General features: G+C 62.5%; 56 protein-coding genes and 1 tRNA gene (2 of these 57 cut by a window edge). 35 read left to right on the top strand and 22 right to left on the bottom strand.

Annotation, left to right across the window (positions count from 1 at the left end; all coding sequences use genetic code 11):
- Together grpE and hrcA are read right to left on the bottom strand one after the other, a co-directional pair.
- Positions 1-334, bottom strand: partial view of a nucleotide exchange factor GrpE gene (grpE, locus tag K3179_RS11690; protein WP_221565319.1) — the 5' portion only. The gene continues 266 nt to the left of window position 1, outside the view; 334 of the gene's 600 nt are visible here — the first part of the coding sequence; it begins with the start codon at positions 332-334; the stop codon falls past the left edge of the window.
- Positions 335-346: 12 nt separating this feature from the next.
- A complete protein-coding gene (gene hrcA / locus K3179_RS11685; protein WP_221565317.1) occupies positions 347-1390 on the bottom strand; it encodes a heat-inducible transcriptional repressor HrcA in 1044 nt (347 codons plus the stop codon).
- Positions 1391-1474: 84 nt separating this feature from the next.
- On the opposite strand from hrcA, the gene rph reads away from it, so the two are divergent.
- Both rph and rdgB read left to right on the top strand, forming a co-directional pair.
- Positions 1475-2191: a ribonuclease PH gene (gene rph, locus K3179_RS11680; protein ID WP_221565315.1), complete on the top strand. Its 717-nt coding sequence runs from the start codon at positions 1475-1477 to the stop codon at positions 2189-2191.
- Positions 2188-2814 carry an RdgB/HAM1 family non-canonical purine NTP pyrophosphatase gene (rdgB, locus tag K3179_RS11675; RefSeq protein ID WP_221565313.1) on the top strand — a complete coding sequence of 209 codons (627 nt, stop codon included), beginning with the start codon at positions 2188-2190 and terminating at the stop codon, positions 2812-2814. Before rph ends, rdgB begins: the two co-directional genes overlap by 4 nt.
- Here the strand turns inward: rdgB and K3179_RS11670 are convergent.
- Positions 2811-3392 carry a CAP domain-containing protein gene (locus K3179_RS11670; protein ID WP_221565302.1) on the bottom strand — a complete coding sequence of 194 codons (582 nt, stop codon included), beginning with the start codon at positions 3390-3392 and terminating at the stop codon, positions 2811-2813. The genes rdgB and K3179_RS11670 overlap by 4 nt on opposite strands.
- 47 nt (positions 3393-3439) lie before the next feature.
- On the opposite strand from K3179_RS11670, the gene hemW reads away from it, so the two are divergent.
- Positions 3440-4594, top strand: a complete 1155-nt coding sequence (hemW, locus tag K3179_RS11665) for a radical SAM family heme chaperone HemW (protein ID WP_221565300.1) — start codon at positions 3440-3442, stop codon at positions 4592-4594.
- The gene (locus tag K3179_RS11660; RefSeq protein ID WP_221565298.1) at positions 4591-5487 is read left to right on the top strand and encodes a tyrosine recombinase XerC; all 897 of its coding nucleotides are present in this window, start codon (positions 4591-4593) and stop codon (positions 5485-5487) included. Before hemW ends, K3179_RS11660 begins: the two co-directional genes overlap by 4 nt.
- Here the strand turns inward: K3179_RS11660 and gshB are convergent, their stop codons facing one another.
- Genes gshB through rsmI form a run of 3 tightly spaced genes read right to left on the bottom strand, consistent with a single transcriptional unit; the run spans position 5488 to position 7670 of the window.
- Positions 5488-6456, bottom strand: coding sequence for a glutathione synthase (gene gshB / locus K3179_RS11655; protein WP_221565296.1), 969 nt, complete (start codon positions 6454-6456; stop codon positions 5488-5490). It abuts the gene before it with no gap.
- A gap of 9 nt (positions 6457-6465) precedes the next feature.
- A complete protein-coding gene (locus K3179_RS11650; RefSeq protein WP_221565294.1) occupies positions 6466-6816 on the bottom strand; it encodes a YraN family protein in 351 nt (116 codons plus the stop codon).
- Positions 6813-7670: a 16S rRNA (cytidine(1402)-2'-O)-methyltransferase gene (gene rsmI / locus K3179_RS11645; RefSeq protein ID WP_345722810.1), complete on the bottom strand. Its 858-nt coding sequence runs from the start codon at positions 7668-7670 to the stop codon at positions 6813-6815. Before rsmI ends, K3179_RS11650 begins: the two co-directional genes overlap by 4 nt.
- A gap of 37 nt (positions 7671-7707) precedes the next feature.
- Here rsmI and K3179_RS11640 point away from each other — a divergent pair, with 37 nt between their 5' ends.
- The 3 genes from K3179_RS11640 (at position 7708) to K3179_RS11630 (ending at position 11259) form a co-directional block, all read left to right on the top strand.
- Positions 7708-8850, top strand: coding sequence for a penicillin-binding protein activator (locus tag K3179_RS11640; RefSeq protein WP_247712954.1), 1143 nt, complete (start codon positions 7708-7710; stop codon positions 8848-8850).
- A gap of 62 nt (positions 8851-8912) precedes the next feature.
- Positions 8913-10889, top strand: coding sequence for a DNA topoisomerase IV subunit B (gene parE, locus K3179_RS11635; RefSeq protein WP_221565290.1), 1977 nt, complete (start codon positions 8913-8915; stop codon positions 10887-10889).
- Positions 10882-11259 (top strand): hypothetical protein, encoded by a 378-nt coding sequence (locus K3179_RS11630; protein ID WP_221565287.1) that lies wholly within the window; start codon positions 10882-10884, stop codon positions 11257-11259. Before parE ends, K3179_RS11630 begins: the two co-directional genes overlap by 8 nt.
- On the opposite strand, the gene K3179_RS11625 is transcribed toward K3179_RS11630, so the two are convergent.
- The gene (locus K3179_RS11625) at positions 11256-12485 is read right to left on the bottom strand and encodes a bifunctional alpha/beta hydrolase/OsmC family protein (protein WP_221565285.1); all 1230 of its coding nucleotides are present in this window, start codon (positions 12483-12485) and stop codon (positions 11256-11258) included. The genes K3179_RS11630 and K3179_RS11625 overlap by 4 nt on opposite strands.
- Before the next feature lie 99 nt (positions 12486-12584).
- Here K3179_RS11625 and K3179_RS11620 point away from each other — a divergent pair, with 99 nt between their 5' ends.
- Positions 12585-13451: an AAA family ATPase gene (locus K3179_RS11620; RefSeq protein ID WP_221565283.1), complete on the top strand. Its 867-nt coding sequence runs from the start codon at positions 12585-12587 to the stop codon at positions 13449-13451.
- Between the two features lie 75 nt (positions 13452-13526).
- Here K3179_RS11620 and K3179_RS11615 read toward each other — a convergent pair whose 3' ends face one another.
- Positions 13527-14927, bottom strand: a complete 1401-nt coding sequence (locus K3179_RS11615; protein WP_221565281.1) for a methyl-accepting chemotaxis protein — start codon at positions 14925-14927, stop codon at positions 13527-13529.
- Positions 14928-15049: 122 nt separating this feature from the next.
- On the opposite strand from K3179_RS11615, the gene K3179_RS11610 reads away from it, so the two are divergent.
- Positions 15050-16231 carry a vWA domain-containing protein gene (locus K3179_RS11610; protein ID WP_221565280.1) on the top strand — a complete coding sequence of 394 codons (1182 nt, stop codon included), beginning with the start codon at positions 15050-15052 and terminating at the stop codon, positions 16229-16231.
- 54 nt (positions 16232-16285) lie between these two features.
- Positions 16286-16630 carry a hypothetical protein gene (locus K3179_RS11605; protein WP_221565278.1) on the top strand — a complete coding sequence of 115 codons (345 nt, stop codon included), beginning with the start codon at positions 16286-16288 and terminating at the stop codon, positions 16628-16630.
- A 3-nt stretch (positions 16631-16633) separates the two neighbouring features.
- Here K3179_RS11605 and K3179_RS11600 read toward each other — a convergent pair whose 3' ends face one another.
- Entirely contained in the window at positions 16634-17836 is a 1203-nt protein-coding gene (locus K3179_RS11600) for an exo-beta-N-acetylmuramidase NamZ family protein (RefSeq protein ID WP_221565276.1), read from the bottom strand.
- Complete coding sequence (locus tag K3179_RS11595) at positions 17833-18228, bottom strand: DOMON-like domain-containing protein (protein ID WP_345722804.1); 396 nt, start codon at positions 18226-18228, stop codon at positions 17833-17835. Before K3179_RS11595 ends, K3179_RS11600 begins: the two co-directional genes overlap by 4 nt.
- A gap of 178 nt (positions 18229-18406) precedes the next feature.
- Between K3179_RS11595 and tyrS the strand changes: the two genes are divergently transcribed.
- From tyrS to K3179_RS11570, 5 genes are all read left to right on the top strand, one after another.
- Entirely contained in the window at positions 18407-19636 is a 1230-nt protein-coding gene (tyrS, locus tag K3179_RS11590; RefSeq protein WP_221565272.1) for a tyrosine--tRNA ligase, read from the top strand.
- Between the two features lie 95 nt (positions 19637-19731).
- A complete protein-coding gene (locus K3179_RS11585) occupies positions 19732-20070 on the top strand; it encodes a PilZ domain-containing protein (protein ID WP_221565270.1) in 339 nt (112 codons plus the stop codon).
- Between the two features lie 158 nt (positions 20071-20228).
- On the top strand, positions 20229-21455 hold the full coding sequence (locus tag K3179_RS11580) for an MFS transporter (RefSeq protein ID WP_425594762.1): 1227 nt from the start codon (positions 20229-20231) through the stop codon (positions 21453-21455).
- Complete coding sequence (cysK, locus tag K3179_RS11575; protein ID WP_221565259.1) at positions 21452-22369, top strand: cysteine synthase A; 918 nt, start codon at positions 21452-21454, stop codon at positions 22367-22369. The genes K3179_RS11580 and cysK overlap by 4 nt, the downstream gene beginning before the upstream one ends.
- 111 nt (positions 22370-22480) lie before the next feature.
- Positions 22481-22936, top strand: coding sequence for a PAS domain-containing protein (locus tag K3179_RS11570; protein ID WP_345722800.1), 456 nt, complete (start codon positions 22481-22483; stop codon positions 22934-22936).
- Positions 22937-22998: 62 nt separating this feature from the next.
- Here K3179_RS11570 and K3179_RS11565 read toward each other — a convergent pair whose 3' ends face one another.
- From K3179_RS11565 to K3179_RS11550, 5 genes are all read right to left on the bottom strand, one after another.
- The gene (locus K3179_RS11565; protein ID WP_221565257.1) at positions 22999-24804 is read right to left on the bottom strand and encodes an acyl-CoA dehydrogenase C-terminal domain-containing protein; all 1806 of its coding nucleotides are present in this window, start codon (positions 24802-24804) and stop codon (positions 22999-23001) included.
- Between the two features lie 56 nt (positions 24805-24860).
- A complete protein-coding gene (locus K3179_RS11560; RefSeq protein WP_100258877.1) occupies positions 24861-25316 on the bottom strand; it encodes a MerR family transcriptional regulator in 456 nt (151 codons plus the stop codon).
- A 32-nt stretch (positions 25317-25348) separates the two neighbouring features.
- Entirely contained in the window at positions 25349-25723 is a 375-nt protein-coding gene (gene hisI, locus K3179_RS11555) for a phosphoribosyl-AMP cyclohydrolase (protein ID WP_221565255.1), read from the bottom strand.
- Positions 25724-26068: 345 nt separating this feature from the next.
- On the bottom strand, positions 26069-26176 hold the full coding sequence (locus K3179_RS13605) for a hypothetical protein (protein WP_425594761.1): 108 nt from the start codon (positions 26174-26176) through the stop codon (positions 26069-26071).
- A gap of 60 nt (positions 26177-26236) precedes the next feature.
- On the bottom strand, positions 26237-26842 hold the full coding sequence (locus tag K3179_RS11550; protein WP_345722796.1) for a double zinc ribbon domain-containing protein: 606 nt from the start codon (positions 26840-26842) through the stop codon (positions 26237-26239).
- 69 nt (positions 26843-26911) lie between these two features.
- Here K3179_RS11550 and K3179_RS11545 point away from each other — a divergent pair, with 69 nt between their 5' ends.
- Entirely contained in the window at positions 26912-27670 is a 759-nt protein-coding gene (locus K3179_RS11545; RefSeq protein ID WP_221565244.1) for a methyltransferase domain-containing protein, read from the top strand.
- Here the strand turns inward: K3179_RS11545 and ppdK are convergent.
- From ppdK to K3179_RS11530, 3 genes are all read right to left on the bottom strand, one after another.
- Positions 27667-30330, bottom strand: a complete 2664-nt coding sequence (gene ppdK / locus K3179_RS11540; RefSeq protein ID WP_221565242.1) for a pyruvate, phosphate dikinase — start codon at positions 30328-30330, stop codon at positions 27667-27669. The genes K3179_RS11545 and ppdK overlap by 4 nt on opposite strands.
- Positions 30331-30449: 119 nt before the next feature.
- On the bottom strand, positions 30450-32609 hold the full coding sequence (gene glyS, locus K3179_RS11535; protein WP_221565240.1) for a glycine--tRNA ligase subunit beta: 2160 nt from the start codon (positions 32607-32609) through the stop codon (positions 30450-30452).
- Positions 32606-33505, bottom strand: coding sequence for a glycine--tRNA ligase subunit alpha (locus K3179_RS11530; protein WP_221565238.1), 900 nt, complete (start codon positions 33503-33505; stop codon positions 32606-32608). The genes glyS and K3179_RS11530 overlap by 4 nt, the downstream gene beginning before the upstream one ends.
- A 210-nt stretch (positions 33506-33715) precedes the next feature.
- On the opposite strand from K3179_RS11530, the gene K3179_RS11525 reads away from it, so the two are divergent.
- The 6 genes from K3179_RS11525 to K3179_RS11500 all read left to right on the top strand — a co-directional run bounded on the left by K3179_RS11525 (position 33716) and on the right by K3179_RS11500 (position 38900).
- A complete protein-coding gene (locus K3179_RS11525; RefSeq protein WP_221565236.1) occupies positions 33716-34633 on the top strand; it encodes a TraB/GumN family protein in 918 nt (305 codons plus the stop codon).
- Positions 34633-35514, top strand: a complete 882-nt coding sequence (locus K3179_RS11520; protein ID WP_221565234.1) for a TraB/GumN family protein — start codon at positions 34633-34635, stop codon at positions 35512-35514. The genes K3179_RS11525 and K3179_RS11520 overlap by 1 nt, the downstream gene beginning before the upstream one ends.
- A 114-nt stretch (positions 35515-35628) precedes the next feature.
- The gene (locus K3179_RS11515) at positions 35629-36324 is read left to right on the top strand and encodes a 50S ribosomal protein L25/general stress protein Ctc (protein ID WP_221565232.1); all 696 of its coding nucleotides are present in this window, start codon (positions 35629-35631) and stop codon (positions 36322-36324) included.
- 114 nt (positions 36325-36438) lie between these two features.
- Positions 36439-37434 carry an SDR family oxidoreductase gene (locus K3179_RS11510; protein WP_221565230.1) on the top strand — a complete coding sequence of 332 codons (996 nt, stop codon included), beginning with the start codon at positions 36439-36441 and terminating at the stop codon, positions 37432-37434.
- A 45-nt stretch (positions 37435-37479) separates the two neighbouring features.
- The gene (pth, locus tag K3179_RS11505) at positions 37480-38052 is read left to right on the top strand and encodes an aminoacyl-tRNA hydrolase (protein ID WP_221565228.1); all 573 of its coding nucleotides are present in this window, start codon (positions 37480-37482) and stop codon (positions 38050-38052) included.
- Positions 38053-38180: 128 nt separating this feature from the next.
- Positions 38181-38900, top strand: a complete 720-nt coding sequence (locus K3179_RS11500; protein WP_221565226.1) for a cistern family PEP-CTERM protein — start codon at positions 38181-38183, stop codon at positions 38898-38900.
- A 67-nt stretch (positions 38901-38967) separates the two neighbouring features.
- On the opposite strand, the gene K3179_RS11495 is transcribed toward K3179_RS11500, so the two are convergent.
- Entirely contained in the window at positions 38968-40491 is a 1524-nt protein-coding gene (locus tag K3179_RS11495) for a tetratricopeptide repeat protein (protein WP_221565224.1), read from the bottom strand.
- A gap of 100 nt (positions 40492-40591) precedes the next feature.
- On the opposite strand from K3179_RS11495, the gene ychF reads away from it, so the two are divergent.
- The 5 genes from ychF (at position 40592) to K3179_RS11470 (ending at position 45115) form a co-directional block, all read left to right on the top strand.
- Positions 40592-41692 carry a redox-regulated ATPase YchF gene (gene ychF, locus K3179_RS11490; protein ID WP_221565222.1) on the top strand — a complete coding sequence of 367 codons (1101 nt, stop codon included), beginning with the start codon at positions 40592-40594 and terminating at the stop codon, positions 41690-41692.
- Positions 41693-41708: 16 nt separating this feature from the next.
- Entirely contained in the window at positions 41709-42989 is a 1281-nt protein-coding gene (locus K3179_RS11485) for an alkaline phosphatase family protein (protein ID WP_221565210.1), read from the top strand.
- A gap of 65 nt (positions 42990-43054) precedes the next feature.
- A complete protein-coding gene (locus tag K3179_RS11480; RefSeq protein ID WP_221565208.1) occupies positions 43055-43864 on the top strand; it encodes a DUF1206 domain-containing protein in 810 nt (269 codons plus the stop codon).
- A gap of 36 nt (positions 43865-43900) precedes the next feature.
- Positions 43901-44641 carry a MauE/DoxX family redox-associated membrane protein gene (locus K3179_RS11475; RefSeq protein ID WP_221565206.1) on the top strand — a complete coding sequence of 247 codons (741 nt, stop codon included), beginning with the start codon at positions 43901-43903 and terminating at the stop codon, positions 44639-44641.
- A gap of 15 nt (positions 44642-44656) precedes the next feature.
- Positions 44657-45115: a MaoC family dehydratase gene (locus tag K3179_RS11470; protein WP_221565204.1), complete on the top strand. Its 459-nt coding sequence runs from the start codon at positions 44657-44659 to the stop codon at positions 45113-45115.
- Position 45116: 1 nt separating this feature from the next.
- Here the strand turns inward: K3179_RS11470 and K3179_RS11465 are convergent, their stop codons facing one another.
- Both K3179_RS11465 and mutL read right to left on the bottom strand, forming a co-directional pair.
- A complete protein-coding gene (locus K3179_RS11465) occupies positions 45117-45614 on the bottom strand; it encodes a hypothetical protein (RefSeq protein ID WP_221565202.1) in 498 nt (165 codons plus the stop codon).
- Entirely contained in the window at positions 45614-47416 is a 1803-nt protein-coding gene (mutL, locus tag K3179_RS11460) for a DNA mismatch repair endonuclease MutL (protein WP_221565200.1), read from the bottom strand. The genes K3179_RS11465 and mutL overlap by 1 nt, the downstream gene beginning before the upstream one ends.
- A 195-nt stretch (positions 47417-47611) precedes the next feature.
- Between mutL and K3179_RS11455 the strand changes: the two genes are divergently transcribed.
- The 8 genes from K3179_RS11455 (at position 47612) to ribH (ending at position 55330) form a co-directional block, all read left to right on the top strand.
- On the top strand, positions 47612-48655 hold the full coding sequence (locus K3179_RS11455) for a rod shape-determining protein (protein ID WP_221565198.1): 1044 nt from the start codon (positions 47612-47614) through the stop codon (positions 48653-48655).
- 14 nt (positions 48656-48669) lie between these two features.
- Entirely contained in the window at positions 48670-49560 is an 891-nt protein-coding gene (gene mreC / locus K3179_RS11450; RefSeq protein WP_221565196.1) for a rod shape-determining protein MreC, read from the top strand.
- Positions 49560-50111: a rod shape-determining protein MreD gene (locus tag K3179_RS11445; RefSeq protein ID WP_221565195.1), complete on the top strand. Its 552-nt coding sequence runs from the start codon at positions 49560-49562 to the stop codon at positions 50109-50111. Before mreC ends, K3179_RS11445 begins: the two co-directional genes overlap by 1 nt.
- On the top strand, positions 50111-52255 hold the full coding sequence (gene mrdA / locus K3179_RS11440) for a penicillin-binding protein 2 (protein WP_221565193.1): 2145 nt from the start codon (positions 50111-50113) through the stop codon (positions 52253-52255). Before K3179_RS11445 ends, mrdA begins: the two co-directional genes overlap by 1 nt.
- A complete protein-coding gene (gene rodA, locus K3179_RS11435) occupies positions 52252-53370 on the top strand; it encodes a rod shape-determining protein RodA (RefSeq protein ID WP_221565191.1) in 1119 nt (372 codons plus the stop codon). The genes mrdA and rodA overlap by 4 nt, the downstream gene beginning before the upstream one ends.
- 107 nt (positions 53371-53477) lie before the next feature.
- A tRNA-Lys gene (locus K3179_RS11430) sits at positions 53478-53553 on the top strand.
- Between the two features lie 109 nt (positions 53554-53662).
- The gene (gene ribB, locus K3179_RS11425) at positions 53663-54901 is read left to right on the top strand and encodes a 3,4-dihydroxy-2-butanone-4-phosphate synthase (protein ID WP_221565188.1); all 1239 of its coding nucleotides are present in this window, start codon (positions 53663-53665) and stop codon (positions 54899-54901) included.
- A gap of 6 nt (positions 54902-54907) precedes the next feature.
- Positions 54908-55330: a 6,7-dimethyl-8-ribityllumazine synthase gene (gene ribH, locus K3179_RS11420; RefSeq protein WP_221565186.1), complete on the top strand. Its 423-nt coding sequence runs from the start codon at positions 54908-54910 to the stop codon at positions 55328-55330.
- Here the strand turns inward: ribH and K3179_RS11415 are convergent.
- Positions 55327-56059, bottom strand: the 3' portion of a protein-coding gene (locus K3179_RS11415; RefSeq protein WP_221565185.1) for a lipocalin family protein. Its footprint extends 359 nt past the window's final position; the window shows 733 of its 1092 coding nt (coding positions 360-1092); the start codon falls outside the window, past its right edge — the gene reads right to left on this strand; the stop codon is at positions 55327-55329. The genes ribH and K3179_RS11415 overlap by 4 nt on opposite strands.

Genomic DNA, 56059 nt, shown 5'->3' with positions numbered 1-56059 from the left:
GCTCCGCAGGAATGGCGTCGAGTGCACGGGCGAGATTGTCGGCCACACTCAGGATGTCCCGGGCGAACCCGGTCGCCGCGTAATTGCGAGCGTCCTGGATATCCTTTTCCATCCGGCGGCGAACGTTCTGCGTTTCGGCACGGGCATAAAGCGCGTCCTGCTTGGCCGCTTCCAGATCGCCGCGCAGGCTCGCCAGCGCTTCCTCAAGCGCTTCGTCTGCGGCGTCTTCTTCGCCGTCCTTGTCACGCAGGTGCTCCGGCACGCCTTCCATCTCGCGCGCCACTTCTTCGTCGACCGCCTTGTCCTGCGGTTCGTTCGTGTTCTCGTTGCTCACTTGTAAACCCTGTCAGCCTAATCTTTTGCCCAAGGAACGGGCCGTGAAATCAACCATGGGGACGACACGGGCGTAATTCAACCGAGTTGGCCCGATGACCCCCAGCACTCCGACCACCTTACCTTCCCGGTCGCGATAGGGCGAGGCGATGACCGAGGAACCGGATAGCGAGAACAGCCGGTTCTCGCTGCCGATGAATATCCGCATGGCATCTGCGTCCCGCGCATTTTCAAGGAGCTTGGCGACCGACTGCTTGTTTTCGAGATCGTCCAGAAGAGAGCGCACCCGCTCGATATCGCTGAGCGCGCTCTCGTCCAGCAGATTGGCCTGGCCGCGCACGATAAGGACCGGGCGTTCGGCCGTGTCGGTGGTCCAGGTCGCGATGCCGCGGGCCACGAGATCGCGGCTGGCCTCGTCCAGCGCGCTGCGTCCGCCGGAAATCTCCTGTTCGACCACAGCGGCCGCCTCGGCGAGTGTCCGCCCGGACGAGCGCGCGGTGAGGTAATTGCTCGCCTGTTCGAGCGACACGCCCAAGACGGCTGCCGGAACGGAGAGTATGCGATTTTCGACATGGCCGTCCTCTCCCACGAGCACTGCCAGAACGCGGTTCGCGTCGAGCGCGGTGAGGGACACCTGCGATAGCCGCGGCTCCCTTCGGGGCACCATCACCATGCCCGCGGCGCCCGAAAGATCGGACAGCAGCGCGCTTGTCTCTTCCAGCGCGCGCTCGATCGGGCCGGGTTCTGCGAGGCGTTTCTCGATCGCCGCCCGCTCCTGTGCGGTCGGTTCGGCAACCTGCATCATTGCATCGACGAACAGGCGCAGGCCGCTTTCCGTCGGCATCCTGCCCGCGCTGGTGTGAGGGGCGGCGAGCAGGCCGCGTTGTTCCAGCTCGGCCAGGACAGAACGGATGGATGCGGGCGACAGGCCGACACCGCCCTCGCCCGCAAGCGCCTTCGAGCCGACAGGAGTGCCGGTGTCGAGATACCCCTCCACCACGAGGCGGAAAATCTCCCGCGCGCGGTCGGACAAATCGGAAAGCGGAGGGCCGTTCATGCCTTCTATCTAACCACTCCACTTGCGGCCTCAAGGCCCATCGGCCAAAGCCTCCACCGAGATTCGACTGAATTGGAGAATGGAATGCGACCTTCAGGACGCGCGCCCGACGAAATGCGCGCCATCACTATCGAGACGGGATACACCAAGCACGCAGAAGGCAGCTGCCTGATCAGCTTCGGCGGAACGCGGGTCCTGTGCACGGCATCGGTCGAAGAACGCATTCCGCCATGGCTTCGCGGCAAGGGAGAAGGCTGGGTCACCGGTGAATACTCCATGCTCCCGCGCGCCACGCACACGCGCGGTCAGCGCGAAGCGGCCAAGGGCAAGCAGAGCGGACGAACGCAGGAAATCCAGCGGCTTATCGGGCGCAGCTTGCGTGCAGTGGTAGATATGAAGAAGCTTGGCGAGCGCCAGATCACGCTCGATTGCGATGTCATCCAGGCCGATGGTGGTACGCGTACCGCATCGATCTCGGGCGCATGGGTCGCACTGCGGCTGGCCGTCGATGGCCTGATGAAATCGGGCGACATTGTGGAAGATCCGATCACCGCCAAGGTCGCTGCCATTTCCTGCGGTGTCTACAAGGGCACTCCGGTGCTCGACCTCGATTACCCCGAGGACAGCAATGCGGATGCCGATGCCAACTTCGTCCTGATCGAAGGCGGCAAGATCGCCGAGGCACAAGCTACGGCGGAAGGCGCGCCCTATGACGAGGAAGCCTTCCTGCGCTTGCTCCGGCTTGCACAGATGGGCTGTGCGCAAGTGTTCAAGGCACAGGACGAGGCAACCCGCAAATGACCCGTCGGCTCGGTTCGGGAAGCCTCGTCATCGCGACGCATAATGCCGGCAAGCTCAAGGAAATCTCGGCTTTGCTCGCGCCTTACGGCGTGAAGTGCATCTCTGCTGGATCGCTGGGCCTGCCCGAACCGCCCGAGACAGGCACGACTTTCGTACAGAACGCGCTGCTGAAGGCCCGCGCGGCAGCAGAGGCATCGGGCCTGCCCGCTCTCGCCGACGACAGCGGGCTTTCGGTCGATGCGCTCGATGGTCGCCCCGGCGTCTACACGGCGGACTGGGCCGAACGGCAGCATTTCGAAGGCGAACCCGGCCGCGACTGGTACATGGCGATGGGCAAGGTCGAAGGCATGCTTCAGGAAAAGGGGGCGGACGTCGACCGCTCCTGCGCCTTCCACTGCGTTCTGGCACTTGCCTGGCCCGACGGAGAGCAGGCGGTCTACGAAGGAACGGCTCCCGGCACGCTGACATGGCCGCCGCGAGGCGAAATGGGTTTCGGCTATGATCCGGTATTCGTCCCCAAGGGCCGCGACCTGACGTTTGCGGAAATAGCGCCGGAGGAAAAACACGCCATCAGCCATCGTGCCGATGCATTTGCGAAACTGGTGGCGGAGCAGTTCGCCTAATAGGCCATACGACCCCAGACATTGCCCGCCGGGTAGTAACGACAGACCAGGACGTCCCAGCCCCGATCCGTGACCACCGCGCAGCCGACTTCCTGAGTATCGCGCCAGATTACCTGCGTGTAATGCGCCACGTCAGCCCATTGGCCGGTGCGGGAAATCTCAGGGAAGCGCCCATGACGATAATGTCGCTTTTCATCGATGAACATGCCGACCATGGTATCGACCGGCCACGCATTAGCAGTCCCCATCCAGAGGTTCTCGCCGGTTCCGCTGCGCATCGAGGCGCTGGCATGTTCGAGGCGTCCCTTGCGGGCGAGCGTGTGGCCCCAGTCCCTAGCTTCACGCGCCAGCTGCGGGCTCCACTGCAGCATCGGAAGGCCCAATTGCGCGCGTTCACGGTTGTGGAGATGGAGAATGCGCCCGGCATGGCGATCGGCTGCATTATCGTGCGCCGGATGCTCACGCACCGTGGCAGACGAGGCAGCAGCGCCGCCAGCGCTTGCAGCGACACCGACACCCGTGGCACATAGCAGTCCCAGTGCAGCGACAGCGGTCGCGTAAAGTTTCATGCCTTCCATGCCTCCGCTTAAAACGGAGCTGGCTTAATTTTCAATGAAAGCGCCCCTTGGCCAAAGCCCTCTACATTCACTGGCCCTTCTGCCTCGCAAAATGTCCCTATTGCGACTTCAACAGCCACGTCCGCGAGCGGACGGATATGGACGTCTGGGAACGCGCCTTGCTGAGCGACATGCGTGCCGAAGCAACCCAGAACAAATCTCAGGAAAAGCTCGCAAGTATCTTTTTTGGCGGGGGAACTCCGTCATTGATGCCACCGACCCTCGTTGAAAAACTCCTGCAGGAAGCAGAGGAAATCTGGGGTTTCGAGGATGGCATCGAGATCACGCTGGAGGGCAATCCATCCTCGGTCGAAGCCGCCAATTTCGCAGCGCTGGCGAGTGCCGGGGTGAACCGTGTCTCCCTTGGGGTTCAGTCCTTACGGGACGAAACGCTCCGGTTTTTGGGCAGGTTGCATGGCGCCGAAGAAGCTATTCACGCTCTCGAGACCGCACAGAGCCATTTCGGCCGCGTGTCGATCGACCTGATCTACGCCCGCCCCGACCAGACAGAGGCCGACTGGCGGCAGGAATTGGGCGAGGCCATGGCACTCGGCACCGATCACCTATCGCTTTACCAGCTGACGATCGAGCCGACGACGCGTTTTGCAACCGATGTCCGGCGCGGTGTATTCACGCCGCTCGACAATGACCCAGCAGCCGATCTTTTCGCGATGACGCGGGAAATGACCGCCGCTGCCGGACTGCCAGCCTATGAGATCAGCAATCATGCGCGGCCCGGACAGGAAAGCCGGCATAACCTGACCTACTGGCGCTACGAGGATTATCTCGGGATCGGCCCGGGAGCACACGGGCGCCGTGACGGCATAGCGACCTTGCGACACAAGAAACCCGAAAACTACCTTGCCGCGGTTGAACGTCAGGGCTCGGGCATCTCTGAGAACCGCACGCTCACAAAGAACGAACAGGCTTCGGAAGCGCTGCTGATGGGACTGCGCCTTGCGGAAGGGATCGACATGACTTCCCTTTCCCGCCGTTTCGACGTCACCTCCACCACCATGCTCGATGACGCCAAGCTGCGCCTCTATCGCGACCTCGGCCTGGTCTGGAAGAAGGCGGACAGGATTGGCGTCACCGAGGCAGGCATGCCCTTGCTGGACGCCCTGCTTGGTGAACTTGTGTCAGAGGACCTGGTCGCGGGATGACCAAGGCGGATTGCCTTCATGCCTGGCACGACCACCTCTCGCTGGCGCAGCGGCGCTCCGATCACACCGTGCGCGCATATTCGAAGGCTGCCGAGCGGCTGATGACGCGCGGCGAGTTCGAGACATTCGAGCAGGTTGCGGCTTTGACCGCAGCCGAGTTGCGTAGCCATCTGGCGTCCCGCCGCAGCGATGGCCTGTCCAATGCTTCGACGGCAAGGGAGCTTTCCGCGCTCAAGAGCTTCGTGTCTTTTGCCAAGGCGCAGGCGGGTCACGACGTCACGCAGGCTCCGCGCCTGAGGGGACCGCGTATCAAAAAGGGCCTCCCACGCCCCGTGTCGCCCGACGATGCAATAGGTTTGGCTGAAACGGTCGACGCGATGGCGATGGAGGATTGGGTTGGCGCGCGCGATCGGGCGGTCCTGCTGTTGCTCTACGGGGCGGGTCTACGAATTGCCGAAGCCTTGTCGCTGACGGGTTCGGACGTCCCTCTTGGCGAAACACTCACCGTTACGGGCAAAGGCGGCAAGCAAAGGACCGTGCCCATACTGCCGCTGGTCCGCGATGCAATCGCCGAATATTGCACACTCAATCCCTGGCCGCTTGGGCCGCGCGATCCCCTGTTCCGGGGGGTCAAAGGCGGCGCGCTTTCGCAGGGCGTCGTCCAGAAAGCGACAGCACGCGCCCGCAAGGCGCTAGGGCTGCCGGACACTGCGACACCGCATGCGCTGAGGCACAGCTTTGCGACCCACCTGCTCGGAGCGGGTGCCGATCTGCGCAGCCTGCAGGAATTGCTAGGTCATGCCAGCCTCGGTTCGACGCAAATCTATACGAAGGTCGATGCCGCCAGTCTGCTAGACACCTATCGCAACGCACATCCACGCGACCGCGATTGATCACATAGCGGCGTGACGTCGCTCGATCGCGTCCCAGATCAGCGCGGGAGTATCGGTTCCGTTGAACTTGTCGATGGCGACGATGCCAGTGGGCGAAGTCACGTTGATCTCGGTCAGGTATTGGCCGCCGATCACATCGATGCCGACGAATACCAGCCCCCTCTTCTTGAGCTCAGGGCCCATCGCTGCGCAAATTTCCTCTTCCCTTTCGGAGAGACCGGTGGCTTCGGCATGGCCGCCCTGCGCAAGGTTCGAACGAAACTCACCTTCGCCCGGGAAGCGATTGATTGCCCCGGCAAATTCCCCGTCGACCAAGACGATCCGCTTGTCGCCTTCGCTGACTTCGGGGAGGAAGGGCTGGATCATGTGCGGCTCTGGCCAGGTAAGGTCGAACACCTCGCTAAGCGCGGACAGGTTCGTACCCGTCTCGTCCAGACGGAAGATCGCCTTGCCGCCATTGCCATGGAGCGGCTTGATAACGACCGATCCGTGCTTTTGCTGGAAGGCCCGCAAATCATCGAGGTGCCGCGCAATCATCGTCGGCGGCATGAAACGCGCGTAATCGAGAACTAACATCTTCTCCGGCGCATTCACCACTTCGCGGGGATCGTTGATCACAAGGGTCGTGCTTTTGAGGCGATCCAGCAGGAGCGCAGAGCTGATATAGCCGAGGTGGAACGGCGGATCCTGCCGCATCAGGACGACGTCGATATCCCGAGCAAGGTCGATCCTGCGCCTTTCACCAGCCGTGAAATGATCGCCTTCCACGCGCTGGACGGTGACCGGCGCGGCATGGGCCGTGATCCGTCCTGCAGGGGTGCCGTCGCTTTCATAAGCGAGCGAGGTGACGTCGTAGTGCCAGACTTCGTGTCCCCTTGCCTGTGCGGCCAGCATCAGCGCGAAGCTGCTGTCCCCGGCGATATTGATGCTTTCGAGCGGGTCCATCTGGACGGCGACACGCAGGCCCATTGCGATCTCCTAAGGTTGCCAGGCGTTGGCGATGTGGCGAGGGAAAGCGCCCGGTGCAAGCAGGATCACGTCCACGCGGATGTCCTCTCCATTGGTCGCATAGCGATGAGCGACGGATTCTGTTGCCGCCGCGACACGCGCCAGCCGACGCTCGTCGATTGCATTGTCGAGTTCCGCGCGCTTGCTGCGCCACTTCACCTCGATGAAGGCGACGATATTCCCGCGTTTTGCGACAAGGTCGATTTCGCCTGCCTTGGTCTTCACCCGCTGGTCGAGGATGTGCCAGCCTTTGGCGCGAAGCCAGAATGCCGCCCTCGCTTCGCCGTCCCTGCCGTTACGTTCGGCAACCTGCCGCTTCATTCCGATTTGAGATCCATGGCGCGGGCATAAAGGGCCTTGCGATCGAGACCCGTTTCCTTGGCTACGTGTCCTGCAGCCTGAGAGGGTTTCATGGTCGCCAGAGCTTTGCGCAGCATATCGTCCGCATCCGCCTCGTTCGCCTGGACCGCCTCGGGGGGACCGATGAGCAGGACGATCTCGCCGCGCGGAGGGTTGGCGTCGTAATAGGCCATCAGGCCGGAGGCGAAGCCGCGGCGGCATTCCTCGTGCAGCTTGGTCAATTCGCGCGCGACGGCGATCTCTCGCTTAGGCAGGAGTTCCTCGATGGTGGCTAGTGTCTTCAGAAGGCGCGGCGCGGTCTCGTAGAGCACCAGCGTGGCGTCGATCGCGGCTAGCTCTTCCAGAGTTTCTCTGCGTCCCTTCTCTCTCGACGGCAAAAAGCCTGCGAACAGGAAGCGGTCGTTCGGTAGGCCGGAAAGGGTCAGCCCGACCACGGCCGCGCAGGGCCCCGGAAGGCTGGTGACAGGTATGCCTTGCTCCCTGCAATCGTTGACAAGCCGATAGCCGGGATCGCTCACCATGGGTGTCCCTGCGTCGCTCACCAGTGCGACTGCCCTCGTTTGCATGGAGCCGACGAGCCTCGACCGGTCCCGATGCTCGCTATGGTCGTCGTAGCGCCACATGGGTTTCGAAATTCCGAGGTGTTTGAGCAGTTTGCCCGTGACGCGCGTGTCCTCGCAGGCGACCCCGTCGCAGCGGCGCAGGATATCGACAGCGCGCATCGTTATGTCGCCCAGATTGCCGATTGGGGTGGCAACGAGATAGAGACCGGGTGTAAGACTTTCGTCAGGCGCAGGGGATGCGGGTTCGCTCACATGCCTTCCATGACCAGCAAAAAGGGACGCGGCAAGGATGAAGCAGGCATTTATGAACCGGCGCGGTGCAATCGCGGCATTCGGAGCGATGGCGCTGTCTGGATGCGCGATCATTCCCAAGACGGCCGAGCCCGCTCCGCCAGCGCCGACGCCGGAACCCAGTGCTACGAGCTTGCCGCAGGACGGGGAGCGGCACCGAGTCGCTCTGCTGGTGCCCATGTCCGGAGACAATGGTGCGGTCGGCCAGTCGATCGCGAATGCGACGACGATGGCCCTCCTCGATACGAATGCCGACAATATCCGCATCACGACTTACGACACTGCGCGCGGGGCCCAGGCAGCTGCGAACGACGCCCTTGCCGATGGCAGTCGCCTCATCCTCGGCCCCCTGCTCGGGAGCAATGTGGCGGCCGTTCGATCGACGGCAGCGGCGGAGAATGTGCCGATCATCAGTTTCTCGAATGATACCACGGTTGCCGGGCCCGGCGTCTTCATCATGGGTCACATTCCGGAACAGTCCATCTCCCGCAGCGTGGAATATGCGCGACAACAGGGCGCAAATACATTCGCCGTCCTGGCCCCCGAATCCGACTATGGCAGTCGCGCCGAAGCTGCCCTGCGCTCCGCCCTTACGTCCTACGGCGGTCGGCTAGTTGCTACAGAGCGCTATTCCCGCACGAACACTTCGGTCGTCAGCGCCGCCGGAAGGCTCAAGGCTATGGGCGGGTTCGACACGGTTTTGATCGCCGATGGGGGAACGCCCTCGATCCGCGGGGCACAGGCGATTGTGTCGCCTTCCCTGCGTATCCTCGGGACGGAGCGGTGGGCTGGCGAAAGCGCGCTGTTGCGGCTCGAGGCGCTGGAAGGTGCGCTGTTCTCTGCTGTGACGGACGGACGCTACGGCGGATTCGTCACCAGCTACGAGGCGCGGTTCGGCAGCCAGCCCTATCGTGTCGCGACGCTGGGTTACGATGCCGTGCTTCTCACCTTGCGCGCAGCACGCGACTGGGAAGTCGGACGTGAATTCCCGACCGACATCCTTTTCCAGTCGGGAGGTTTCGACGGGATGGACGGCCCTTTCCGCTTCCAGCGCAACGGCATCGTGGAACGTGCCCTCGAGGTGCGATCGGTCAGCGATGGCGGGATAATCACCGTCTCCAGGGCTCCTTCGGGCTTCTGACAGGCGGATAACGTCACGGCGGTGCTTGTGCGCGCGGATTCGCGCGCGATATAGCACTCACCATGGCCGACGATCTTTTCGAGAACACGCCCACATCGAGCGGCGATTACGACGCATCATCCATCGAGGTCCTCGAAGGCCTCGAACCGGTGCGCCGCCGCCCGGGCATGTATATCGGCGGGACCGACGATCGCGCCCTGCACCACCTCGTCGCCGAGGTGCTCGATAATGCCATGGACGAAGCGGTTGCAGGCCATGCCAGCAGGATCGAGATCCGTCTAGACGAAGGAAACAAGGTCACGATCAGTGACAATGGTCGCGGCATCCCGGTGGCGGAACATCCGAAATACCCCGGCAAATCCACGCTGGAGGTCATTCTCACCACCCTGCACTCGGGCGGCAAGTTCTCGGGCAAGGCCTATGCGACCAGCGGCGGCCTGCACGGTGTCGGTGTTTCGGTCGTCAACGCCCTTTCGGACTACACCCGCGTCGAGGTGGCCCGCGACAAACAGCTTTTCGCGCAGGAATTCTCCAAGGGACATCCTACCGGCAAGCTGCAGGAGCTCGGCCCCACTCCGAACCGGCGCGGCACCACCGTTACCTTCACCCCGGATGCGGAGATCTTCGGCGACCGCGCCTTCAAGCCGAAACGGCTGTTCAAGCTCGCCCGCTCGAAGGCGTATCTTTTCGCAGGTGTCGAGATCCGCTGGAAATGTGCAGAAGCTTTGACGAGCGACGATGTTCCGGCAGAAGCCGTCTTCAAATTTCCGGGCGGGCTTGCAGATCACCTTGCAGAACAGCTGGGCGGGCGCGAATGCGTCACCGCGCAGCCCTTTGCAGGCAATCAGGATTTCCCCGATGAGCAGGGCCGCGTGGAATGGGCCATTGCGTGGCCGCTTTTCTCCGACGGGTCGACCAGCTGGTACTGCAACACCGTCCCCACTCCCGATGGCGGCACGCACGAGCAGGGCCTGCGCGCAGCCCTGACCAAGGGGCTAAGGGCCTTCGGCGATCTGACCGGCACCAAAAAAGCCAAGGACCTCACCGCCGACGACGTGATGAACGGTGCCGAGGTCATGCTGTCGGTCTTTATCCGCGACCCCCAGTTCCAAAGCCAGACGAAGGATCGCCTGACTTCGCCCGAGGCTGTCCGCCTGGTCGAAAACGCAGTCCGCGACCATTTCGACCACTTCCTCTCCGATAACATGGACCGCGGCAAAGCGCTGCTCGGCCAGGTCATGGAGCGGATGGACGAGCGCCTGCGCCGCAAGCAGGAACGCGAGATCAAGCGCAAGACCGCGACCAATGCGAAAAAGCTCCGTCTGCCCGGCAAGCTGACCGATTGCAGCGGCGAAGGCGACGGCGAGACGGAACTGTTTATCGTCGAAGGGGATTCGGCAGGGGGCAGCGCCAAGCAGGCCCGTAATCGCAAAACGCAGGCGATCCTTCCCATCCGCGGCAAGATCCTCAACGTCGCCAGCGCGACTGCCGACAAGATCCGCGCCAACAGCGAGATCGCGGACCTGAGCCTGGCGATGGGCTGCGGGACCCGCAAGGATTGCGATGCGGAGAACCTGCGCTACGACCGCATCATCATCATGACCGACGCCGATGTCGACGGCGCGCATATCGCCACGCTCCTGATGACGTTCTTCTTCCAGGAAATGACGGACGTGGTGCGCAACGGCCACCTCTACCTTGCCCAGCCACCGCTCTATCGTCTGACGGCGGGCAAGGAGAGCCGCTATGCGCGTGACGACGAGCACCGCAAGGAACTGGAAGAAACGGTCTTCAAGGGCAAGAAGGTCGAAGTCGGCCGCTTCAAGGGCCTCGGCGAAATGAACCCCCAGCAGCTGCGTGAAACGACCATGAACCCGGAGACACGTTCGCTGATCCGGATCACCCTGCCCGCCGAATTCGAGGACCGTGCAAAGGTCAAGGAACTGGTGGACCAGCTCATGGGCCGCAACCCCGAGCATCGTTTTAACTTCATCCAGAACAATGCCGGGGAATTCGACCGCGAAATGATCGATGCCTGACGATAGAAACGATCCGGAAGACGCGAACGAAGGCGATGTGATGGCGGGTGACCGCCGCATCGCCCGGACCGATACCGCGCTTCCGGACTGGTACGCATCGGACGCCGCTTACCGGCCGATCCCTATCGCCTGGTTCGCGGGAGCGCTCGTCCTCCAGGTCGTGGCCCAGCCAGCCGCGGTCATGTTGTTCTGGGGCCTTCTTGGACTGCCGCGACTGGTCGTCGTTGCCATTGCCCTGCTGATCACCGGGATGATCTGGCAGTTCACCTGGGATCGCGGAATGCACGGCGCGCCCAAGCCTTGGCAATGGGCCACCGGCCTGACGCTCGCATTTTTCTTCGGGATTACCGCCCTCTCGATGCTCGGCTAGTCAGCCACCTCGTCCAAGCGGGTGTGCACATGCAATTCGCCTTCGAGCGTGCGATGCACGGGACACTTGTCGGCTATTTCGAGCAGGCGCGCCCTTTGGTCATCGTCCAGCGCATCCCCGCGGATTGAAATCACGCGATTGAGGGCCTGCATCTGCTTGCCCTCCTCCATCGCTTCGACATGATCGCACTCTTCGGCGTGCTTGCGCTCATGCGTGACATGGACGCTGACGCCTTCCAGGGGCCACTTCTTGCGATCGGCATACATCTTCATCGTCATCGCCGTGCAGGTGCCGAGCGCAGCGTTGAGAAGATCATAGGGTGTCGGCCCACTGTCATCACCGCCATAGCTTTTCGGCTCATCGGCGATGAACTGGTGGGCGACGGTGTGGACCTCGGTGCCGAATTTTCCATGGCCGGTACAAGCGACGATGCCTTCTTCCGGCATCGGCCAGTCGTCCCGCAGTGGCAGGTAACGATGGGCCCAGCCAGCAATCACCCGCGCTGCGAAATCGGCGTCCTGTTCCTGCAGCAGAAGATGATCGGCGCCCTCGAGGCTGACGAAGCTCTTGGGATGTTTGGCAGCCTGGAAAAGCGCGCTCGCGTGTTCCACCCCGACGATGGCGTCGGTCGGGGAATGCAGGAACAGGAGCGGCTTCCTGAGACGCTTCACCTCGTCGAGAAGGTCGATATTCTCGACCCGCTCAAGGAATTCCCTGCCGAGGCAGAACTCCTGGCCGCCGATCCTTACCTCGCCTTCGCCCTTGCTCCGGATCGCCTCGATGTCTCCGTCGATATTGCGCAGCACGTGCGGCACATCCGAAGGAGCGCCGATGGTGGCGATTGCCGCAACGTGCTGTGCGCCGATCTCGTCTGCTGCGGCAAGCACGGCTGCGCCGCCCAGACTATGTCCGACGAGCAGGATCGGTTGCTGGAAGCGCTCGACCATGTAGCTCCCGGCCGCGACAAGATCGGACACATCCGCTGCGAAGCCGGCCCTGCCGAACTCTCCACCGCTTCCTCCGAGACCGGTAAAATCGAACCGCAACGTAGCAATCCCCTCACGCGCCAATGCACGCGCAACCGCCACCGCCGCCCGGCTCTGCTTGGTGCAGGTGAAGCAGTGAGCAAACAGTGCCGCGCCGCGCACGAGCCCGGTCGGCATTTCCAGCGAGCCGGTCAGGTCATGGCCGGCGTCGGTAGCAATCGTCAGGTTTTCGGTCGGCATGTACCCTCCTTCGTCCTTGGGGATGCAAGTGTTACAACGCCCCCTTGCCCTAAGCGTGCCCTAGCCCTAACGCATCGCACAAGTTGCAAGGGAAAACCCATGTCCGAACAATCGACCGAACAGAACCGTTTCGAAGGTACCAGTTCCTATATCGCCACCGAAGACCTCAAGGTCGCGGTGAATGCCGCAGTGACGTTGCGCCGCCCGCTGCTCGTCAAGGGCGAGCCTGGCACCGGCAAGACCGTGCTGGCGCATGAAATCTCCAAGGCGCTCGGCGCTCCGATGATCGAATGGAACGTCAAGTCGACGACCAAGGCGCAGCAGGGCCTCTACGAATATGACGCGGTCGCCCGCCTGCGCGACGGCCAGCTTGGCGACGAGCGTGTCCACGACATCTCGAACTACATCAAGAAGGGCAAGCTGTGGGAGGCCTTCACCAGCCCCGAACTGCCCGTCCTGCTGATCGACGAGATCGACAAGGCGGATATCGAGTTTCCGAACGATCTCCTGCAGGAACTCGACCGCATGAGCTTCGATGTCTACGAAACGCACGAGCGTATCGAGGCCAAGGAACGCCCGATCGTCGTCATCACCTCGAACAACGAGAAGGAATTGCCCGACGCGTTCCTGCGCCGCTGCTTCTTCCACTATATCAAGTTCCCCGATCGCGACACTATGCGCGAGATCATCGAGGTGCACTATCCGGGCATCCAGAAGAACCTCGTCTCCAAGGCGATGGAGATCTTCTACGAACTGCGTGAAGTGCCCGGCCTGAAGAAGAAGCCCAGCACCAGCGAACTGCTGGACTGGCTGAAGCTCCTTCTCAACGAGGACATGCCGCTCGACGTGCTGCAGGACAGCAATCCGAACAGCGCCATTCCCCCGCTGCACGGTGCATTGCTGAAGAACGAGCAGGATGTGATGATGTTCGAACGGCTTGCCTTCATGGCGCGCCGCCAGACCTGATTCCGGCTCCGACCAGACAGCGAAAAGGGCGCGTTCCACAATCGGAGCGCGCCCTTTTCTCTCGGGGTATGTCGTTTAGTTGAGCGAGTAAGCCAGTTCGCTGTCGCCCCAGCGACGGCCGTTGATGATCAGCGGCACGTAGACGTTGCGAACGACCACGTAGTTCTTCCCGTCCCCTTCCTGGCGGTAAACCGCCATCATGTAAGGATCGGTGCTCTTCTTCGCAGCGACATCCACGCCTTCCAGCATAATGCGACCGTTGCGGCAGTACTTGGTGTCGTGGGTCAGGTCGCCGGTAGGCTTGCGCGACCGGTCCGAGACATGGGTGGGCAGGAAGCCATTCATATCGGCGGGCGAGCACATCATGATCGGGCCGCCTTCTGCCACCACCGAATCGATGATGGGGCGCCAGTTGCGGTCGGCCCAGTCGCTGAGCTTGTTGCGGAAGAGCTGCGGGTTCGTGCCCGGCACCTCCTTGTAATCCGTGTCGAAGAATTGCTCCATGGTGAGTTCGCCCTTCTCGATCGCCTCCTCGGCAATGCGGGCGAGGTTCTTTGCGTGATCGATAGCGCGCTCGACCAGCTGGCTGTCCTGCGGCGAGAGGCCCGCTTTCACCAGCTTGTCGAACATGTCGCTGGCGGTCAGCTCGAGCTCTTCCATGCGATCGTGTGCGGTCGCCAGCTTGTTTTCGTTTTCGCTGGCAGCGCGGTCGAAACTCTCGATCACGGCCGAGACACGATCGACGTGTTCGGTCATCATGCCGGTGGCACGCGCGATCTGATCGTTCTGCTGGTCGACTTCCTCGACAAGCTGGGAGACGCCCGAGATCGTCGCATCGATACTCGCGACGGAGCTCTTGGCCTCGTTGGAAGCCTTGGCGCCCGCTTCGATACGCTCGATCACGGTCGCAGCCTCGGTGCCGAGTGTTTCGATCACGTCCGAAATCTCATCCGTCGCCTTGCGCGTTTCACCCGCTAGCGACTTCACCTCATTGGCGACCACGGCGAAAGTGCGACCGGCTTCGCCTGCGCGCATCGCCTCAATTGTCGCATTGAGGGCGAGGATATTGGTGGTCTCCGCAATCTGTTCGATGTCCTGCGAACAGCGTTTCACCTGATCCATTGCCGCAGCGAAACCGGTGACATGGGTCGCCAGCGTTTCGACCAGGTCGAGGAGATTGGTGATCTGGCTCAGCGACGACTGGATCTGTGCAGTGCCCTGCCCCAGGCGCTCGATGGCGCGGGCGGACAGGAGGCGTGCCTCGTCGGATGCTTCGGCAACCTTGCGCTGGTCTTTCTCGAGCTCGTGGACAGTGCCCTGGAGCTCCGCATGCTCGGCGCGAAGGATTCCCGAACTGTCGATAACCGCCTGCACGATGCCGGCCACATCGGAACACCCGACCGTGACCTTGCCGCAAGCCTCCGGAATCGACTCGATGCTCGCAGCCTTCGAAGCATCAACAACGCTAAGTTCCATTTGATACGATCCCTTTGTCCCCGTTCTGCGGGAGGGGTCTAAACGTAAGTGGTTAGCAGCGGGTTAAGGCAAAACCCCACTTTCCCGTTTGCGCAGCGCGGCAGGATGGGTAGGACATTCCCATGTTCTTCAATTTCGTCGACGAGCTTCGCGCTGCGGGCATTCCCGCGAGCTTCAAGGAACACCTCACATTGCTGGAGGCCCTGGACAAGGACGTCATCGAACAATCGCCCGAGGCGTTCTATTACCTCAGCCGGGCGACCTTCGTGAAGGACGAAGGCCTGATCGACCGCTTCGATCAGGTTTTCTCCAAGGTCTTCAAGGGCATCCTCACCGACTACGGCCAGAACCCGGTCGATGTCCCGGAAGACTGGCTGAAAGCGGTCGCCGAGAAATTCCTTTCGGAAGAAGAGATGGAGAAAATCAAGTCGCTGGGCGACTGGGACGAGATCATGGAGACGCTGAAAAAGCGCCTCGAAGAGCAGGAAAAGCGCCACCAGGGCGGCAACAAGTGGATTGGCACCGGCGGCACTTCGCCCTTCGGTAACTCGGGCTACAACCCGGAAGGCGTGCGCATCGGCGGCGAAAGCAAGCACAAGCGGGCGATCAAGGTCTGGGACAAGCGCGAGTTCAAGAACCTCGACAACACCAAGGAACTGGGCACGCGCAACATCAAGATGGCCCTGCGTCGCTTGCGCCGTTTCGCCCGCGAAGGCGCGGCCGACGAATTGGATCTCGACGCGACTATCGACGGCACGGCCAAGCAGGGCTGGCTGGACATCCGGATGCGTCCGGAGCGGCACAATGCGGTCAAACTGCTGCTGTTCCTGGATGTGGGCGGGTCAATGGACCCCTTCATCAAGGTGACGGAGGAACTGTTCAGCGCCGCGACGAGCGAGTTCAAGAACCTGGAATTCTTCTACTTCCACAACTGCCTTTACGAAGGCGTCTGGAAGGACAACCGCCGTCGCTGGCAGGAGCGCACCAAGACCTGGGACCTGCTCCACAAATACGGACACGATTACAAGATCGTCTTTGTCGGCGATGCAGCGATGAGCCCCTATGAAATCACGCACCCGGGCGGCAGCGTAGAGCACATGAACGAGGAAGCCGGCGCCACGTGGATGCAGCGAGTAGTCAACACCTACCCGGCGACCGTCTGGCTCAATCCCGTGCCCGAAAAGCAGTGGGGCTATTCGCAGTCGACGAAGATCATGAAGCAGCTGGTAAACGACCGCATGTATCCCCTCACCCTCGACGGGCTGGACGATGCCATGCGCGAGTTGAGCCGCAAGCAGGGGTAGGCATTTGATCATGCTGGGAAAGTCTGGCATCCTTTCCTCTCGAAAGGAAAGACGATGTCTGCTTACCTTCTGGGCTTCCTGCCGTTCGCCGGGATATTGCTGAGCGCGCAGGCACAACCTGATCCCGAGATTCCTTCGGCACACTCCGAAGCGCAAATACTCAATCTTGGCCAAGACCGTACCGGCCGATGCGCCGAGGTGATCCGACAGGTTCGTGACGCCAGCGGCCAGCCATCAATTGAGCGCGGCCCTGCTGTCGAGGATGACGCGCAGTTGATAGCGGCGGTCGACAAGCGTCTCGATGGCTGTCCGGTCATGCAAATGCACGGTGATGTGTCAGACCTGCGACCTTTGCCCGAACCGAGCGACGATTTCAGGCTACGCCCTGCATCCGAGTAGATTTCAGCTGTAGATCAAATGCGGCGCGATGGTTTCGCGCCATGCTGCCTCGTCGGCGTTTGCCAAGGCGTCGAGATCGCCCGGCTCGGCCTCGCTGTCCTCCACCCATTCGCGCAGCGATGGGCCGCCATTGATCACGTCTATCGCCAACCTGTCGAACTCGTATTCGTACGGGAAGTCACGCCACAATTCGTAATCCGGATAGAGGTTGCGGATGGCCTTGAAAGCCAGCGCCTGCAACCGCCACGGCTTGAATTCATGGTGATCGTAAAACGGACCTTCCGCGTGAATCATCAAGGCATTACACAACGAACCTGAGTGCTTGTGAAAGGTTGGTTCGAACCAGCACTCGCGCAGGTGACAGCCCCTCAGCCAGCTCGGCGCCATTTCCTCCATGGTTGATAGCACGGCGGTGGCATCTACGTCGGGTGCCCCGAACAGCACCTCGAGCGGGCGGGTCGTGCCCCTGCCCTCGCTCAAGGTAGTCCCTTCGAGCATGACCGTGCCCGCATAGGCGCGCGCCATGTTCACATTGGCTGCATTTGGACTGGGATTGATCCAGATCCTGTGTTCCGGCCAACCAAAACCAGGCCCCCTGCCCGGTTTCCACCCTTCCATCTCGATCACGCGATATTCGACGTCGAGCTTGAAGTTATCGACGAACCAGCGCCCCATTTCACCCATCGTGAGGCCGTGCCGCATCGGCATCGGGGCCGCACCGACGAAGCTTTCCTGTCCAGGGACCAGCAATGTTCCTTCGACGGGACCGCCTGCAGGGTTCGGCCGATCGAGGACCCAGACTTCCTTGCCGGCCTTCGCCGCCTCTTCGAGAAGATAGAGCAGCGTCGTCACGAAAGTGTAGATGCGGCAGCCGAGATCCTGGAGGTCGAACAGGAACACATCCGCCGTGCTCATCATCTGGCCGGAGGGGCGCCGGACCTCGCCGTAAAGGCTGAAGATCGGAATACCGTGGCGCGGATCGGTCTCGTCCGCGGTCTCGACCATATTGTCCTGCTTGTCGCCCTTCAGGCCATGCTGGGGTCCGAATGCCGAGGTGACATTGATCCCCTTTGCGATCAGCGCATCGAGCGAATGCTCGAGCTGCGCCGTGACCGAGGCAGGATGCGCCACGAGGGAAACGCGCTTGCCGTCGAGCTGGGCGCGAAGGTCGGACTCCGTAAGGAGACGATCGATGCCGAATTTCATGGCGCGGTGGGTGCCGCAAGCCTTGCCGCGAAGCAAGCCGGATCATGGAAATCCGGCTGATCTTTCGCATGTTTCATCGCCCAGAAGCTTTTGATGCCGCCCTCTTCCTCCAGAACGCAGGTGAGCCCCATCTCCTGCTCGCCGTCCGAAATAGTACTCGACGGGATGGCCGCATCGAACACGGCGAAGGCCTTGCCTGGCCGCATGGTGCAATCGGGTGCCCGCAGCACGACACGCTCGCTCATGCCTTCGCGATAATCGTCGAAATCGTAGGCGTTCCATCCTTCCGAGGGTGACAGGTTCCACTCGGCGTAAGACTGCGCACCGGGCTCTTTCAGGAAGATCTCGAAACAGGTCGTTTTCCAGAGCTCGTCGCGGCGCTTGCGACCCACGAATGGTGGCAGGACAAGTCGAGCGGCACTCCCGATCCGCCACCGCACCCGCAGCCAATGCGAATCGCGCTGGAGGACCCTCGCCTCAACCGATGACACTGCCAAAGGTGGAAATGCGGGATGCGCGATCAGTTCATGCGTTTGCATGCAAGCATCTTCCTGCTAGCGGCGACGTGTCATGAGTAGCTATCAATCCGATCTCCTGCGCGTGCTCGAAGAGCGCGGCTATATCCACCAGGTAACCGACGCGGAAGGGCTGGATGCTCTTGCAGCGAAACAGATCGTGCCGGGCTATATCGGCTTCGATCCGACTGCGCCGTCGCTGCATATCGGTAGCCTGGTGCAGATCATGATGCTGCGGCGCCTTCAGCAGGCTGGTCACAAGCCCATTGTCGTAATGGGCGGAGGAACCGGCAAGATCGGCGATCCGAGCGGTCGCGACCAAAGCCGCCAGATGATGACCGACGAAATCATCGCGAACAACGTCGCCGGGATTCGCAAGGTCTTCGAACGCCTGCTGACTTTCGGCGATGGCCCGACCGATGCGGTGATGGTCAACAATGACGAATGGCTCAGCCAGCTCGGCTACATCGAATTGCTGCGCGATGTCGGCCCGCATTTCACCATCAACCGGATGCTGACATTCGATTCGGTGAAGCTGCGCCTCGACCGGGAACAGCCGCTCACCTTCCTTGAATTCAACTACATGATCCTGCAGGCCTACGATTACCGCGAGCTGGCACAGCGGTACGATTGCCGCCTCCAGATGGGCGGCAGCGACCAGTGGGGCAATATCGTCAACGGCATGGAACTCGCCCGCCGCATGGACGGCACCGACCTTTACGGGCTGACCACGCCGCTGCTGACCACTGCTGACGGCGCGAAGATGGGCAAGACCGCTTCGGGCGCGATCTGGCTCAACGAGGAACAGCTGCCCAATTACGACTTCTGGCAATATTGGCGCAATGCGGACGACCGCGACGTGGGCCGTTTCCTGCGCCTGTTCACCGACCTGCCGCTGGACGAGATTGCGCGTCTCGAACAGCTCGCGGGCGCAGAGATCAACCACGCCAAGACGGTCCTCGCCAACGAGGTGACCAGGCTGGTGCGCGGAGAAGAAGCAGCCAAACTTGCCGAGAAGACTGCTGCGGAGACTTTTGCCGGCGGCGGTGCCGGTGCCGACCTGCCCACTCTCGAAGTCGGCGCGGAAGGCATGCGCGTCGGCGCAGCCCTGACCGCGCTGGGTTTCACCGCCTCCAACGGTGAAGCGAAACGCAAGCTGGCGGAAGGTGCGGTAAAGTTGGACGGAGAAGTCGTCACCGACCCCGGGTTCCTCATCGAGGTCGCCGAAGGAGCGGAAGCGAAGCTGTCGCTGGGCAAGAAAAAGCACGCAATCCTGCGGCGGTGACGCCTCCCGAATTGAATAAGAGCAGCGGTTAACCGGATATTTGCCTTTCCGGTGCATCTTTATCGCCAGCTTAATTCAACAAGGGATCGTATCGCATGAGTGCCGGAGCACAACTCAGCGTCACCGACCAGCGCCGTATGGCGCGTCACCCGGTCGACCACCCGGTTATTGCCGAACACCACGGCAAGGGCGACATGCGCATGCATATCGCGAATATCTCGGCCAATGGCTTCATGATCGACGACGCGGAAGACGTAGCGCGCGGAGATCGCGTCGTGGTTCGCCTTCCGGTCATCGGCCGTATCGAGGCCTATTGCATCTGGTGCCGCGACAATCGCGCTGGTTTCCAGTTCGAGCGCATCATTCGCGTGGATGATTTCCTGTCGCTGATCGACACGGTCCAACCGAATCCGCGCCTGCGCAAACTGCGCTAAGCCGCAACAATCATTTTTAAACGCGCAAGCAGGCGTCTCTTCACAAGCGAAGGGGCGCCTGTCATGCGTCTGGGGTGACGCTGGAAGATACTCCCTGCCCCGACCGGTCCCCGCTGCGGATCGCCAACTTCCGCTATTACTGGATTTCGCGCCTGTCGATGACGCTGGCGCAATACGCGATGATGCTGATCATCGGGTGGCAGACATACAATATCGCGCGCGATGGCGGGATGGGCGTTGCCGAAGCGTCGGGCCAGCTGGCGCTGATCGGCCTCCTGCAATTCGTACCCCTGTTCCTGTTGACGCCCTTTTCCGGATGGGCAGCCGACCACTTCGATCGCCGCAATCTGGGCAGGTTGACGGTCCTCCTCCAGCTTGTTTGCGCCTCCCTGCTCGCCTGGCTGACGTGGAGCGGCGCGCTGTCGCTGGCATGGATCTTCGGCGTTGCTATCCTCCTCGGAATTGCCCGCGCATTTGCTGGCCCCGCTCTGTCGGCCCTCGCGCCCAATCTCGTGCCCAAGGCGATCCTGCCAAATGCGATCGCCCTGTCGAGCATATCGTGGCAGGTCGGGATGATCGTGGGTCCGGCGGTTGGCGGCTATTTCTATGCCGTCCAGCCCTTTCTGCCCTATGCCGTGGCGGCGGGTCTGTTCCTCGTTTCCATCACCTCGCTGTCCATGATCGGCAAGGTGCCTCAACCCCCGCGCGCCGTGAACCAGCGCCCGATCCACTCTATGGTGGAAGGCCTGCGTTATGTCGTGCGTAACAAGATGGTTCTCGGCGCGATCACGCTTGACCTGTTTGCGGTCTTCCTTGCGGGTGCGACAGCCCTTTTCCCCGTCTACGCCCGCGACATACTGGAGGTCGGGGAGACCGGCCTCGCCCAGCTTGCGATGGCACCGGCTGTCGGCGCTGCCCTTACCGCCCTGTGGTTTTCCTTCCGTCCCCTCAAGTCCAACGTCGGTCCCAAAATGCTGTGGGCAGTCGCGATCTTCGGCGCCGCGACCATCGTTTTCGGCCTCTCCACCTCCATGCCGCTCAGCCTCGCCATGCTGTTCATCGTCGGGGCGGCGGACATGTTCAGCGTCTACATCCGCCAGTCGCTGATCCAGTTGCACACGCCCGATGACAAGCGCGGCCGCGTCTCCTCGGTGAGCCTGCTGACGATCAGCGCATCGAACGAATTCGGCGATTTCTTCTCGGGCAGCCTCGCCTATGCCGTCGGTCCGGTCGCGGCGGTTGTCGGCGGCGGCGGAGGCGCTATCCTGACCGTCGCCCTCTGGTCGAAAATTTTCCCGGTCCTGCGCACCACCCGGACCTTCGACCCGCCTGATGAATTGAACCAAGAGACACCCGATAAAAAGCTGCAGGAGCAGACCCAATGAAAGCCCAGTCCGTTCTCGAAACCATCGGTGGAACCCCCCATATCCGCCTCGCCCGCCTGTTTCCCGACCACGAAGTCTGGGTAAAGAGCGAGCGCACCAATCCTGGCGGTTCGATCAAGGATCGTATCGGCCTCGCCATGGTCGAAGACGCGGAGAAGGCCGGAAAGCTCAAGCCCGGCGGCACCATCATCGAACCGACCAGCGGCAACACCGGTATCGGCCTCGCGATGGCGGCAGCGGTCAAAGGCTATACGCTGGTCCTGGTCATGCCCGAAAGCATGAGCATCGAGCGGCGGCGCCTCATGCTCGCATATGGCGCAAAGTTCGACCTCACTCCCAAGGAGGGCGGCATGAAGGGCGCCATCGCCCGCGCGCATGAGCTGGTCGAACAGACGGATGGCGCATGGATGCCGAGCCAGTTCGACAATCCGTCGAATTACGAAGTGCATAAGCGTACCACCGCGCGGGAAATCCTCGCCGATTTCGCCGACGAACCGATCGACGTGATGATCACCGGCGTCGGGACCGGCGGCCACCTGACCGGCTGCGCCGAAGTGCTGAAGGAGAAATGGCCTGCGATGAAGGCTTTCGCGGTCGAGCCTGCGGGATCGCCAGTGATCAGCGGCGGACAGCCGGGCCCGCACCCGATACAGGGGATCGGCGCAGGCTTCGTGCCGGAGAACCTCCACACGCAGGCTATCGACGGCGCGATCCAGGTCGATCCCGAAGATGCCAAGGAATGGGCTCGCAAATGCGCGACCACGGAAGGCATCCTCGTCGGTATTTCCAGCGGTGCAACGCTTGCCGCGATCGCCAAGAAGCTTCCCGAGCTGGACAGCGGCGCTCGCATCATGGGGTTCAATTACGATACCGGCGAACGGTATCTCTCGGTGCCCGACTTCCTGCCGGAATAAGGTTCCCTCCCATGCGCTAAGGGTTTGTCCTTACGGCATGGTGCAGAGGATATTTCGATGGCCGAACGACACTCGCCCGCATTGAGCCATGATCAATGACGGGAACGACGAGTGCTACGGGAATCGAAATTCACTGCAGAGCCGCTTCTTTCACCGGAAGCCGATGCCATGCGCATGGCGTGTGCCGCCGGGCTTACCGGCGGCAATCTCGCCCTCGCCCTGCTGGAACAGAGTGAGGATTGCATCAAGCTCCTCACGCTGCAGGGCGAACTCGACTACATGAACTGCGGCGGCATGAGGGCGATGGAGATTTCCGATTTCGGCGAGGTCAAGGGTCAGCCATGGTGGTCGCTGTGGCCTGCCGAACATCGCGCCCTTGTGCGCGAAAACTTCAGCCGCGCTGCTTCCGGGCATGAGCGCCACTTCATTGCCGACTGCCCCACCGCGGCGGGATCACCGCGTCGGTGGAGCGTACATCTGAAGCCCCTTGTGGCTCCGGCGGGGCCCGTCGTGGCAGTCCTGTGCACGTCGCGCGATATCACTGGAATGACCCAGCTGGCTGCCTAGCCGGCGCAAACGAAAAGGGGCGGCTCGATGGCCGCCCCTTCGTGTCTTGAGGTCGCTGCAGATCAGGCAGCGGTCTGGAACGCTTCTTCGCCCAGTGCCATCATGCTGTCCGCACCAGTTTCCAGCTTGCGGCGCAGGGCACCGGCATCGGGAAGATAGCGGTCCATGTAATAGCGCGCGGTAGCCAGCTTCTGTTCGTAGAACGCCTTGTCGTCGCCTGCGCTGCCGACCTTGGCCGCAGCGATCTTGGCCATCTTCAGCCACATGAGGCCGAGCGTAACGATACCCATGATGTGCATGTAATGATGCGCGCCGGCGCCCAGATGGTTGGGGTTCTGCATCGCATTGTTCATGAACCACATCGTGGCAGCCTGCTGCTGGCCGAGCGCTTTTTCGAGCTGCTCTGCCATGTCCTTGGTCACTTCGACTTCCTTCGCCGCAGCGATTTCCTCGCCCACGACCTTGAAGAATGCCTGCACGGCAGCGCCGCCCTTCTGGGCAAGCTTGCGTCCGCAAAGGTCCATTGCCTGAACGCCGTTCGTGCCTTCGTAGATCTGCGCGATACGCGCGTCGCGGACGAACTGGCTCATGCCCCATTCCTCGATGTAGCCGTGGCCGCCGAAGACCTGCTGCATGTTGGTGGCGACTTCGTAGCCCTTGTCGGTGCCATAGCCCTTGATGACCGGCGTCATGAGCCCGATCAGCAGGTCGGCCTGCTCGCGCTCTTCTTCGGTCTGTGCCTTGTGCGTGAGGTCCACCAGGAGTGCGCCCCACAGGCACAGGGCGCGCATGCCTTCAGTGAAGGCCTTCGCGTCCATCAGCATGCGACGAACGTCGGGGTGGACGAAGATCGGATCGGCTTGCGCTTCTGGTTCCGCCGGTCCGCTGAGCGCGCGGCCCTGGCGGCGGTCGAGCGCATAGGCGACTGCGTTCTGGTAAGCGGCTTCCGCCTGGCTCAGACCCTGGATGCCGACGCCGAGGCGCGCTGCGTTCATCATGATGAACATTGCAGCGAGGCCTTTGTTCTCTTCGCCGACCATCCAGCCCGTGGCACCATCGTAATTGAGAACGCAGGTCGAGTTGCCGTGGATGCCCATCTTCTCTTCGATGGATCCACAGGAGACGCCATTGCGCTCGCCCGGAGTGCCGTCATCGTTCACGATGAATTTGGGAACGACGAAAAGCGAAATGCCCTTGGTCGAATCCGGTGCGCCCGGCGTCTTTGCCAGCACGAGGTGGATAATGTTGTCCGCCATGTCGTGTTCGCCTGCGGAGATGAAAATTTTGGTGCCGGTGATCGCATAGGAGCCGTCACCGTTCGGCACGGCCTTGGTGCGGATCATGCCCAGATCCGTGCCGCAATGCGGCTCGGTCAGGTTCATGGTGCCGGTCCACTCGTTGGAGATCATCTTCGGGAGATACTTCTCCTTCTGCTCCTGCGAACCCTTGGCGATCAGCGCCGAAATCGCGCCGTTCGTCAGGCCCGGATACATGCCGAATGCCTGATTGGCGCTGGCGATGTATTCCTCCATCACGAAGCCGAGAACGTGCGGCATTCCCTGCCCGCCGAATTCCTCCGGAGCAGCGATCGTGCCCCAGCCCGCCTCGCGGAACTGGTCGAACGCTTCCTTGAAGCCCGGCGGCGTGGTGACCGATCCGTCTTCATTGCGCACGCAACCGTGTTCATCGCCGATCCGGTTGAGCGGAGCGAGCACTTCGGCGCAAAACTTTCCACCTTCGTTGATGACCGCTTCGGTCACGTCTTCGCTGACCATTTCGAATCCGGGCAGGTTTCCGTAGCTGCCGAGTTCCAGCAGCTCGTTGACCACGAAGCGGGTGTCACGGGTGGGTGCGGTGTAGATTGGCATGGTTGGTCCTTGGAGAGAATTTTATGCTTTTGGCGAGGTCTCGCCGGGGAGGGAAATCAGTCCAGCTGGTCTTCGACCAGGCTGATGAACTCGGTCAATTCCTTGATCGAACTGTCGATATCCGCGCGCTGCGCCTTAAGCTTGGCCACGTGGCGACGGCACTTCTCGAGGGTGACGCGGCGCTGTTCGGCGCGACCATCGTCCAGATCGTAAAGGTCGATCATCTCGCGGATTTCCGTGAGCGAGAAGCCCACGTTTTTCGCGCGCATGATCCACGCAAGGCGCGCGCGATCGCGCTTCGAATAGATGCGGGTCAGCCCCACCCTCGAAGGCGCGATCAAGCCTTCGTCCTCGTAGAAACGAAGTGCCCTCGCCGTGCACTCGAATTCGCTCGTCAGGTCCGAAATGGAATACTGTTCACGCTCGAGCTTGTCCGGGCGTTCGAGATGAGCGCCTGCATGGCGACGGTCGGAATCTTCGTTCGCGGAGGGATTTCTGAGAGGCTGGGACATGCCTCCCTTCTAACGCAACGTTTACGTAAGCGTCAAGTGTTGACGGGTTGGAGAACGCCGTCTTCGAGCTTGCGATAGAAACAGCTGGTCGCCCCTGTGTGACAGGTCGGTCCCGCCGGGCTGCATTCCAAGACCAACGCATCCTGATCGCAATCGACCATGATCTTTTCCACTCGCAGCACATTGCCCGACGTTTCGCCCTTCAGCCACAACATGCCACGAGACCGCGAATGAAAGTGGGCCAGCCCCGTCTCGATCGTTTTATCCAGCGCCTCTGCGTCCATGAACGCGACCATCAGGACCTCGCGACTCGCCGCGTTCACGACCACCGCGGTGAGCAATCCGTTGGCATCGAACTTCGGTGCAAAGACCTTTCCCTGCTCGCGTTCGGTTTTGGAAATGGTCATGGAATGGTCCGTTTTGTAAAAATACGACAGCTTGTTGCACGATAACCACAAGGGTGTTTCAAAATCGACCCAAATTGCGAATGCCTATTCAATGGGCGGCATGTTTGAGTGATGTTCCTTCTCGCAGGCAATGTGAGGTCTGCCAACCGGATCTTGGGTGTCGCGAGACGGCTCGGGTTCAGGGGGTCCCGGGTCCGCTGCCGCATGGGGGTACTAATGCGGCGCACCCGGTAACCATGAGGGATAGGACCCGATGCATACTGGGGGGTTTGCATCTAGTCGCAAGACGGGTCCGGTGTATTTCGTCACGTGGCGCCCGGGACCGAAAGGTTCCGGGCGTTTCGCTTATTGGGAGAGCTTCTGTCGCTTGGCGCTGACGAGTGCCTCGTCGAGGACCCGTGAAAAACAGCAGATTACGACTGACCGGGCTCCTGCCTTTTTAAGGGCTCGCACGCATGCTTCGCTTGTAGCGCCGCTGGTCAGCACGTCGTCGACCAAGAGAATGTCCCGACCTTAGAGCTGAGCCACCATGGGCGCGCGAACTCTTATCGCACCGCCGAGAACCTTCGCACGGGCTTTAGCGCCCATTCCGCCGAGGCTGGGTGTCGCCCGGGTGCGTTCGAGCGCGTCAACCAACAGCCTGCCCCGCCCTGATCGTTCCAATTCCCTCCCCAGCAACGTAGCCTGGTTGAAGCCGCGGGTCCAAAGACGCCAGCGATGCAGCGGGACCGGGACGATAACCCTGTCGACAGGCCCCGGCGGAACCCGTGCAGCAATGAGCCGGGCCAGCAGAGGGGCAAGGCCGATCTTGCGACCGTGCTTGAAGCCGAGGACGAGCTTGCGCGAGACGTCGGTGTAGAGCGTTCCGGCAGCGATACCGTCGTGGATGGGCTTCCTGCCGAGGCATGGTGCACACACCTGTTCCCGATCGGGCGTCCCTTCGCCGAAAGGGCGCTGGCACAGGCTGCAGCTGGGATCGCCGGGAATTACGAGACCGCCCCAGCATTCCTGGCACAGGCCGCCATGTTCGCCGGTCGCATCGCCGCAAGCAGGACAGCGCGGAGGATAGACGAGATCGACGAGGGGAGCCGCACCGTCGCGCAAATGTCTCCCGATCATGGCTAATCTCCCCATGCCGTTGTCGTGCCGCGCTTGCATCGCGCTGGCAAGAGCGGCAGTGCGCCCAGCATGGAAACACGGTCGCCTCCCCGCATTTTCTCGCGCCAACGCCGGATCGCCGGCCTGCGCCGCCTGCTGGTCCGCCAGTCCCAGCGCGATGCGGCGCGCTACGTCATGGACGACATGGTCGAGGACGTTCTCGAGCGCCTCGAGTTCATGCGACTTGCGCCGAAGCGCGTGCTGGTGATCGGAGACTGGACCGGGACGCTGGCCCTGTCGTTGAGAGGCAACGGCGCCGTTGTCGAAGAAACCGACGTTCGCAGCCTCGATGAAGAGGCGCCGCTACCCAGCGGCCAGTTCGACCTGATTGTCAGCCTGGCCTCGCTCGGCCGGGTCAACGACCTGCCGGGCGCCCTGCTCCACCTGCGCGCTGCGCTCGCCGAGGATGGCATCCTCCTCGCCAGCATGATCGGTTCAGGAAGCCTTGCGAACCTGCGCCGCGCCATGATCGCTGCCGAACCGGACCGGCCCTCGGCACGGATGCATCCGCTGGTCGACAACGCTTCGGCATCGGGACTCATGCAAAGAGCCCTGTTCCGCCGCCAGGTGGTCGACAGCCGGAGCGTGGAGGTGGCCTTCTCCTCGCTTGATCGCCTGGTGCAGGACCTGCGCGATCAGGGCCTCGGCTCCAGCCTTGCCTCTGCGCCCCCTCCGCTCGGCAAGGCAGCGCTCGAAAGAGCGCGAGAGGCATTCCTTGCCGGTGCGAACGACCGGGGGCGAGTCATCGAAACTTTCGAGATTTTGACCCTAACCGGCTGGAAAGACTAGCGTAGGTTCGCCTGCGCCGCCGCCAGCCTTGCGATTGGCACGCGGTAAGGCGAGGCGCTGACGTAGTCCAGCCCGGTAGCTTCGCAGAACGCGATGCTGGCCGGATCGCCGCCATGTTCGCCGCAGATACCCAGCTTGATATCTCCGCGCGTCGCCCGGCCCCGCTCCGCTGCGAGTTCGACCAGCTGGCCCACGCCATCGATATCGAGGCTCACGAAGGGATCGCGCGCAAAGATCCCCTTGTCGACATAGGTCGTGAGGAAGCGGCCCGCATCGTCGCGGCTGACGCCGAGCGTGGTCTGGGTGAGGTCGTTCGTGCCGAAGCTGAAGAATTCCCCGACTTCGGCAATTTCGCCTGCCATCAGCGCCGCACGCGGCAGTTCGATCATTGTCCCGACGAGGTAATCGACCGTGCAGCCGGAGGTTTCGAAGACCGACTGGGCCGCCTTGTCGACGACGTCCTTGAGCAATTCCAGCTCGCGGCGGGTGGCCACCAGCGGGATCATGATTTCCGGCACGGGCGCTTCGCCGCTTGCCTTGGCGACTTCGCATGCCGCCTCGAAAATGGCGCGCGCCTGCATCTCGTAAATCTCGGGATAGGTGATTCCGAGACGACAGCCACGATGGCCCAGCATCGGGTTGAATTCATGCAATTCACCCGCGCGGCGGCGCAGCTTGTCGACGCTGAAGCCGGTTGCCTTGGCCAGTTCCTCGAACTCCGCATCGCCATGCGGCAGGAATTCGTGGAGCGGCGGGTCGAGCAGGCGGATCGTGCATGGAAGCCCCGCCATGACCTCGAAGATCTTGACGAAATCGCTGCGCTGTTCGGGCAGGAGCTGGTCCAGCGCCGCGCGGCGTCCGGCCTCGTTTTCGGCCAAGATCATCTGGCGCACCAGGCTGATGCGGTCCGCATCGAAGAACATATGCTCGGTCCGGCACAGGCCGATGCCTTCTGCGCCGAACTGGCGCGCCATGCGGCACTCGGTTTCCGTCTCCGCATTGGTGCGAACGCGCATCCGGCGGTGCTTGTCGGCCCATTCCATCAGCGTGCCGAAATCACCGGCCAGCTCGGGCTCGATCGTGGCAACTTCGCCGGCCATGACCTGGCCGTTGGCGCCGTCGATCGTGATCGTGTCGCCTTCCTTTAATTCGCGATTGCCGATGGTGAGCGTGCGCCCTTCGCGCGCAATCGCCACCTGCGAGGCGCCGGACACACACGGACGGCCCATGCCGCGCGCGACGACTGCCGCATGGCTCGTCATACCGCCGCGAGCGGTCAGGATGCCCGTCGCCGCGTGCATGCCGTGAATGTCTTCCGGACTGGTTTCGACGCGCACGAGAATGACCTTCTCCCCGCGATTGGCCCACAGTTCCGCCGTATCGGCATCGAGCACGATCTTGCCGCTTGCCGCACCGGGCGAAGCAGGCAGGCCGGTGGTCAGCACATCGCGCGGCGCCTCGGGGTCGAGCGTCGGGTGAAGCAGCTGGTCCAGCGCCATGGGATCGACTCGCAGGATCGCGGTCTTCTCGTCGATCAGCCCTTCGCCGACCATGTCCACTGCCAGCTTCAGCGCGGCCTTGGCGGTGCGCTTGCCGTTGCGGGTCTGCAGCAGCCACAGCTTGCCCTGCTGCACCGTGAATTCGATGTCCTGCATGTCGGTGTAATGCCGTTCCAGCAGATCGAAGAGGCGCGCGAGCTCGGCATAGGCTTCGGGCATCGCCTCTTCCATGCTCAGCGGCTTGGCCCCTGCCGCTTCGCGCGCGGCCTTGGTCAGGTATTGCGGCGTGCGGATGCCGGCGACGACGTCCTCGCCCTGCGCATTCACCAGCCATTCGCCGTAATAGGCCTTCTCGCCGGTCGATGGATCGCGGGTGAAGGCGACGCCCGTGGCGCTGGTATCGCCCATATTGCCGAACACCATGGCCTGCACGTTGACGGCAGTACCCATGTCGTGCGGAATATCGTTGAGGCGGCGGTAAACCTTCGCGCGTTCGCTGTCCCAGCTGTCGAATACGGCGCGGATCGCGCCCCAAAGCTGCTCGGTCGGGTCCTGCGGGAATGGCGCATCATGCTCTTCGGCGACAATACGCTTGTATTCAGCGACCAGCACCTTCCAGTCATCGGCCGACATTTCCGTGTCGGCGTAGAAGCCGTTGTCTTCCTTGGTGATTTCGAGCGCTTCTTCGAACAAGCCGTGATCGAGACCGAGCACCACGTCGGAATACATCTGGATGAAGCGGCGGTAGCTGTCCCACGCGAAACGTTCGTCGCCCGACGTCTTTGCGAGGCCTTCCACCGTCTCGTCGTTGAGGCCGAGGTTGAGGACGGTGTCCATCATACCCGGCATCGACACCGCCGCTCCCGAACGTACCGATACGAGCAGCGGATCGGCTGCATCGCCAAACCCCTTGCCGACCGTGCGTTCGATATGGGTCAGAGCGTCTTCGATCGCCTTGCGCAGTTCGGGAGCGAACTCGCCGCCATGCTCGAGGTATTTGAGGCATTCCTCGGTGGCGATGGTAAAGCCGGGAGGGACCGGCATGCCGATGCTGGCCATTTCGGCAAGGTTCGCGCCCTTGCCGCCGGTGACTGTCTTGTCCTTCTGCCGGGCATTCGTATGCGGAGCATCGCCGCCGAAAGTGAAGACCGTATCCGTCACGTAGTATCCCTCAAAGTTTACAAAGGCGACAGTGCGTCACCCGTATTTCCTGCCGCCGAACCCGCGGAAATGCGGGGGTCTGCGGCGCTTTGCCGAAGGTGACACTCATACCGAAGGGATTACCCCTCGATACGAGAGAAGTCGGCGACTTTGTGCACTGCAGCACGGAAGGCTGCAAGCAGCTCCAGGCGGTGTGCCCGCTTGTTTTCTTCATCCGCATTTACCGTCACTTCATCGAAGAAACGGTCGATGGGTGCGCGCAGGGAGGCCAAAGCCGCCATCGCGCCGGAGAAGTCTTCCGCTTCAATGGCCTGGGCGGCCGCCGGTTCCGAAGTCGCCAGGGCATCCATCAGTGCCTTTTCGGCAGGTTCGGGTGTGTAGGAAAGCTCCCTGGCATGGCGCTCGTTCATCTTGGCATCGATCACCGCCTTCATGTCGGGATCGTCGACCAGTGCCAGCGGGTCTTCTTCGCCGGTGCGCGCGATCTCGCCTTCCGCGCCGTGCCAGTCTTCCTTCTTGAGGATGTTGGCGGCGCGCTTGTATCCGGCGAGCAGGTTCGCGCCGTCTTCTGTACCGAGGAACGCGGCGAGCGCCCTCGCCCGACCTTCGACCCGATCGATACGCTGGTCGGGGCGGCCCTGCCAGCTGCGCGAGGCCTGCACGTAGTCGTGGCGCACACCTTCATCGCGCAATTGCACGGCGAGGCGGTCGAGCAGGAAGTCGGCAAGCTTTTCGGCCAAGTTGGGCATGGGCTTGCTTGCCCAGGCATGCGCAACTTCGTCGAGCGAGAGCCTGAGATCGTTTGCTTGGACAAGGCGGAGGTAGCCGAGCGCCGCACGGCGCAGCGCGAACGGGTCCTTCGAGCCGGTCGGCAGGATGTCGATCTTGAAGAAGCTGAGCAGATTGTCGAGCTTGTCGGCTAGGCTCACGGCCACCGTGGTCGGTGCTGTGGGCACTTCGTCATTTGCGCCGACGGGCTTGTAGTGATCGCGGATCGCTGCGGCGACTTCCGCCGGGAGACTTTCAGCCTTGGCGTAGTAGCCGCCCATCAGGCCCTGTAGTTCGGGGAATTCTCCGACCATTTCGGTCACGAGATCGGCCTTGCTCAGTTTGGCAGCCTGACGCGCCAAATTGTGATCGCCGTTGGGAGCCTTGGCGTCGAACACAAGCCAGTCGGCCAGCTTGGCCACGCGGTCGACCTTGTCGGCTACAGTGCCCAGCTTTTCATGGAAGGTGATCCGCTCCAGACCCTTGGCGTGCTCGGCGAGGGTCTTCTTGCGATCGACATCCCAGAAGAAGCGCGCGTCGGACAGGCGGGCGGCGAGGACCTTGCGGTTGCCGTCGACCACGCGCGCGCCGCCGTCTTCCGCCTCGATATTGGCGGTGCAGATGAAGGCGTTTGCGAGTTCACCCTGCGCGTCTTCGCAGACGAAATACTTCTGGTTCACGCGCGCGGTAAGCTGGATCGTCTCTGGCGGGACTTCGAGGAAGTCTTCCTCGAACCGGCCGAGCAGCGGGACCGGCCATTCGGTGAGGCCCGCGTTCTCGATCACCAGCCCCTCGTCCTCTATCAGCGTGAGACCGGCTTCACTGGCAACCTTGGCCGCGCCCGAGCGGATCAGGTCCTGACGTTCCTCATGGTCGACGATGACATGACCGGCGCGTAGCTTCATCGCATAGTCATCAGCATTGCCGATGGTGATGTCGCCCGAATGGTGGAAGCGGTGTCCCAGCGTGACCGAGCCGGAGGTAACGCCATGCACCTCGCATTCGACCACGTCGTCGCCCAGCAGCGCTACGATGCCCGACAACGGGCGCACCCAGCGCAGGCTCTCGGTGCTGATCGAAGCAGCACCCCAGCGCATCGACTTGGGCCAGCTGAAGTCACGGATGATCGCGGGGATCGCCTCGGCGAGCAGGTCCTTCGTCGCGCGGCCCGGTATGTTCTTCACGGCGAAATAGGTCGCCCTGCCCTTCACATCGCGGGTTTCGAGATCGCCCTTCTCGACGCCCGCCTTGCGACAGAAACCTTCGAGCGCCTGGTCGGGAGCACCGACGGGCGGACCCTTCAGCTCCTCGCTGACCGCCTTGGTCACTTCCGGAAGGCCGCGCGCAATCAGCGCGAGGCGGCGCGGCGTCGACCAGACGGTGATCTCGCCGCATTCGACACCGGCGGCATCCATCTCGCGGCGGAACAGCTTTTCGAGTTCGCCGCGCGCACCCGCCTGCATGCGGGCCGGGATTTCTTCGCTGCGCAGTTCGAGGAGGAAGTCGCTCATTTCGACCACTCCGGATATTTCTCGGCCCAGACGGGCGCTTCCTTTTCCATGTGCGCTTCACAGCTGCCGCGCGCGAGGTCGCGGACGCGGCCCATGTAGCTGGCGCGTTCCTGCACGCTGATCACACCCCGCGCCTGCAGAAGGTTGAAGATGTGGCTGGCTTCCACCGCCTGCTCGTAAGCGGCGATGGGGACGTTGTGCGCGAGCGCGTTCTTGCACTCGGCCTCGGCCTTGTTGAACAGGTCGAACAGCGCATCGGTCTCAGCAACTTCGAAGTTCCACTTCGACATCTGCTTCTCGTTTTCGAGGAAGACGTCGCCATAGGAGACGCCCTGCCCGTTGAAGTCGAGATCGTAGACGTTGTCGACGCCCTGGATATACATCGCGAGACGTTCGAGCCCGTAGGTCAGCTCGCCCGCAACCGGCTTGCAGTCGAAGCCGCCCATCTGCTGGAAATAGGTGAACTGGGTGACTTCCATCCCGTCGCACCAGACTTCCCAGCCAAGGCCCCAAGCGCCCAGCGTCGGACTTTCCCAGTCGTCTTCCACGAAGCGGATATCGTGCTTGAGCGGGTCGATACCGATGACGCGCAGGCTTTCGAGGTAGAGGTCCTGGATGTCCGGCGGGCTCGGCTTCAGGATCACCTGGTATTGGTAATAGTGCTGCAGCCGGTTCGGGTTTTCGCCATAGCGACCATCCGTCGGGCGGCGGCAGGGCTGCACGAACGCCGCATTCCACGGTTCCGGCCCAAGCGCGCGCAGCGTGGTCGCCGTGTGAAAGGTGCCCGCGCCCATGCGCATGTCGTAGGGCTGGAGGATGAGGCAGCCATGCGCGCTCCAGAAATCGTGCAGCGCAAGGATCATATCCTGGAAGGATTTTTGGGGATTGCGGTCCATGCGCGGCGCAATGGCGCAAGGGCCAAATCCGGTCAATGGCGCAATACCGCCCCAATCCACTGAGCTAAAGACGGCGCAGGCAGGTTCGATGTAATACCAAACCGGAACGAGTGACGGTTTTTCCGCTTGTCAGGAACGCCCGATGCGTGGTCTGGCAGTTCTGCCGGAGCGATCAAACTATTCGCCCGACTGGAAGTGGAAGAGAATGAAATGAACCTTCGCAAGACTTTCACCGCCGCGGCCTCGGCTTTCGCCCTGCTGTCCGCCTCGGCCTGTGCCTATGGTGCGCCGGTCGAAACGGCGGTCGCGCCCGTAGAAGAGGACTCCCGTGGCCCAGCGATCTGGAGCGTTTCGGATGCCGACACGACGATCTATCTCTTCGGGACCGTGCATGCGCTGCCCGATGGCGTCGAATGGTTCGACGAGGAGATCTCCAGTGCCCTTGCCGCGTCCGACACGGTGGTGACCGAAATCTTGCCCGACGAGATGAACGATCCTGCAAGCCAGCTCGCGATCGCCCGCAAGGCGACGCTTCCGGCCGATATGTCGCTGCGTGACATGCTTACCGACGACGATCGCACGGCTTACGAAAGCGCGCTGGGTTCGCTGGGTATGCCGCCGGGCGCTTTCGACCGGTTCGAGCCGTGGTTCGCCGGAATGACGATGGCAATCCTCCCGCTGCTGCAGAAAGGCTACGATCCCGAAAGCGGCGTCGAGAAGATCATCGACACCAATGCGGGTGCCGAGCGTAAGCGGGAAGCACTGGAAACACTCGAAGGCCAGATCGCGATCTTCGATGCCCTCCCCCAGGATGCACAGATCGAATTTCTCATGGCATCCGCGCGCAATCCCAATGCGATGATCGAAATGGTCGACCAGATGGTCGTCGAATGGATGGAAGGCGATGTGGATGAACTGGCGAAGGTCATGAACGTCGGCCTGACCGACCAGACGGTCGCCAACGCCCTGCTCTACAACCGCAACGCCAATTGGGCGGAATGGATCGACGACAGGATGGACCAGCCCGGTACGGTGTTCATGGCCGTCGGCGCGGGACATCTTGCGGGCGAGAAAAGCGTCCAGTCCTTCCTCGAAACGCGCGGCGTTACGGTTACCCGCATCCGCTGATGAGAGGCTGGGCCGCGCCCCTGCTTTGTGCGCTCGCGCTGGCATCCTGTCAGGGCGAGAGCGGTAGCGCCGGCGCCGATGCAGACTATCCGGCCTTGTGGGAGATTACCGGCCCGGACGATCTCACCGAAGGATGGCTATTCGGTACGGTCCATTCCCTCCCCCGCGACCTCGCCTGGCAGTCGCCGCAACTGGAAGAGATCGCCGCCGATGCCGACATGCTGGTGGTCGAGGTATCGGGCCTCGACGATCGCGGCGGGCTGGAACAAATGTTCCGCGCGCTCGCCTATGACGCCCCGCCCGAATACCCGCTTTATGCCAGGCTCGATCCCGTGTCGCGCGACAGGCTGCGCACTATCGAGAGCCGCGAAGGCGTGGATGCCGGATCGTTCGACGCGATGGAAACCTGGGCGGCGGCGCTTGCGCTGGCGGACTTCGGGCGCGCCCATTCGAGCGAGTTCGGCGCCGACAAGATCCTGCTGATGCAGTTCGATGACCGCGAGATCGTCGAACTGGAAGGCGCGAAACTGCAATTGTCGATTTTCGACGGCCTGCCCGAGAAGGAACAGCGCGACCTGCTGGAGGCGATCATCGAGGAAGTGGCGAAGCAGCCGGAAGACCGCGTCGATCTCGCCGCCATCTGGTCCAGCGGAGACCTGTCCGCACTGGAGAAGACGACCCGCGAGGGGCTGCTCGCGGATCCGGAACTGCGGGAAGCCCTGCTGGTCCGGCGCAACATCGCGTGGGCCGCCCAGATCGAAAACCTGCTGAGCGCTCCCGACAGGCCGCTGATTGCCGTCGGCGCGGGACATCTGTTGGGCGATGGAAGCGTGCAGTGGCTCCTCGAACAACGCGGGTTCAAGGTCCGGCGCATCCAGTAGGCTTCACGCTTGCTTTTGCGCGCGATGCCGCTATACGCGCGCCCTTCGGCGTCATGGTCATCCCTGGAGGCGTGGCGGACCGAAGTACTCAAATGCATTCGAAAGGTAAGCGACATGAGCGATGCTCTGACACTTCCGGCCGAGGCGCGCGAACGGGCTGGCAAGGGAGCCTCCCGTGCACTGCGTCGTGAAGGCCGCGTCCCCGCCGTAATCTATGGCGGCAAGGAAGAACCCACCCTGATTCACGTTGAAGCCAAGGAGCTGGTCAAGCAGCTCGACACCGGCCACTTCATGAACTCGATCGTCGAAATCGAACTCGGCGGCAAGAAGATCAAGACCCTTCCCAAGGACGTGTCGCTCCACCCCGTCAACGATCGCCCCGAGCACGTTGACTTCTTCCGCATGGTCAAGGGCGGCAAGATCGAAGTTTCGGTCCCCGTCGTCTTCACCAACGAAGAAGCGTCGCCGGGCCTCAAGAAGGGCGGCGTTCTCAACGTCGTCCGTCACGAGCTGGAACTTGTCTGCGAAAACGACAAGATCCCGAGCGAGATCGAAATCGACGTCACCGGCAAGGAAGTCGGCGATTCGATCCACATCAGCGAAGTTACGCTGCCCGCAGGTAGCGAAAGCGCGATCACCGATCGCGACTTCACGATCGCAACCCTCGTTGCTCCGTCCGCTCTGAAGAAGTCGGAAACCGAAGAAGGCGAAGACCAGACCGGCGAAGACATGGAAGCTGGCGAAACCGCCGCTACCGAGCAGGGTCCGGACGCCGACGCGGCCGAGGAACAGGAAGACAAGAGCGAGTAATCGCCTCTTCTTCCATTCCGGAAAAATCGAAACGCCGGGCTTCCTATCGAAGTCCGGCGTTTTCGTTTGTGCGCATGATGCGATAGGCTGGCTGGCGAACAAGGAGCCAAGCCCATGCCATCGATCAATCGCCGCACTCTCCTCGCAGGTGCCGCCGCCACCGGCGCCCTCGCCGCTGCCGCTGCGCGCGCGCAGGGTAACAGCGTCAGCGCGGCGCCCGACCTGTCCGGCCAAGCCATTCTCATTACCGGCTGCTCCAGCGGGTTCGGCCGCCTCAGCGCACTCCATTTCGCCGAACTCGGCGCAAAGGTCTTTGCGACAATGCGCAATTTGCCGCGGCCTGAAGGCAACGAATTGCGCCAGCTTGCCGCGGACAAGGACCTAGACCTCCATGTCATCGAACTCGACGTGCTCGACGACGAGATGGTCCTTGCCGCGGTTGCCGAAGCCGAGCGGATCAATGGCGGACCCATGGACGTGCTCGTCAACAATGCGGGCATCGGGATTACCGGCCCCGTCGAAGTGCAGGACATGGAGGCGACGAAGCTCGCTTTCGATACGAACGTATTCGGCTATCACCGGCTGGTGCGCGCGGTCCTGCCGGGGATGCGGTCGCGCAAGAGCGGCCATATCTTCAGCATCTCCAGCCAGCTTGGCCGGGTCATCATCCCCTATGGCGGACATTATTCCGCGACCAAGTTCGCCGTCGAAGCCATGGGCGAACAGCTCGCCTACGAGTTGGTGCCGCACAATATAGAGGTGACCGTGATCGAGCCGGGCGGCTATCCCACGAAGGTCTGGGTCAACCGCAATCGCTATTCCGGCGATCTCGCGGCCCGGGCGAATGCGCGGCATACGGATGGCTATCCGCAGGTCGTTGCCCGGATGGGAGAAGAAGACGGCTCCGGACGGTCGGCCGATCCGATGGATATTCCCCGCGTGATGGCAAGCATCCTTGCCATGCCGCCGGGAACACGGCCCGTCCGCCAGCCCGTCAGCGGCGGAAGCATCCCGCAGACCGCGATCAACGAGGTCAGTGCGAAGACACAGGTCGACTGGCTTGGCGGCTCGCCTTTCCTCGGTCCGCTGGTGAAGGCCGTGCACGACTGACGCAGCGACTTGCCCTGACGCGCGCAGGCTTTATGGCGCTGGCCCATGCAAATCTGGACAGGCCTCGGAAATCCCGGACCCAAATACGCCCTTCACCGGCACAATATCGGGTTCATGGTATGCGACGTGATCGCGGAAATGCACGGCTTCGGCCCGGTGCAAAAGAAGTTTTCCGGCTGGGTTCAGGAAGGCCGCATCGGGACCGAAAAGATCATCCTGCTCAAACCCGCGACCTATATGAACGAAAGCGGCCGTTCGGTCGGCGAGGCGCTGCGGTTCTACAAGCTGGAAGTGGAGGACCTGACCGTCTTCCATGACGAGCTCGACCTCGCGCCTTTCAAGATCAAGGTCCGCCGCGGCGGAGGCCTTGCCGGCCACAATGGCCTGCGCTCCATCAACCAGCATCTCGGGCCGGATTTCCGCCGCGTGCGAATCGGTATCGGCCATCCCGGCAGCAAGGACCGGGTGACCGGCCATGTCCTCGGCAATTACGCGAAGGCGGAGATGGACGATCTGACGGATATGCTGGCCGCCATTTCGGCAGAGGCGGACTGGCTCGCGAAGGGCGACGACGCCCGATTCATGAGCGAAATCGCGCTTCGCCAACAGGTTGACTGAGCGCGCGCAGGCCAAGTGTGTCTCCAAATGAAACAACCTGCTTTTTGCCGTTTCACGAAATGCAATTTTAGTGACAGGACCAACGAACTTGGCTAAAGGCGAATTTACCTTTCGGTGGGGACGGTTTGATGAACACGCGTAATCTTGTTTTCTCGGCAGTTGCAGGTCTCGGCCTTCTGGCCTCGACTCCAGCAGCGGCAGAACCGATCCTGCTCGACGCAAACGAAGTCGGCGAAAGCTTTACCATCGATTTCGATGGCTTCGTGAACGGCGATGTCACCGTGCCCGGCCTGAGCTCGCAGCTCATCCTCACGCTCACCTCGATCGTCGGCAACGTCTACAACTTCGATTATTCGATGACCAATACGAGCGATACCGGCTCTGGCGTCGATGCCCGTGTGTCCAGCTTCGCGTTCAACACCGATCCCGAAATCAGTGGCGCGACCAGCACCGGCACGTACAACTTCACCAATACCAATAGCAATTATCCGAACCAAATCGGCACCGTCGATGTCTGCTTCCAGGCAGCCAACACGGGCTCGTGCGCCGGTAACAAGGGTGGTGTTTTCGGCGGCGAAACCGGCACCGGCACGCTGGCGCTTTCGTTCGCCAGCGCGCTCACCAGCCTGACGCTCGACGATTTCTACGTCCGCTACCAGTCGGTCAGCGGCGCTGGCGACATCACTTCGGCAAGCGGCCGCCAGGTCTCGACCAGCACCAGCTCGGGCAATGAAGTGCCGGAGCCGAACATGATGCTGCTCTTCGGCCTTGCCGCCCTGATGATCTTCGCCGGCACCCGCCGCCGCCGCGAAGTGAAGCCGGCAGCGGCGACCGTATCCTACAGCTAATCCAGTTCACTAGGGGCTAACGGCACGCCAACTTCGGTTGGGGTGCCGTTTGCTCGTCCGGCCCGGGCTACTGCTTGCGCGCAGCCGCCAGGCGCCGCGCTATGCGGGCGTTGTCAGGATCCAGAGCAGCCGCCTTTTCCAGCATCCGGATGCCGCGTTCACGCGAACCCGTCTCGACCAGCAGCGTGCCTGCCGTATCGAGGATCGAAGCATTCTGGGGGGATGCCTTCACCGCTTCGAGCGCCAGCTTTAACCCTTCGTCTTTCTTGCCCAAACGCGATTTCGCATAGGCAAGATTGTTCAGGACCATCGCATTGCGCGCCCCGCCACGCTCAAGGATAGCCTCATAGCTTGCCTCTGCGCTTTCCCATTGCCGGTTGCGTAGCGCCTGGTCGGCCTTGGCCAGCTCGCCGCCGACCCACTGCGGTGTGACCTGCTTCGCGCGCGAGGCGTAGTCGGCGGCTTTGGGACTGCCCAGTTCCTTCGCCGCCTCGGAAGCGAGCGCCAGTTCCTGCGGACGGGCATCGGGCCTGATGGCGACCAGTTCGATCGTGTCGAGCGCGTCGCCGGCGCTGCCTGCCTTCAGATGCGCCCGCGCAACGAGAACCCTGAGGTCGCGCCGCGACGGATTTGCAGCGAGCATCGGCTGCAACAAGGCAAGCGACTGGACCGGATAGCCAAGCTCCAACTGGGCCTCACCATAGGCCAGCCTGAGGCCCGGACTTTCGTCCATTTCGCCTTCGTACCGCTGCAGGATGTCGCGCACTTGTCCCCAATCCTCGTCGCGCGCGGCGAGCTTGGCGCGCAGCAGTTCGATGGCCCGGTTCTCCGGCGCTTCCTTGGCAAGACCCGCGACCAGCGGCGCCGCTTGCTGGAAGTCTTCCATCTCCACCAGCACCTCGGCCTTGCCGAGCCGCGCTTCGAAATTCGCCGAATGCAGGCCGAGCGCAGTCTCGTAAGACCGCAAGGCCACAGGAAGCCTGCCCTGCGCGCGCGCGACGAGCGCGGCGGCGAGTTGCGCTTCGATCGAAGCCTTGTCCACATTGATAGCTCGCGATGCCAGTGCTGCGGCCCGTTCGGTGTCGCCGCGCGCCAACTCGAAACGGGAGTAGGATGCCAGCAAGCGCGGGTCCTGGCTTTCGCGCCCTTCCCCTTGTGCAAATGCCTCGGCCGCGCCGTCGATATCGCCCTCCGCCAGCAGCGCCAGCGCGCGGATCCGGTCGGCACCCGCCAGTTCCAGACCCTCGACCGATGCGGCCGCCTCTTCATAGCGGCCGCGCAGAATTTCCGCCTCGCCGCGGAGGATAGCGAATTCCGGCCGCGTCCTGTCGCTTTCGGACAGGCGGTCCAGGGTCACCACCGCTCCCTCGCCATCGCCAAGTGCAATCTGGGTGCGCGCAAGCATGGCCCGCATCTCCACATTCTCGGGTTTTTCGCGAAGCCCCGCGATCAGGGCGACGCGTGCAGCGCGGTAATCGTGCTGGGCAAAAGCTTCCTCGCCGCGTGCAAAACTGCTGTCCGGATCGGGCGAACAGGCGGCCAGCGAAGCGGCGATGGCGAAAAGCGACAGGAAGGAGGGCGTTCTGGTCATCCGCTAAGCCTAGCAAACAAGGTTAAACCGATCGTGAAGCTGGCAATCGAGAGACCTCACGGCTAAGGGCAGCCACATATCACTATATCCGGAGTTTTCGATGGGTTTCCGTTGCGGGATCGTCGGCCTGCCAAATGTCGGCAAGTCTACCCTTTTCAATGCATTGACCGAAACGCAGGCCGCACAGGCTGCGAACTATCCGTTCTGCACGATCGAGCCGAATGTCGGCCAGGTCGCAGTCCCTGACGAGCGGCTCGACAAGATTGCCGCCATCGCCGGTTCGGCCAAGATCATCCCGACGCAGTTGGCGTTCGTGGATATCGCTGGTCTCGTGAAGGGCGCCAGCAAGGGCGAAGGCCTCGGCAACCAGTTCCTCGGTAACATCCGCGAAGTCGATGCGGTGGTGCATGTCCTGCGCTGTTTCGAAGATGACGACATCCAGCACGTCGCCAACAAGGTCGATCCGATAGCCGATGCCGAGGTTGTCGAAACCGAGCTCATGCTGGCAGACCTCGAAAGCCTGGAAAAGCGCGTACCCAATGCGGAAAAGCGTGCGACGGCAGGCGACAAGGAAGCCAAGCTGATCGCCAGCGTGCTCGGCCAGGCGCTGGCCCTGCTGCGCGACGGCAAGCCCGCGCGTCTCACCGAACCCAAGGACGAGGAAGAGGCCCGCGTTTTCGAACAGGCGCAGCTTCTGACTGCGAAACCCGTGCTCTACGTTTGCAACGTCGGTGAAGAAGACGCCGCGAAGGGCAACGATTTGTCCGCGCTGGTGTTCGCCAAGGCGGAGGCCGAAGGTGCGCAGGCCGTGGTGGTTTCCGCCGCCATCGAAAGCGAGCTGGTGGCGATGGACGCCGACGATCGCGCCGAATACCTCGCCGAACTGGGTCTCGAGGAAAGCGGCCTCAGCCGCGTGATCCGCGCCGGTTACCGCCTGCTGGGTCTCAATACCTTCTTCACCGCTGGCCCCAAGGAAGCCCGCGCCTGGACCTTCCCCGAAGGTGCCAAGGCCCCGCAGGCCGCTGGCGAAATCCACACGGATTTCGAGAAGGGCTTCATCCGCGCCGAAACCATCGCTTACGACGATTACGTCGCGCTCAATGGCGAAAGCGGTGCCCGCGAAGCCGGCAAGCTGCGCCAGGAAGGCAAGGAATACCTCGTCCAGGACGGCGATGTCATGCTGTTCAAGTTCAACGTCTGATACCGGAGTACCCGGAATGAAGCGCTCGCTCCCGACGGCCCTCGCCCTTGCCATCCTCCCGCTCGCGGCAGGCTGCGCGCAGCAGGTCGAAACTATAGCGTCCGCTCCGGCGGCTGTTGCGGAGCAGCGCGAGCGCATGACGATCCTCGTGTCGATCGACGGGTTCCATCCCGACTATCTTGACCGCGGCTTGACGCCTACTCTGTCCGCCCTTGCCGATGGCGGCGTCACCGCTTCGATGCGTCCGTCGTTCCCGACCAAGACTTTCCCGAACCACTGGACGCTGGTGACCGGCCTCGTTCCCGACCATCACGGGATCACGGCCAACCGGATGGAAGACCAGGGTCGACCCGAAGAGCCCTTCACCATGGCGACGGTCGATCCCTATTGGTGGAACGAAGCCAAGCCGGTCTGGGTCGAGGCGGAAGAAGCCGGCATTCGCAGCGCGGCCATGTTCTGGCCGGGCTCTGCCGTTCCATGGGGCGGCACGGCGCAAGGATGGGGCCCGGTCTCCGACGGCGTCCTGCCGAGCGACTGGCAGCAGTTCTCGATGCAGATCTCGAACACCCAGCGCGTGAACGCGGTCCTCGACTGGGCGAGGCGTCCTGCCGATATCCGCCCCGAATTCGTGACACTCTATTTCGATACGGTCGACACCGCCGGACATGATGGCGGCCCCGATAGCGAAGAGGTAAATGCGGCGCTGCGCGACGTGGACAGTCACATCGCCCGGCTGACGGCGGAATTGCGCAAGCTCGGACAGCCGGCCGATCTCGTCATCGTTTCGGATCACGGCATGGCGGCGAGCAGTTCCGAGCGCGTCATCGCCCTCGATGAAGTGCTCGACGAGGGCCTCTATCGCCTCGTCGAAGCTGGGGCATACGCGACCTTCGAACCGACGGAAGGTAACGAGGCCGCGCTGGTGAAGGCACTGGTCGATACCGATCACCCGAAGATGGAATGCTGGGAAAAAGTCTCTATCCCGGCGAAGTACCAGTACGGCACGCACGATCGCATCCCGCCGATTTTCTGCCTCCCGGAAACCGGGTGGACGATCTCCAGCTCGCGTCCGGAAAACGAATGGACCGGCGGAAGTCACGGCTTCGACAATTTTGCGCCAGAAATGGCTTCCCTGTTCATCGCCAACGGTCCGTCTTTCCCCGCAGGTCGCCAGCTTGCATCTTTCCAGAACACCAGCATCGCGCCGCTGCTGCGTCATCTGGTCGGATTGCCGCAGGCCGACCGCGCCGACGGCACTCTGGAGCCATTCATGGCCATCCTGTCGCAATCTAAATAAGCGCAGCTTCGGAACGCATCGCCCCCTCTTGCCGTTAGGCATGCAAAACACAGGGAGCTTTGCGCGTGGTAGACAAGTCCGAGAAATTCAACTGGTTGGTGCGCGTGGGCTATTTCAGCCGCGCGATCCTCTATTTCGTCCTCGGACTGATCGCTCTCACGAGTTCCAGCAAGATCGCGGAGGGCACGAACGGCATTTTCCGCGCTATCGAGGAATATCCGGCGGGGACCGTTATCCTGTGGATCATGGTCATCGGCCTGATCGCCTACGCCCTCTTCCGCTTCTGCTCCCTGTTCTTCGATATCGAGAACAACGGCTCCGACGCCAAGGGATGGGGCAAACGCCTCGGCCACGCGGGTAGCGGCATTGCCCACCTTGCCCTCGCTTATTCGGCCTACAAGTTCGCCGGCAGCGAAGGCTCGGGCGGCGGATCCGGTAGTGGCGGAGCGCAAGAAGCCGCTTCGGGCGTTCTGTCTTTCGAACTCGGCGGCTTCGTTCTCGGTGCACTTGGCGTCGCACTTTTCATCGCAGCCGTGCATCAAGCGAAGAAGGGCCTCACCGGCAGCTTCATGAACCGCATCAGCGCGCAGGCACCCGATGCCACACGCTGGCTGGGCGGCGCAGGCTTCCTTGCCCGCGCGGTCGTCTATCTCGTTATCGGCTGGTCGCTGATCCAGGCCGGCTTCATGTCGGGCGGTGCAGACCAGATCAAGACGCTGGGCGACGCGGTAGCCAGCCTTGCCGGAGAAGGGTTTGTCTTCACCCTTACCGCGATCGGTCTGATGCTGTTCGGGCTCTTCAGCCTTATCCTTGCGCGCTACCGCATCATTCCGGAACTCGACTCCAGCGCAGGAGTGCCGAAGTTCAGGGCGTGACTTGAAACATACCCCTAGGGGGTATATTTACCGGCCATGACCAAGACGGCGAAACTATATCGGATGGTGATGGACAAGCATGTCTGTCCCTACGGCATCAAGTCGAAATACCTGCTCGAAAGCGAAGGGTACGAGGTGGAAGACCATCACCTCACCACCCGCGAAGAGACCGACGCATTCAAGGCCGAGCACGGGGTTCAGACGACCCCGCAGACCTTTATCGACGGGAAGCGGATAGGTGGTCACGAAGACCTGCGTCGTTTCTTCAATCGCAAGGTCAAGGACAAGGGCGAGACGAGCTACCAGCCCGTCATTGCGGTCTTCGCAGTCGCGGCGGGCCTCGCCTTCGCTCTGAGCATGTTCGTGTATGGATCGCCGGTCACCGTGCGCGGTACGGAATGGTTCTTCGCGTTCTCGATGGCGATGCTGGCCATGCTCAAGTTGCAGGATGTCGAACAGTTTTCGAGCATGTTCGTCGGCTATGACCTGCTCGGGCGGCGCTGGGTGCCCTACGCCTACGCCTATCCATTCCTCGAAGCGCTGACTGCAATCCTCATGGCCGGGCGACTTCTCCCGGCCCTTTCGGTCCCGATTGCCCTCTTCATCGGCACGGTTGGTGCGGTGAGCGTGTTCTATGCGGTCTACATACAGAAGCGCGAGATCAAATGCGCCTGCGTCGGCGGCAGCGGCAACGTGCCGCTCGGCTTCGTATCACTCTCAGAAAACCTCGCCATGATGGGCATGGGCATTTGGATGTTGCTTCGTCCCGCCCTGTAATCCAGACCGTCAGGCATGAAATTCTACGAAGACATCCAGGTCGGCGACCGCCGCGAATTCGGGCATTACGAGGTCACCCGCGAGGAAGTCATGGACTTCGCGCGCAAGTACGATCCGCAACCGTTCCATCTCGATGACGATGCGGCTGCGGCAACGCATTTCGGGCGGCTCTCGGCCAGCGGGTGGCACACGTGCAGCATGACGATGGCCATGATGGTCGAGAACATGAAGACCGAGAAATCCGCCGGTCTCGGCTCTCCCGGCGTCGACCAGCTACGCTGGAAAAAGCCGGTCTATCCGGGCGACAGCTTGCGCTGCGAGACCGAGATCATCGAGAAACGCCGCAGTGCGTCACGCCCCGAGATGGGCATCTTCAAAAGCCGCATTCGCACCTTCAACCAGGATGGCGACATGGTTCTGGAGATGGTGTCCAATGCCTTGATCGCGACCCGCGAACCCGGCGAATCGGACTAGATCACGCCCCGCACTGGGTGGTGGCGCTTTTGCGATAGACCACGCGGTCCTGCGCATCCCTGATGGTGAGCACTGAAGGGTAGTCGATCGTCTCGTCCCCCGACTGCTTTCCAGCGTCCTCGTCGATCTCGATCCGCATGGAATAGGCGAGGCCGCTGTATTTCTCGCGGGCGAGATAAGGCAACTCCTTGCTCCCCGCGTCGGCAGCCATGCGGATGATCTCATTCTCGCGCTTGAAGTACCCGGCGTCGGACTGGGCCACGGCAATCGCAATCCCGCCTGCACTTTCCGTGTCCGGCAGGACATTGCAGCCTGCACCGAACATATCGGCCTTTTCGATATCCGCGAAAGTAATCGGGGACGGCAAAAGCTCTTCAGGCGGCGGCTCCTGGTTCGCCTCGACCTCCGCAACGGCGCGCGCATCTGCTGCGGCCTTTTCTTCCGGCGTTGGCCCGCAAGCGGCCACAGCTAGGGGCGCAATCGCGATAATCCAGCGCATCAATGCCTCCCGAACAGTTTTTCTACGTCTTCCATAGAGAGCTTAACCCACGTGGGACGTCCATGGTTGCATTGGCCCGAACGCGGCGTGCGTTCCATTTCGCGCAGGAGCGAGTTCATCTCGTCCACCCGCAGCGTGCGCCCTGCCCTGACCGACCCGTGGCACGCCATCGTCGCCAGCACGAGGTCGAGCTTCTCGCCAAGCAGCAGCGCTTCACCGTTCAGCGCCAGATCGTCGTCGATATCGCGCAGGAGCTTTTCCGGATCGGTGCGCGCGATGGCGTGCGGCAGGCTGCGGACCAGCATTGCAGACGGCCCGAACCGTTCGATGGTGAGGCCGTGGGATGCCAGCGCATCGGCCGCGCTTTCAAGGCGGTCACAGGACACCTCGTCCAGTTCGACAACCTCGGGGATGAGCAGCGCCTGGCTGCGCGCGACCGCCTCTTCAGCCCCGGCGGCCTTGAGACGTTCCAGCACCAGCCTTTCATGCGCAGCGTGCTGGTCGACGAGCACGAGCCCGTCCTTCGCCTCCGCCACGATGTAGGTGTTGGCCACCTGCCCGCGCGCGATCCCGAGCGGGAAGTCCTGCTCCTGAGCTTTGACTGGAGCCGCTTCCTCGGCACGACCTCGCGGTGCGGCCATGATGTCCGCCTCGGCGCCGCGCCACGATGCGTTCGCTTCGGAGACGCGCGATTGCGGTGCCGACCAGTCGCGTCCTTCGAAAATGGAGCGTAGCGCGGGCGACGGCTCGTCGCGCATAGGCTCCCGCTGCCAGCGCGACATTGCGCCCGCATCGGGCGATTGCGCGCTGCGCTTGTCGCCGGTTGCCAGTGCCTGGCGCAAGCCGGAGACGATGAAACCGCGCACTGCCTGCGCATCGCGAAAGCGTACTTCGGTCTTGGCCGGATGGACGTTCACATCGACATCCTCTGCCGGAAGATCGAGAAATAGCGCGAGCACCGCATGACGGTCGCGCGCAAGCATGTCGGCATAGGCACCGCGTACCGCGCCTGTCAGCAAGCGGTCCTTGACCGGCCTGCCGTTGACGAAGAGATACTGGTGGTCCGCGATGCCCCGGTTGTAGGTCGGCAGGCCCGCGATGCCGGTGAGGCGCATCGTCCCCCGGTCGAGGTCGATGGCGACGCCATTGTCTTTCAATTCGCGCGCGATCACCTGCGCCACGCGGTTGGCCAGCCCCTCGCCTCCTTGCAGCCCGAGGATACGGCGATCCCCATGATCGAGCGTAATCGCCACGTCCGGGCGCGCCATGGCGAGGCGGCGCACGACGTCGAGGCAGGCCGCATATTCGCTGCGCGGGGTGCGCAGGAATTTGCGGCGTGCAGGTATCTTGGCGAAGAGGTTTTCGACCCTGACGCGCGTGCCGGGTGGTAATGCGGCGGGCCCTTCGGAGACGACTGCCCCGTGATCGACTACACGCTTCCAGCCCTGCTCTGCGCCCGATGGACGACTTTCCAAGCTGAAGCGCGCCACGCTGGCAATGCTTGGCAAGGCCTCTCCGCGAAAGCCGAGAGTGGCGACCTGCTCGATCGCCTCGTCGGGCAGTTTTGACGTCGCGTGCCGTTCCAGTGCGAGCGCCATTTCGTCGGGGGTCATGCCGCAGCCGTCATCGGTCACTTCGAGGCTGGTCAACCCGCCCTCGACCAGCTTCACTGCGATGCGCGAAGCCCCTGCGTCGATGGCATTTTCGACCAATTCCTTGAGCGCGGAAGAAGGGCGTTCGACCACCTCGCCAGCAGCGATGCGGTTGACCAGATTGTCGGGTAGGCGGCGGATTGTCGGCATGGAAATCCAAGCCTAGCGACGAATCGCCGGAAATCCGAGACGGCACGTGTGGGTAATCCACGCCAAAGGCTCGGAAATTTTTGGCATTCGGAGCGTAATATCGCTAAGGACCCCGGACCATTTCCCCCCGGAACAGGTGCGAGCGGCCCCGACCGCCCCTCGCCTCTTCAAATTCTAACGGAAAATCGCGTCAAAATGGGCTTCTGGAACAACATCTTCAAATTCGGCGTGCAGAACATGGCGATCGACCTCGGTACCGCCAATACGCTGGTCTACGTCCAGGATCAGGGTATCGTCCTGAACGAGCCGAGCGTGGTCGCACTCGAGACGATCAACGGCATGAAGCGCGTGAAGGCCGTTGGCGACGACGCGAAGATGATGATGGGCAAGACGCCCGATTCCATCGAAGCCATCCGCCCGCTGCGCGACGGTGTGATCGCCGACCTCGACGTGGCCGAGGAAATGATCAAGCACTTCATCCGCAAGGTGAACGGCCGCAAGAGCCTGATGCGCTATCCGGAGATCACGATCTGTGTGCCCTCGGGCTCGACCTCGGTCGAACGCCGCGCGATCCGCGATGCGGCATCGAATGCCGGTGCCTCGCAGGTCTACCTGATCCTCGAACCCATGGCTGCCGCTATCGGCGCCGACATGCCCGTGACTGAGCCTGTCGGCAGCATGGTCGTCGACATCGGCGGCGGCACGACCGAAGTCGCGGTTCTCTCGCTGCGCGGCCTTGCCTATACCACCTCGGTCCGTACCGGCGGCGACAAGATGGACGAAGCCATCGTGTCCTACGTGCGACGACACCACAACCTGCTGATCGGCGACTCCACGGCGGAGCGGATCAAGAAGGACTATGGCATCGCCCGTTCCCCCGAAGACGGGATCGGCGAACAGATCACGATCAAGGGTCGCGATCTCGTGAACGGCGTGCCGAAGGAAATCACCATCAACCAGGGCCACATCGCCGAAGCGCTCAACGAACCTATCGGCGCCATTGTCGAAGGCGTGCGTATCGCGCTCGAGAATACCGCGCCCGAACTGGCAGCCGACATCGTCGACCAGGGCATCGTGCTGACCGGCGGCGGTGCGCTCATCCAGGGGCTTGACGAATATCTCCGCGACGAAACCGGCCTGCCCGTCACCATCGCTGAAGATCCGCTGTCCTGCGTCGCGATCGGCACCGGCCGTGCGATGGAGGACCCGATCTATCGCGGCGTCCTGATGACGGCTTGAGGAAGGCTTAGGATATGGCGCCGAGCGGCACACGGCGCTCGAGCTATTCGCGGCGGGCGCAGTACAATCTTTTTACCGGCTATATCATTGCCGGGATCGGTGCCCTTATCGGCGCCGTACTGCTTGGCCTGTCGTTCTTCCAGCCCAGCTTCTTCGGCGGACCGCGTTCGGCAGCGCAGGATGCGGTCAGCCCGGCTACCGAAACTGCGGCCACCGTCCGCACGGGCAGCAAGTCGCTGTGGGATTCCATCAGCGGCTACTATCGCGCCGGATCGAAAAATGCCGAGCTCAAGCGGGAAATGGAACTGGCCCGCATCAGGCTGGAAGAGGCCGAGGCGGTCCGCCAGGAAAACGTGCGCCTGAAGGGCCTGCTCGACCTGCAGGACCAGGAACGCACGCCGGTGGCAGTTGCACGGCTGGTCGGTTCGACCGCGTCCAGTACCCGCCGCTTCGCCTATCTGGGTGCCGGCTCGGATGACGGGGTGGAAGTCGGCATGCCGGTGCGTTCGCCGCGCGGCGTGGTCGGGCGCATTCTGGAGACCGGCAGCGATTCCTCGCGTGTGCTCCTGCTGACCGACAGCGAAAGCGTCCTTCCCGTCCGCCGCGCGGGCGACGAAACCGTAGCTTTTGCCGAAGGTCGCGGGGACAGCCTGCTGCGCATCAAGCTGATCAATCTCGGGATCAATCCGCTCAAGGTCGGCGACCTGTTCGTCACCTCCGGGGCCGGCGGCTATTATCCCCCGGGCATTGCCGTCGCCATCGTCACCGAACTGACCGACGACGGAGGCCTTGCCCGCATCGTCAGCGATCCGGCCGCTACGGATTTCGTTGCCATCGAACCGATCTTCGAACCCGACGCCGCCAGCGGTGCGACGACCCCGGTCGAAGAGGAGTTGACCGACTGATGGAGCGGATGGAGCCGCGCGCCCGTAGCGATGCCTATGGCAGCCGCATCAATCGTTCGCATTCCCCCCTGCTAGCCAATATCATTCCGTGGCTGTCGATCCTGCTCGGATCGCTGGTGCCCGTCTTCGCAATCGCCGCGGCTTTGCCGATGGTGCCGCCGCTCGGTTTCCTGACCCTGCTCGCGTGGCGCCTGGTGCGGCCCGGGCTGCTGCCGGTCTGGGCAGGCTTCCCGCTAGGCCTGTTCGACGACCTCTTCAGCGGGCAGCCCTTCGGCTTCGCGATCCTGTTCTGGTCCGCATCGATGCTGGTCATCGAGTTCGTGGAACTGCGCCTACCGTGGCGAGCGTTCTGGCAGGACTGGTTCACGGCCGGTTTACTCGTCATCGCCTATATCCTGTCGGGCTGGCTGCTGAGCGGTGCCACACCGACTTTGCCGTCCCTTGTCGCACTCGTCCCCCAATTGCTGATGTCCATCCTCATCTTCCCCTTCATCGCGCGCATCGTGGCCCGTCTCGACAGGCTGCGCCTTCGCCGCTGGAAGCGTGTTTGATGGGCATATTCTCGCGCCGGAGCCGCATTGCTGGTCGCCAGAAGGACCTGGTCAGCCAGACGACACTCGAAAACGCCTTCGATCGGCGCACCTTCGTGGTTGCTGCAGGAATGGGCGGCCTAGGCACCATTCTGGCAGCGCGGATGGCCTATATCGCCATCGCCGAGAACGAGCGCTGGGTGCTGGAATCGGAAAGCAACCGCGTCAACCTGTCGCTGATCCCGCCGCGCCGTGGCTGGATCCTTGATCGGAACGGAGCGCCCCTTGCCTCCAACCGCGCCGATTTCCGCGTCGACGTCATTCCCGACCGGATGAAGGATGCGGAAAAGACCATCGATGAACTGGCGAAGATCCTCGACCTCGAAGCTACGACGGTTGCCGACATCACCAAGCGCATCGATGACGCGCGCGGTTTCCAGCCGATCGAGGTGGCGACGGGCCTCGACTACGACCAGTTCGCCGCAATCAGCGTGCGCTTGCCGGATCTTCCCGGCGTCGTGCCGCAGCGGGGGTTTTCCCGCTTTTATCCCACCGGGCCAAGCGTGGGACATCTCATCGGTTATGTCGGCCCTGCCTCGGCCGAGGAATACGAAGAAAACCCCGATCCCATCCTCATCACGCCGGGTTACAAGATCGGCAAGGACGCGCTGGAAAAGCAGTTCGAGCAGGACCTGAGAGGCGAGCCCGGCGCCCGCCGCGTCGAGGTCACGGCTTCAGGACGGATCGTGCGCGACCTGGAAACCCGCGAGGACGTTCAGGGCGACCCCGTCCGGCTGACAATCGACGGGCCGCTCCAGGATTATGCCGCGCGTCGCATCGGTCTGGAAAGCGGTTCCTGCGTGGTCATGGATTGCGAAACGGGCGATCTCTTGTGCATGGCCTCCATGCCAAGTTTCGACCCGAACAGCTTTTCGGCAGGGATCGGCCGCGTCGAATATTCCATGCTCCGCGACGACGAGCGCGTGCCGTTGCGCAACAAGGTCCTGAAAGGCCTTTACCCGCCGGGTTCGACCGTAAAACCGATGCACTGCATGGCTTTCCTCGACGCAGGGGTGAAGCCGGAAGAAGCAATCATGTGCAATGGCGGCCGGCGCATCGGCAACCGTTTCTTCAATTGCTGGAGCAATCACGGCCGGGTCGACATGGCCAAGGCTATCTACCAGAGCTGCGACAGCTATTTTTACCACTTCGCCCAGCAGGTCGGTTTCGCGAAGGTCGCAGACTGGGCGAAGAAGATGGGTCTTGGCGAGGAGTTCGATCTCCCGGTGACGAGCCAGTTCTACGGCACCGTCCCGTCGCCTGCCTGGAAAGAGCGCAAGTTCGAGCGCGAATGGCAGCCGTTCGACACGGTGAACTCCTCCATCGGACAGGGCTATTATCTCACCAATCCGCTGCAGCTGGCGGTTATGGCGGCACGCCTTGCCACCGGCGACCGGGTTCTGCCGCGCCTCAGGTTGACGGATGACAAGCCGAAGTTCGAACATTTCGCCTTCACCCCGGCGGAAATCGACTACGTTCGCCAGGCGATGAGCGATACGGTCAACGGGCCCGGTACGGCAGGCCGCGCGCGCCTGCCGTTCGACGATATCCTTATGGCCGGCAAGACCGGCACGGCGCAGGTCGTCTCCCTCAGCGTGTCCGACGGCAAAAGCGGGCCCTGGAAATACCGCGACCACGGCCTGTTCGTGTTCTTCGCACCCTTCGACAAACCGAAATACGCGGGTGCTGTCGTGATCGAACATGGTGGTGGTTCGGGCGCCGCCTACCCGATCGCGCGCGATGTCATGACCTTCCTGTTCGATCCCGCAAAGGGAATGGAGGCGCTGCGCGCGCTGGAGGAACAATGGGGCGGCACCGCGCAGGAACGGCTCGATCGCAAATATCGCGCTTATGCAGCGGCCAACGGAGAAGCAGTGCCGCCGGTCCCCGCACGAGACGAAGACATTTTCGACCAGGTCGAAGCGGAAGCACGGGTCGCTGCGCGCCAGCCCGAGCAGCTTGCCGAAGAAGCAATCCAGCCCCGCGTGGACACACGCACTGCGCAAGAGGTGCGTGACGCCTCGCCGCCTCCGCAAGCCGCTCCCGCGCCTGCGCCAACTCCGTCTGCAACCGCCACACCTGCGAGCGGTACGGTGCCGGAATGAGCGGGATCGTCCCTGCCCCCGTAGCACGCCAGCCATGGCAGATGCTTTTCCCGCTGATCGGTCTGATCGCGTTCGGCGCGCTCGTCCTCACATCGGCGGCGGCGGGCGATTTCTCACGCTATGCCGAGTCGCACCTTGTCAGGTTCGCGATATTCTTCATCGCGGCGGTGGTGATTTCCCGTTTCTCGAAAGACCTCGTGAAATTCTTCGCCTATCCGGGCTACATCGTGGTCCTCCTGCTCCTCATGGCGGTGGAAATCATGGGTACGCTGGGCGGAGGCAGCCAGCGCTGGCTCGAAGTCGGTCCAATCCGCATTCAGCCATCGGAGTTGATGAAACCGGCAGTCGTGGTCGCTCTTGCACGATTTTACGACAGCCTGCCTGTGGGGATGATCCCGACCTGGCGAGCGTTGATTCCCGCAGGTGCGATCATAGTACTGCCCATGGCATTCGTGCTCCTGCAGCCGGACCTTGGCACCTCGCTCGCCATCGCGTTTGGCGGGGGGCTTGTCATGTTCTTTGCCGGGCTTCCGCTGCGCTGGTTTGTAATGGCGGGGGCTGCAGGGCTGGCAGCCATACCGCTGGCATTCTTCTTTGCGCTCAAGCCCTACCAGCAGGACCGCGTGACCACCTTCCTCGACCCGGAGAGCGATCCGCTTGGCGAGGGCTACCAGATCACCCAGTCGAAGATCGCGATCGGGTCGGGCGGCCTGTTCGGGAAGGGTTTCAATGAAGGCTCGCAAAGCCATCTCAACTATCTTCCCGAACCCCACACGGACTTCGTTTTCGCGACTATGGCCGAAGAATGGGGATTTGCAGGCGGCCTCTTCGTGATTGGCGCATTTGCCGTAATCCTGAGGTGGGGTTTCAGGGTCGCTCGCGACAGCTCGGACCGCTTCGGCAAGCTGCTCGCAGCAGGCATGACCGCAACGATCTTCTTTTATGTCTCCATCAATCTCATGATGGTTATGGGCCTCGCGCCGGTGGTGGGCATCCCCCTCCCCTTCGTCAGCCACGGCGGCAGTTCGATGATGACGAACATGATCTGTATCGGCGTTCTGATGATGGTCCACCGCTGGAACCTCAATGCGCCGAAACGCGGCCTGATGGCCTGATTGCGATTTAGGCCTTTTATTCCGAACGACACCCGCTATATGAGCGCCTCCCCCGAGTCGGGGGCCGCCCGCACCACCGGGCCGGAACGCGGTCAAACCGTGAGAGTGGACGCATAGCTCAGTTGGTAGAGCAGCTGACTCTTAATCAGCGGGTCCTAGGTTCGAGCCCTAGTGCGTCCACCATTTTCCTCCCTATCGACATAGCGAATTAGTCATCGCGCTCGTCCGCGAAAACCATTGGCGTGTGTGGCTGAGATTTGACATCACATTTGAATGTGATTAGGCGAGCCGCATGAACACCATCGAGAAAGTTCGCACCCTAGTCTCCCAAGGCCTGATGACCCGCGCCGGTCTGGCTCGCGCCGCAGGTTTGCACGCCAATACCTTGCGCGATTGCACCGAAGACAGCTGGAACCCCACTGCCGACACCCTGGCCAAGCTTGAGGCATTCCTGGAGGCGAATGACGAAACTCCCGTCATCGTCGGCACAGAGGAGATCATCGACGAAGCCCGCAACGGCCGGATGTTCATCCTCGTCGATGACGAGGACCGCGAGAACGAAGGCGATCTCATCATCCCGGCCCAGATGGCGACGCCCAATGCCATCAATTTCATGGCCACCCACGGGCGCGGTTTGATCTGCCTTTCGCTCGATCGCAAGCGCGTCGAGGAACTCGGTCTCGAGCCCATGAGCCGCGACAACCGCGAGAGCATGCAGACGGCCTTCACCACCTCGATCGAGGCAAAGACTGGCGTCACCACCGGCATCAGCGCGGCCGACCGCTCGCGCACGGTTTCGGTCGCCATCGATGCGACCAAGGGCCCCGATGATATCGTCACGCCCGGTCACGTCTTCCCCCTCACTGCACGCGATGGGGGCGTGCTGGTTCGTGCCGGTCACACGGAAGCGGCAGTCGACATTTCGCGCCTCGCCGGCCTCAACCCCTCGGGCGTGATCTGCGAGATCATGAACGAGGATGGCACCATGTCCCGCCTCGACGACTTGGTCGCGTTCGCGCGCAAGCACGACATGAAGATCGGCACGATCCGCGACCTGATCGAATATCGCATGCGCCACGACCATCTGGTCGAGCGGATCGCAGAGGACACGTTCGAATCCGACTACGGCGGCGACTGGAAAATGTTGACCTATCGCAACACGGTCGACGGCAGCGAATCCTATGTCCTTCAAAAGGGCGACGTGAAGGAGGGCGAAGCCACCCTCACCCGCGTGCATCCGATCTCGATCTTCGACGATGTGCTGGGTAAGCCGGGCCCCCGCAAACGCACACTCCAACGCGCCATGCAGGCCGTCGGCGAGCACGGTTCGGGCATCATCGTCATCATTACCGGTAGGCCAGCAAGCGGCTATGGCGAAAACGAAGCCCAGCGCAATGTCGGTATCGGCTCGCAGATCCTCGCGGACCTGGGTGTCGAGGACATGATCCTGCTCAGCAATTCACAACCCAATGTCATCGCGATCGAAGGTTACGGCCTCAACATCGTCGATCACCGTCCCATTCCGGAGTAAGCACAGATGGCCAATTTCCTCATCGTCGAAGCGCGGTTCTACAACCATCTGAACGACATGCTGGTTGCAGGCGCGACCGCGGCACTCGAAGCTGCGGGGCATTCGGTCGAAGTGCTTACCGTCCCGGGCGCTCTCGAAATTCCGGGCGCGATTTCCATGGCTGCCGACAGCGGACGCTACGACGGCTTCGTTGCCATCGGCGTGGTCATTCGCGGCGAGACATATCACTTCGAAATCGTTGCCGGCGAAAGTGCGCGCGGCATCATGGCCCTGACCATGGACGGGATCGCCATCGGCAATGGTATCATCACGGTCGAGAACGAAGAGCAGGCTCTCGCGCGGGCAGATGCGAACCGTAAGGACAAGGGCGGCGAGGCGGCAAAGGCCGCCATCGCTTTGCTCGAACTGCAGGGCCGGTTCGCCGGTTAAACAGAACCGTCTAGCATCCCTGTCAGACCGAGCGGGGCAAACGGCCCCATTATCAGCTGCTCGAACACGCCGATCCCGCTCCTGCCGTCGCTCCCCGTGACCCTCACCGGAATCTGGACGTGAACGTTTTCGGGCTTGAGCGGGTCGAGCTCGGCTAGGTCGATATCCTCGCGCGATACGCGCAAAGGTCCGTGGTGCATGCCATGACTCCACTCGGGATGCGTGTAGCCGATCCCGCGCATCTGGAAGCGGCCCAGCGGCTCGAACGTCACCTGCTCCGGCGCACCTTTCAAAGCTAGCGATAGCGTACCGCCCGACGGCCAGCGCGTGTCCGGCGCGAGGCGGGTGCGCATGCTCCCCACCCCTTCCCCGATGTCGCGCGCATCGGCCCCGTCCGGTGCCCATGCCGCGCGCGTGTTCCATGCCTCCCCGTATTCGTCATTGTTCACATGGAAAAACAGGCTGCCGTCATCGAAATTGATCGGCGTCCATTGCCAGAAGAAACCGGGCAGCTGGTGTCCGGGGATCGGCTGAGGGTCCTTCTCACCTATCGGACGGATGCCCCAGCTGCGATCGCGCGTTCCGGCTGTGCCCTGGGCCAGCGCGTGACGTTCCCCGTCGAGCGAAATCCAGCCCGTGAGGTGGCCGTTTTGCGTCATGCGCGTGTAATCCATAAAGGCGCGCGGGCCGAGCCGATGAGTGAAGCGCGGCTCTTCGATGGGGAATGCC

The sequence above is a fragment of the Qipengyuania intermedia genome (assembly GCF_019711615.1).
In the GTDB taxonomy this organism is placed as follows: Bacteria; Pseudomonadota; Alphaproteobacteria; order Sphingomonadales; family Sphingomonadaceae; genus Qipengyuania; species Qipengyuania intermedia.
Note: the sequence above shows the minus strand (reverse complement) of the source record. Positions and strands in the feature narration are given on the sequence as shown.

Coding starts and splice junctions, on each gene's coding strand:
- K3179_RS11620 (WP_221565283.1), top strand. CDS start 12,585: ATGTCCGAACAATCGACCGAACAGAACCGTTTCGAAGGTACCAGTTCC.
- K3179_RS11610 (WP_221565280.1), top strand. CDS start 15,050: ATGTTCTTCAATTTCGTCGACGAGCTTCGCGCTGCGGGCATTCCCGCG.
- ychF (WP_221565222.1), top strand. CDS start 40,592: ATGGGTTTCCGTTGCGGGATCGTCGGCCTGCCAAATGTCGGCAAGTCT.
- K3179_RS11545 (WP_221565244.1), top strand. CDS start 26,912: ATGGAAACACGGTCGCCTCCCCGCATTTTCTCGCGCCAACGCCGGATC.
- K3179_RS11530 (WP_221565238.1), bottom strand. CDS start 33,505: ATGGACCGCAATCCCCAAAAATCCTTCCAGGATATGATCCTTGCGCTG.
- K3179_RS11550 (WP_345722796.1), bottom strand. CDS start 26,842: ATGATCGGGAGACATTTGCGCGACGGTGCGGCTCCCCTCGTCGATCTC.
- K3179_RS11485 (WP_221565210.1), top strand. CDS start 41,709: ATGAAGCGCTCGCTCCCGACGGCCCTCGCCCTTGCCATCCTCCCGCTC.
- K3179_RS11475 (WP_221565206.1), top strand. CDS start 43,901: ATGACCAAGACGGCGAAACTATATCGGATGGTGATGGACAAGCATGTC.
- hisI (WP_221565255.1), bottom strand. CDS start 25,723: ATGACCATTTCCAAAACCGAACGCGAGCAGGGAAAGGTCTTTGCACCG.
- K3179_RS11525 (WP_221565236.1), top strand. CDS start 33,716: ATGAACCTTCGCAAGACTTTCACCGCCGCGGCCTCGGCTTTCGCCCTG.
- K3179_RS11630 (WP_221565287.1), top strand. CDS start 10,882: ATGCCTGACGATAGAAACGATCCGGAAGACGCGAACGAAGGCGATGTG.
- K3179_RS11465 (WP_221565202.1), bottom strand. CDS start 45,614: ATGCGCTGGATTATCGCGATTGCGCCCCTAGCTGTGGCCGCTTGCGGG.
- ribB (WP_221565188.1), top strand. CDS start 53,663: ATGAACACCATCGAGAAAGTTCGCACCCTAGTCTCCCAAGGCCTGATG.
- K3179_RS11510 (WP_221565230.1), top strand. CDS start 36,439: ATGCCATCGATCAATCGCCGCACTCTCCTCGCAGGTGCCGCCGCCACC.
- K3179_RS11600 (WP_221565276.1), bottom strand. CDS start 17,836: ATGAAATTCGGCATCGATCGTCTCCTTACGGAGTCCGACCTTCGCGCC.
- K3179_RS11670 (WP_221565302.1), bottom strand. CDS start 3,392: ATGGAAGGCATGAAACTTTACGCGACCGCTGTCGCTGCACTGGGACTG.
- K3179_RS11560 (WP_100258877.1), bottom strand. CDS start 25,316: ATGTCCCAGCCTCTCAGAAATCCCTCCGCGAACGAAGATTCCGACCGT.
- K3179_RS11515 (WP_221565232.1), top strand. CDS start 35,629: ATGAGCGATGCTCTGACACTTCCGGCCGAGGCGCGCGAACGGGCTGGC.
- glyS (WP_221565240.1), bottom strand. CDS start 32,609: ATGAGCGACTTCCTCCTCGAACTGCGCAGCGAAGAAATCCCGGCCCGC.
- tyrS (WP_221565272.1), top strand. CDS start 18,407: ATGAGTAGCTATCAATCCGATCTCCTGCGCGTGCTCGAAGAGCGCGGC.
- mrdA (WP_221565193.1), top strand. CDS start 50,111: ATGGGCATATTCTCGCGCCGGAGCCGCATTGCTGGTCGCCAGAAGGAC.
- rodA (WP_221565191.1), top strand. CDS start 52,252: ATGAGCGGGATCGTCCCTGCCCCCGTAGCACGCCAGCCATGGCAGATG.
- hrcA (WP_221565317.1), bottom strand. CDS start 1,390: ATGAACGGCCCTCCGCTTTCCGATTTGTCCGACCGCGCGCGGGAGATT.
- K3179_RS11495 (WP_221565224.1), bottom strand. CDS start 40,491: ATGACCAGAACGCCCTCCTTCCTGTCGCTTTTCGCCATCGCCGCTTCG.
- parE (WP_221565290.1), top strand. CDS start 8,913: ATGGCCGACGATCTTTTCGAGAACACGCCCACATCGAGCGGCGATTAC.
- K3179_RS11605 (WP_221565278.1), top strand. CDS start 16,286: ATGTCTGCTTACCTTCTGGGCTTCCTGCCGTTCGCCGGGATATTGCTG.
- K3179_RS11470 (WP_221565204.1), top strand. CDS start 44,657: ATGAAATTCTACGAAGACATCCAGGTCGGCGACCGCCGCGAATTCGGG.
- cysK (WP_221565259.1), top strand. CDS start 21,452: ATGAAAGCCCAGTCCGTTCTCGAAACCATCGGTGGAACCCCCCATATC.
- K3179_RS11580 (WP_425594762.1), top strand. CDS start 20,229: ATGACGCTGGCGCAATACGCGATGATGCTGATCATCGGGTGGCAGACA.
- K3179_RS11520 (WP_221565234.1), top strand. CDS start 34,633: ATGAGAGGCTGGGCCGCGCCCCTGCTTTGTGCGCTCGCGCTGGCATCC.
- K3179_RS11640 (WP_247712954.1), top strand. CDS start 7,708: ATGAAGCAGGCATTTATGAACCGGCGCGGTGCAATCGCGGCATTCGGA.
- mreC (WP_221565196.1), top strand. CDS start 48,670: ATGGCGCCGAGCGGCACACGGCGCTCGAGCTATTCGCGGCGGGCGCAG.
- rph (WP_221565315.1), top strand. CDS start 1,475: ATGCGACCTTCAGGACGCGCGCCCGACGAAATGCGCGCCATCACTATC.
- gshB (WP_221565296.1), bottom strand. CDS start 6,456: ATGGGCCTGCGTGTCGCCGTCCAGATGGACCCGCTCGAAAGCATCAAT.
- mutL (WP_221565200.1), bottom strand. CDS start 47,416: ATGCCGACAATCCGCCGCCTACCCGACAATCTGGTCAACCGCATCGCT.
- K3179_RS11455 (WP_221565198.1), top strand. CDS start 47,612: ATGGGCTTCTGGAACAACATCTTCAAATTCGGCGTGCAGAACATGGCG.
- K3179_RS11585 (WP_221565270.1), top strand. CDS start 19,732: ATGAGTGCCGGAGCACAACTCAGCGTCACCGACCAGCGCCGTATGGCG.
- ribH (WP_221565186.1), top strand. CDS start 54,908: ATGGCCAATTTCCTCATCGTCGAAGCGCGGTTCTACAACCATCTGAAC.
- K3179_RS11625 (WP_221565285.1), bottom strand. CDS start 12,485: ATGCCGACCGAAAACCTGACGATTGCTACCGACGCCGGCCATGACCTG.
- K3179_RS11650 (WP_221565294.1), bottom strand. CDS start 6,816: ATGAAGCGGCAGGTTGCCGAACGTAACGGCAGGGACGGCGAAGCGAGG.
- pth (WP_221565228.1), top strand. CDS start 37,480: ATGCAAATCTGGACAGGCCTCGGAAATCCCGGACCCAAATACGCCCTT.
- rdgB (WP_221565313.1), top strand. CDS start 2,188: ATGACCCGTCGGCTCGGTTCGGGAAGCCTCGTCATCGCGACGCATAAT.
- K3179_RS11660 (WP_221565298.1), top strand. CDS start 4,591: ATGACCAAGGCGGATTGCCTTCATGCCTGGCACGACCACCTCTCGCTG.
- K3179_RS11565 (WP_221565257.1), bottom strand. CDS start 24,804: ATGCCAATCTACACCGCACCCACCCGTGACACCCGCTTCGTGGTCAAC.
- K3179_RS11445 (WP_221565195.1), top strand. CDS start 49,560: ATGGAGCGGATGGAGCCGCGCGCCCGTAGCGATGCCTATGGCAGCCGC.
- K3179_RS11615 (WP_221565281.1), bottom strand. CDS start 14,927: ATGGAACTTAGCGTTGTTGATGCTTCGAAGGCTGCGAGCATCGAGTCG.
- K3179_RS11500 (WP_221565226.1), top strand. CDS start 38,181: ATGAACACGCGTAATCTTGTTTTCTCGGCAGTTGCAGGTCTCGGCCTT.